The organism is Agrobacterium sp. 22-223-1, assembly GCF_053522385.1.
In genome coordinates, this window is record NZ_JBNWCN010000001.1 from 1,291,150 (window position 1) to 1,345,912 (window position 54,763).

At 60.8% G+C, this 54,763-nt stretch carries 58 protein-coding genes (1 of these 58 cut by a window edge); 32 read left to right on the top strand and 26 right to left on the bottom strand.

Annotation, left to right across the window (positions count from 1 at the left end):
- From dprA to ACQZ60_RS06415, 5 genes are all read right to left on the bottom strand, one after another.
- On the bottom strand, nt 1-60 hold the 5' end (the start) of the coding sequence (gene dprA / locus ACQZ60_RS06395; RefSeq protein ID WP_448734928.1) for a DNA-processing protein DprA. Its footprint begins 1,083 nt before the window's first position; 60 of the gene's 1,143 nt are visible here — the first part of the coding sequence; it begins with the start codon at nt 58-60; its stop codon lies off the left edge, out of view.
- 20 nt (nt 61-80) lie between these two features.
- A complete protein-coding gene (gene plsY / locus ACQZ60_RS06400; RefSeq protein WP_448734929.1) occupies nt 81-698 on the bottom strand; it encodes a glycerol-3-phosphate 1-O-acyltransferase PlsY in 618 nt (205 codons plus the stop codon).
- 48 nt (nt 699-746) lie between these two features.
- Complete coding sequence (locus ACQZ60_RS06405; protein WP_448734930.1) at nt 747-2,039, bottom strand: dihydroorotase; 1,293 nt, start codon at nt 2,037-2,039, stop codon at nt 747-749.
- Complete coding sequence (locus tag ACQZ60_RS06410) at nt 2,036-2,977, bottom strand: aspartate carbamoyltransferase catalytic subunit (RefSeq protein ID WP_003521487.1); 942 nt, start codon at nt 2,975-2,977, stop codon at nt 2,036-2,038. Before ACQZ60_RS06410 ends, ACQZ60_RS06405 begins: the two co-directional genes overlap by 4 nt.
- A 238-nt stretch (nt 2,978-3,215) precedes the next feature.
- On the bottom strand, nt 3,216-3,647 hold the full coding sequence (locus tag ACQZ60_RS06415) for a hypothetical protein (RefSeq protein ID WP_080853180.1): 432 nt from the start codon (nt 3,645-3,647) through the stop codon (nt 3,216-3,218).
- Nucleotides 3,648-3,970: 323 nt separating this feature from the next.
- Here ACQZ60_RS06415 and ACQZ60_RS06420 point away from each other — a divergent pair, with 323 nt between their 5' ends.
- The 7 genes from ACQZ60_RS06420 to ACQZ60_RS06450 all read left to right on the top strand — a co-directional run bounded on the left by ACQZ60_RS06420 (nt 3,971) and on the right by ACQZ60_RS06450 (nt 8,626).
- Nucleotides 3,971-5,623, top strand: coding sequence for an acyl-CoA dehydrogenase family protein (locus ACQZ60_RS06420; RefSeq protein WP_020808932.1), 1,653 nt, complete (start codon nt 3,971-3,973; stop codon nt 5,621-5,623).
- Between the two features lie 137 nt (nt 5,624-5,760).
- A complete protein-coding gene (locus ACQZ60_RS06425; protein ID WP_269830840.1) occupies nt 5,761-6,372 on the top strand; it encodes a GNAT family N-acetyltransferase in 612 nt (203 codons plus the stop codon).
- Nucleotides 6,373-6,435: 63 nt separating this feature from the next.
- On the top strand, nt 6,436-6,732 hold the full coding sequence (locus ACQZ60_RS06430; protein ID WP_020808934.1) for a type II toxin-antitoxin system ParD family antitoxin: 297 nt from the start codon (nt 6,436-6,438) through the stop codon (nt 6,730-6,732).
- A complete protein-coding gene (locus tag ACQZ60_RS06435; protein ID WP_448734931.1) occupies nt 6,729-7,103 on the top strand; it encodes a type II toxin-antitoxin system RelE/ParE family toxin in 375 nt (124 codons plus the stop codon). Before ACQZ60_RS06430 ends, ACQZ60_RS06435 begins: the two co-directional genes overlap by 4 nt.
- 154 nt (nt 7,104-7,257) lie before the next feature.
- Nucleotides 7,258-7,902 carry a TetR/AcrR family transcriptional regulator gene (locus tag ACQZ60_RS06440; RefSeq protein WP_003521480.1) on the top strand — a complete coding sequence of 215 codons (645 nt, stop codon included), beginning with the start codon at nt 7,258-7,260 and terminating at the stop codon, nt 7,900-7,902.
- Nucleotides 7,903-8,177: 275 nt separating this feature from the next.
- On the top strand, nt 8,178-8,312 hold the full coding sequence (locus tag ACQZ60_RS06445; protein WP_256366667.1) for a hypothetical protein: 135 nt from the start codon (nt 8,178-8,180) through the stop codon (nt 8,310-8,312).
- Nucleotides 8,309-8,626 (top strand): DUF6105 family protein, encoded by a 318-nt coding sequence (locus ACQZ60_RS06450; protein ID WP_020808937.1) that lies wholly within the window; start codon nt 8,309-8,311, stop codon nt 8,624-8,626. The genes ACQZ60_RS06445 and ACQZ60_RS06450 overlap by 4 nt, the downstream gene beginning before the upstream one ends.
- Here the strand turns inward: ACQZ60_RS06450 and ruvX are convergent.
- Together ruvX and ACQZ60_RS06460 are read right to left on the bottom strand one after the other, a co-directional pair.
- Complete coding sequence (ruvX, locus tag ACQZ60_RS06455; RefSeq protein WP_448734932.1) at nt 8,578-9,057, bottom strand: Holliday junction resolvase RuvX; 480 nt, start codon at nt 9,055-9,057, stop codon at nt 8,578-8,580. The genes ACQZ60_RS06450 and ruvX overlap by 49 nt on opposite strands.
- 14 nt (nt 9,058-9,071) lie before the next feature.
- On the bottom strand, nt 9,072-9,374 hold the full coding sequence (locus ACQZ60_RS06460) for an alkylphosphonate utilization protein (protein ID WP_003521474.1): 303 nt from the start codon (nt 9,372-9,374) through the stop codon (nt 9,072-9,074).
- A gap of 84 nt (nt 9,375-9,458) precedes the next feature.
- On the opposite strand from ACQZ60_RS06460, the gene ACQZ60_RS06465 reads away from it, so the two are divergent.
- From ACQZ60_RS06465 to gatA, 3 genes are all read left to right on the top strand, one after another.
- Nucleotides 9,459-10,163, top strand: coding sequence for a metal-dependent hydrolase (locus ACQZ60_RS06465; RefSeq protein WP_080852189.1), 705 nt, complete (start codon nt 9,459-9,461; stop codon nt 10,161-10,163).
- Between the two features lie 125 nt (nt 10,164-10,288).
- On the top strand, nt 10,289-10,576 hold the full coding sequence (gatC, locus tag ACQZ60_RS06470; protein WP_003521472.1) for an Asp-tRNA(Asn)/Glu-tRNA(Gln) amidotransferase subunit GatC: 288 nt from the start codon (nt 10,289-10,291) through the stop codon (nt 10,574-10,576).
- Nucleotides 10,577-10,630: 54 nt separating this feature from the next.
- Nucleotides 10,631-12,112, top strand: a complete 1,482-nt coding sequence (gene gatA, locus ACQZ60_RS06475) for an Asp-tRNA(Asn)/Glu-tRNA(Gln) amidotransferase subunit GatA (RefSeq protein ID WP_448734933.1) — start codon at nt 10,631-10,633, stop codon at nt 12,110-12,112.
- A gap of 58 nt (nt 12,113-12,170) precedes the next feature.
- Here gatA and ACQZ60_RS06480 read toward each other — a convergent pair whose 3' ends face one another.
- Nucleotides 12,171-12,428: a YjhX family toxin gene (locus tag ACQZ60_RS06480; protein ID WP_003521470.1), complete on the bottom strand. Its 258-nt coding sequence runs from the start codon at nt 12,426-12,428 to the stop codon at nt 12,171-12,173.
- Between the two features lie 276 nt (nt 12,429-12,704).
- Here ACQZ60_RS06480 and ACQZ60_RS06485 point away from each other — a divergent pair, with 276 nt between their 5' ends.
- On the top strand, nt 12,705-13,214 hold the full coding sequence (locus ACQZ60_RS06485; RefSeq protein ID WP_448735319.1) for an N-acetyltransferase family protein: 510 nt from the start codon (nt 12,705-12,707) through the stop codon (nt 13,212-13,214).
- Here the strand turns inward: ACQZ60_RS06485 and ACQZ60_RS06490 are convergent.
- The gene (locus tag ACQZ60_RS06490; RefSeq protein WP_448734934.1) at nt 13,196-13,528 is read right to left on the bottom strand and encodes a DUF1294 domain-containing protein; all 333 of its coding nucleotides are present in this window, start codon (nt 13,526-13,528) and stop codon (nt 13,196-13,198) included. The two genes, ACQZ60_RS06485 and ACQZ60_RS06490, sit on opposite strands and share 19 nt — an antisense overlap.
- 151 nt (nt 13,529-13,679) lie before the next feature.
- Here ACQZ60_RS06490 and gatB point away from each other — a divergent pair, with 151 nt between their 5' ends.
- The 5 genes from gatB (at nt 13,680) to ACQZ60_RS06515 (ending at nt 17,437) form a co-directional block, all read left to right on the top strand.
- Nucleotides 13,680-15,185, top strand: a complete 1,506-nt coding sequence (gene gatB, locus ACQZ60_RS06495; RefSeq protein ID WP_020810213.1) for an Asp-tRNA(Asn)/Glu-tRNA(Gln) amidotransferase subunit GatB — start codon at nt 13,680-13,682, stop codon at nt 15,183-15,185.
- A gap of 206 nt (nt 15,186-15,391) precedes the next feature.
- A complete protein-coding gene (locus tag ACQZ60_RS06500; RefSeq protein ID WP_400812266.1) occupies nt 15,392-15,889 on the top strand; it encodes a GNAT family N-acetyltransferase in 498 nt (165 codons plus the stop codon).
- Nucleotides 15,886-16,359, top strand: coding sequence for an N-acetyltransferase family protein (locus tag ACQZ60_RS06505; RefSeq protein WP_448734935.1), 474 nt, complete (start codon nt 15,886-15,888; stop codon nt 16,357-16,359). Before ACQZ60_RS06500 ends, ACQZ60_RS06505 begins: the two co-directional genes overlap by 4 nt.
- Nucleotides 16,360-16,468: 109 nt before the next feature.
- Entirely contained in the window at nt 16,469-16,867 is a 399-nt protein-coding gene (locus ACQZ60_RS06510; RefSeq protein ID WP_003521463.1) for an NADH:ubiquinone oxidoreductase subunit NDUFA12, read from the top strand.
- Nucleotides 16,868-16,999: 132 nt separating this feature from the next.
- Entirely contained in the window at nt 17,000-17,437 is a 438-nt protein-coding gene (locus tag ACQZ60_RS06515; RefSeq protein WP_003521462.1) for a DUF2155 domain-containing protein, read from the top strand.
- A gap of 15 nt (nt 17,438-17,452) precedes the next feature.
- Here the strand turns inward: ACQZ60_RS06515 and ACQZ60_RS06520 are convergent, their stop codons facing one another.
- From ACQZ60_RS06520 to ACQZ60_RS06545, 6 genes are all read right to left on the bottom strand, one after another.
- A complete protein-coding gene (locus ACQZ60_RS06520) occupies nt 17,453-17,896 on the bottom strand; it encodes a hypothetical protein (protein WP_448734936.1) in 444 nt (147 codons plus the stop codon).
- A gap of 79 nt (nt 17,897-17,975) precedes the next feature.
- Nucleotides 17,976-18,620, bottom strand: a complete 645-nt coding sequence (gene aat / locus ACQZ60_RS06525) for a leucyl/phenylalanyl-tRNA--protein transferase (protein ID WP_448734937.1) — start codon at nt 18,618-18,620, stop codon at nt 17,976-17,978.
- 6 nt (nt 18,621-18,626) lie between these two features.
- On the bottom strand, nt 18,627-19,973 hold the full coding sequence (gene accC / locus ACQZ60_RS06530; protein WP_003521459.1) for an acetyl-CoA carboxylase biotin carboxylase subunit: 1,347 nt from the start codon (nt 19,971-19,973) through the stop codon (nt 18,627-18,629).
- A 12-nt stretch (nt 19,974-19,985) separates the two neighbouring features.
- On the bottom strand, nt 19,986-20,477 hold the full coding sequence (gene accB, locus ACQZ60_RS06535; RefSeq protein WP_059752742.1) for an acetyl-CoA carboxylase biotin carboxyl carrier protein: 492 nt from the start codon (nt 20,475-20,477) through the stop codon (nt 19,986-19,988).
- 25 nt (nt 20,478-20,502) lie between these two features.
- On the bottom strand, nt 20,503-20,940 hold the full coding sequence (gene aroQ / locus ACQZ60_RS06540; RefSeq protein ID WP_065653953.1) for a type II 3-dehydroquinate dehydratase: 438 nt from the start codon (nt 20,938-20,940) through the stop codon (nt 20,503-20,505).
- A gap of 125 nt (nt 20,941-21,065) precedes the next feature.
- Entirely contained in the window at nt 21,066-21,833 is a 768-nt protein-coding gene (locus ACQZ60_RS06545; protein ID WP_003521455.1) for a DsbA family protein, read from the bottom strand.
- Between the two features lie 173 nt (nt 21,834-22,006).
- Between ACQZ60_RS06545 and ACQZ60_RS06550 the strand changes: the two genes are divergently transcribed.
- Nucleotides 22,007-23,164, top strand: a complete 1,158-nt coding sequence (locus ACQZ60_RS06550) for a pyridoxal phosphate-dependent aminotransferase (RefSeq protein WP_448735320.1) — start codon at nt 22,007-22,009, stop codon at nt 23,162-23,164.
- 38 nt (nt 23,165-23,202) lie between these two features.
- Here the strand turns inward: ACQZ60_RS06550 and ACQZ60_RS06555 are convergent, their stop codons facing one another.
- Nucleotides 23,203-23,886, bottom strand: a complete 684-nt coding sequence (locus ACQZ60_RS06555; RefSeq protein ID WP_065653952.1) for an ArsR/SmtB family transcription factor — start codon at nt 23,884-23,886, stop codon at nt 23,203-23,205.
- A 74-nt stretch (nt 23,887-23,960) separates the two neighbouring features.
- Between ACQZ60_RS06555 and ACQZ60_RS06560 the strand changes: the two genes are divergently transcribed.
- The 3 genes from ACQZ60_RS06560 to ACQZ60_RS06570 all read left to right on the top strand — a co-directional run bounded on the left by ACQZ60_RS06560 (nt 23,961) and on the right by ACQZ60_RS06570 (nt 25,479).
- Nucleotides 23,961-24,287 carry an NIPSNAP family protein gene (locus tag ACQZ60_RS06560; protein WP_448734938.1) on the top strand — a complete coding sequence of 109 codons (327 nt, stop codon included), beginning with the start codon at nt 23,961-23,963 and terminating at the stop codon, nt 24,285-24,287.
- Nucleotides 24,284-24,643 carry an antibiotic biosynthesis monooxygenase family protein gene (locus ACQZ60_RS06565; protein ID WP_448734939.1) on the top strand — a complete coding sequence of 120 codons (360 nt, stop codon included), beginning with the start codon at nt 24,284-24,286 and terminating at the stop codon, nt 24,641-24,643. Before ACQZ60_RS06560 ends, ACQZ60_RS06565 begins: the two co-directional genes overlap by 4 nt.
- 131 nt (nt 24,644-24,774) lie before the next feature.
- Nucleotides 24,775-25,479, top strand: coding sequence for an SDR family oxidoreductase (locus tag ACQZ60_RS06570; protein WP_174029335.1), 705 nt, complete (start codon nt 24,775-24,777; stop codon nt 25,477-25,479).
- 148 nt (nt 25,480-25,627) lie between these two features.
- Here the strand turns inward: ACQZ60_RS06570 and ACQZ60_RS06575 are convergent, their stop codons facing one another.
- Nucleotides 25,628-28,522: an Rne/Rng family ribonuclease gene (locus ACQZ60_RS06575; protein ID WP_448734940.1), complete on the bottom strand. Its 2,895-nt coding sequence runs from the start codon at nt 28,520-28,522 to the stop codon at nt 25,628-25,630.
- A gap of 645 nt (nt 28,523-29,167) precedes the next feature.
- On the opposite strand from ACQZ60_RS06575, the gene ACQZ60_RS06580 reads away from it, so the two are divergent.
- The 4 genes from ACQZ60_RS06580 to ACQZ60_RS06595 all read left to right on the top strand — a co-directional run bounded on the left by ACQZ60_RS06580 (nt 29,168) and on the right by ACQZ60_RS06595 (nt 34,978).
- Entirely contained in the window at nt 29,168-30,427 is a 1,260-nt protein-coding gene (locus ACQZ60_RS06580; RefSeq protein WP_003521444.1) for an N-acetylmuramoyl-L-alanine amidase, read from the top strand.
- A 328-nt stretch (nt 30,428-30,755) separates the two neighbouring features.
- Complete coding sequence (locus ACQZ60_RS06585; protein ID WP_035260697.1) at nt 30,756-33,203, top strand: penicillin-binding protein 1A; 2,448 nt, start codon at nt 30,756-30,758, stop codon at nt 33,201-33,203.
- A gap of 98 nt (nt 33,204-33,301) precedes the next feature.
- Nucleotides 33,302-34,433 (top strand): peptide chain release factor 2 gene (prfB, locus tag ACQZ60_RS06590; protein ID WP_196248048.1). Its coding sequence is split into 2 segments (ribosomal slippage): nt 33,302-33,370 and nt 33,372-34,433, totalling 1,131 coding nucleotides; the frame shifts between segments, so codons are not numbered across the junction.
- 74 nt (nt 34,434-34,507) lie between these two features.
- Nucleotides 34,508-34,978: a cysteine hydrolase family protein gene (locus tag ACQZ60_RS06595; protein ID WP_020810262.1), complete on the top strand. Its 471-nt coding sequence runs from the start codon at nt 34,508-34,510 to the stop codon at nt 34,976-34,978.
- A 27-nt stretch (nt 34,979-35,005) separates the two neighbouring features.
- Here ACQZ60_RS06595 and ACQZ60_RS06600 read toward each other — a convergent pair whose 3' ends face one another.
- Together ACQZ60_RS06600 and ACQZ60_RS06605 are read right to left on the bottom strand one after the other, a co-directional pair.
- Nucleotides 35,006-35,506: a hypothetical protein gene (locus ACQZ60_RS06600; protein ID WP_031233881.1), complete on the bottom strand. Its 501-nt coding sequence runs from the start codon at nt 35,504-35,506 to the stop codon at nt 35,006-35,008.
- A gap of 21 nt (nt 35,507-35,527) precedes the next feature.
- The gene (locus ACQZ60_RS06605) at nt 35,528-36,301 is read right to left on the bottom strand and encodes an NAD kinase (RefSeq protein WP_020810264.1); all 774 of its coding nucleotides are present in this window, start codon (nt 36,299-36,301) and stop codon (nt 35,528-35,530) included.
- A gap of 303 nt (nt 36,302-36,604) precedes the next feature.
- On the opposite strand from ACQZ60_RS06605, the gene ACQZ60_RS06610 reads away from it, so the two are divergent.
- The gene (locus ACQZ60_RS06610; RefSeq protein ID WP_020810265.1) at nt 36,605-37,522 is read left to right on the top strand and encodes a PhzF family phenazine biosynthesis protein; all 918 of its coding nucleotides are present in this window, start codon (nt 36,605-36,607) and stop codon (nt 37,520-37,522) included.
- Nucleotides 37,523-37,635: 113 nt separating this feature from the next.
- Here the strand turns inward: ACQZ60_RS06610 and ACQZ60_RS06615 are convergent, their stop codons facing one another.
- On the bottom strand, nt 37,636-43,989 hold the full coding sequence (locus tag ACQZ60_RS06615; RefSeq protein ID WP_035260837.1) for an apolipoprotein A-IV repeat region-like domain-containing protein: 6,354 nt from the start codon (nt 43,987-43,989) through the stop codon (nt 37,636-37,638).
- Nucleotides 43,990-44,468: 479 nt separating this feature from the next.
- On the opposite strand from ACQZ60_RS06615, the gene ACQZ60_RS06620 reads away from it, so the two are divergent.
- Nucleotides 44,469-44,837, top strand: a complete 369-nt coding sequence (locus ACQZ60_RS06620) for an Hpt domain-containing protein (RefSeq protein ID WP_448734941.1) — start codon at nt 44,469-44,471, stop codon at nt 44,835-44,837.
- Nucleotides 44,838-44,967: 130 nt separating this feature from the next.
- Nucleotides 44,968-45,288, top strand: coding sequence for a 2Fe-2S iron-sulfur cluster-binding protein (locus ACQZ60_RS06625; RefSeq protein WP_003502527.1), 321 nt, complete (start codon nt 44,968-44,970; stop codon nt 45,286-45,288).
- A 310-nt stretch (nt 45,289-45,598) separates the two neighbouring features.
- Here ACQZ60_RS06625 and ACQZ60_RS06630 read toward each other — a convergent pair whose 3' ends face one another.
- Nucleotides 45,599-46,225 (bottom strand): DUF922 domain-containing Zn-dependent protease, encoded by a 627-nt coding sequence (locus ACQZ60_RS06630; protein ID WP_448734942.1) that lies wholly within the window; start codon nt 46,223-46,225, stop codon nt 45,599-45,601.
- A 179-nt stretch (nt 46,226-46,404) separates the two neighbouring features.
- Between ACQZ60_RS06630 and folP the strand changes: the two genes are divergently transcribed.
- The 3 genes from folP (at nt 46,405) to folK (ending at nt 48,154) form a co-directional block, all read left to right on the top strand.
- Complete coding sequence (folP, locus tag ACQZ60_RS06635) at nt 46,405-47,190, top strand: dihydropteroate synthase (RefSeq protein ID WP_448734943.1); 786 nt, start codon at nt 46,405-46,407, stop codon at nt 47,188-47,190.
- A gap of 78 nt (nt 47,191-47,268) precedes the next feature.
- A complete protein-coding gene (gene folB, locus ACQZ60_RS06640) occupies nt 47,269-47,634 on the top strand; it encodes a dihydroneopterin aldolase (protein ID WP_003502532.1) in 366 nt (121 codons plus the stop codon).
- Nucleotides 47,635-47,638: 4 nt separating this feature from the next.
- The gene (gene folK / locus ACQZ60_RS06645) at nt 47,639-48,154 is read left to right on the top strand and encodes a 2-amino-4-hydroxy-6-hydroxymethyldihydropteridine diphosphokinase (RefSeq protein ID WP_448735321.1); all 516 of its coding nucleotides are present in this window, start codon (nt 47,639-47,641) and stop codon (nt 48,152-48,154) included.
- 14 nt (nt 48,155-48,168) lie between these two features.
- Here folK and ACQZ60_RS06650 read toward each other — a convergent pair whose 3' ends face one another.
- The 4 genes from ACQZ60_RS06650 to ACQZ60_RS06665 all read right to left on the bottom strand — a co-directional run bounded on the left by ACQZ60_RS06650 (nt 48,169) and on the right by ACQZ60_RS06665 (nt 52,019).
- The gene (locus ACQZ60_RS06650) at nt 48,169-48,729 is read right to left on the bottom strand and encodes a hypothetical protein (protein ID WP_003521427.1); all 561 of its coding nucleotides are present in this window, start codon (nt 48,727-48,729) and stop codon (nt 48,169-48,171) included.
- A gap of 129 nt (nt 48,730-48,858) precedes the next feature.
- A complete protein-coding gene (locus ACQZ60_RS06655) occupies nt 48,859-49,938 on the bottom strand; it encodes a YcjF family protein (RefSeq protein WP_269830856.1) in 1,080 nt (359 codons plus the stop codon).
- On the bottom strand, nt 49,935-51,413 hold the full coding sequence (locus tag ACQZ60_RS06660) for a YcjX family protein (RefSeq protein WP_448734944.1): 1,479 nt from the start codon (nt 51,411-51,413) through the stop codon (nt 49,935-49,937). The genes ACQZ60_RS06655 and ACQZ60_RS06660 overlap by 4 nt, the downstream gene beginning before the upstream one ends.
- A 129-nt stretch (nt 51,414-51,542) precedes the next feature.
- Nucleotides 51,543-52,019, bottom strand: a complete 477-nt coding sequence (locus ACQZ60_RS06665) for a SixA phosphatase family protein (RefSeq protein WP_059753198.1) — start codon at nt 52,017-52,019, stop codon at nt 51,543-51,545.
- Between the two features lie 302 nt (nt 52,020-52,321).
- Between ACQZ60_RS06665 and dksA the strand changes: the two genes are divergently transcribed.
- Nucleotides 52,322-52,741, top strand: coding sequence for an RNA polymerase-binding protein DksA (dksA, locus tag ACQZ60_RS06670; RefSeq protein WP_003496274.1), 420 nt, complete (start codon nt 52,322-52,324; stop codon nt 52,739-52,741).
- Between the two features lie 109 nt (nt 52,742-52,850).
- On the opposite strand, the gene ACQZ60_RS06675 is transcribed toward dksA, so the two are convergent.
- Complete coding sequence (locus ACQZ60_RS06675; RefSeq protein ID WP_448734945.1) at nt 52,851-54,101, bottom strand: flagellar biosynthetic protein FliO; 1,251 nt, start codon at nt 54,099-54,101, stop codon at nt 52,851-52,853.
- A gap of 235 nt (nt 54,102-54,336) precedes the next feature.
- Between ACQZ60_RS06675 and ACQZ60_RS06680 the strand changes: the two genes are divergently transcribed.
- Nucleotides 54,337-54,615, top strand: coding sequence for a hypothetical protein (locus ACQZ60_RS06680; RefSeq protein ID WP_448734946.1), 279 nt, complete (start codon nt 54,337-54,339; stop codon nt 54,613-54,615).
- The last annotated feature ends 148 nt before the right edge of the window (nt 54,616-54,763 follow it).

A 54,763-nucleotide genomic window follows, 5' to 3' on the forward strand; every position in this document is an offset into this window, starting at 1 on the left:
CGCGACCCGCTGCCGCGCGGAAAGCTCTATGCCCTGCCGTGTCGTTTCCTCATGCGGCATGGCATATCCTTAAATGGGTCTCAGCCCTTTTGCCCGATCCTGCTTTCAGTGCCCGCCAGAAGCCGCGCGATGTTCTCGCGGTGCTTCCACCATGAAATCGCACTCAGCAGCGTCACCAGCAGCGCCGTCTTTTCAGGTCCGAGCACCCAGAGGGCCACGGGAATGACCAGCATGGCCAAAAGCGCCGAGAGCGAGGAATAACGGGTGATGAAGGCGGTCGCGAGCCAGATGAGCGCAAAGGCCAGCATCATCAGCGGTGCGGCACCCAAGAGCACGCCGATATAGGTCGCCACACCCTTGCCGCCCTTGAAGCCGAGCCACACCGGAAAGAGGTGGCCGAGGAAGGCGAAGAAACCGGCGACCAGCGACGCTTCGTAACCCCAGAGCGCATTGGCGACCAGCACCGCCGCCGTGCCCTTCAGCGCGTCCATCAGCAGCGTTGCGGCGGCGAGCTTCTTGTTGCCGGTGCGCAGCACATTGGTCGCGCCGATATTGCCGGAGCCGATCTTGCGCACGTCGCCCAGCCCCGCCATGCGGGTAAGAATGAGGCCGAAGGGAATAGAACCGAACAGATAGCCGATCAGCGCCGAAAGCGCGAGAAGGGCAGGCGCCGTCTGCCAGTCAGTCAAAGCACTCATTCAAACGTCCCCTCTGTCGCGCTGGCCGCGTGATCTCTGTTGGTGATCTTATGCCAAGGAATGAACGGCTTTGCCAGCCACATAAGTGGCAACCGCGCGGCCGCTGAAACGGGCATCCTCGAACGGGGTGTTCTTGGATTTCGAGACCAGCTGCTCCTTTGCCACGAGCCACGGCTCGTCGAGATCGATCAGCGTGATATCGGCCTTCGCGCCCGCCTTCAGCGTTCCCGCATCCAGTCCGAAAATCTTCGCCGGGCGGGTGGAGAGCGCATCGATCAGCCGCATCAGCGGAACTTCGCCGCTATGGTGCAGGCGCAGCGCCGCGGCCAGCAGGGTTTCGAGCCCGACCGCGCCGCTCGCCGCATCCGAAAACGGCAGGCGTTTGGTGTCGACATCCTGCGGGTCGTGCGAGGAGACGATGATATCGATGGTGCCGTCCTTCAGTGCTTCCACCATGGCCTTGCGGTCGTCTTCGGCGCGCAGCGGCGGCGAAAGCTTGAAGAAGGTGCGGTATTCGCCGATGTCGTTCTCGTTGAGCGTCAGATGGTTGATCGAGATGCCGCAGGTGGCCTTTACGCCCCGCTGCCGCGCAACGCGGATCGCTTCTGCCGATTCGGGCACGGAAATCTTGGCGGCGTGGTAGATCGCCTGTGTCAGCCCGGCAATGCGCAGGTCGCGCTCCAGCGGAATGATCTCGGCTTCCTTCGGAACACCCGACAGCCCGAGCCAGCTTGCGAAAAGCCCCTCGTTCATGTCGCCGCCGCCGATATATTTGTCGCGCGTCTCGAGCGCGATCACTGCGCCCAGTTCGCGCGCATAGGTCATGGCGCGGCGCAGCACCAGCGTATCGGAAAGCGCCTTGCGGCCATTGGTGAAGGCGACCGCGCCGGCTTCCTTCAACATGCCGAATTCGGTCATTTCCTCGCCGTTCAGACCCTTGGTGAGTGCTGCTGCGGGATGCACATTGACGAGCGCCTTGTCGCGCGCCGTCTTCTTCACATATTCGACCAGCGCGATGTCATCGATAACAGGATCGGTATCGGGCATGACGATGATGCTGGTGACACCGCCGGCCGCTGCCGCGCGCGAGGCGGATTCGATGGTTTCGCGGTGCTCTGCGCCGGGTTCGCCAACGAAAACACGGGCGTCCACCAGACCGGGAACGGCCAGCAGACCCTTGCAGTCGCGAACGGTCGCCCCTTCGGGAGCGCCCTGATTATGCGCGTCCTTGCCGGCCGCGAGAATGGTGCCGTCGGCACCGATAACGATGCTGCCGGTCTCGTCGAGGTTACGGGACGGATCGACGATGCGGAGATTGTTGAGAACGGTAACGGCACTCATACGCGCTCACCCTGATTTTGCGAGACAAGCAGGGTTTCCATGACCGCCATGCGCACGGCAACCCCCATTTCCACCTGGCTTTCGATCACGCTCTGCGGACCGTCGGCCACGTCGGAGGCGATTTCCACGCCGCGGTTCATCGGGCCGGGATGCATGACCAGCGCATCTTCCTTCGCCGCCTTCAGCTTTTCGGCATCGAGGCCGTAATAATGGAAATATTCGCGCACCGAAGGCACGAAGGAGCCGGACATGCGCTCGCGCTGCAGGCGCAGCATCATCACCACATCGGCGTTCTTCAGCCCTTCCTTCATGTCGTGGAAGACTTCGACGCTCATGTCGCGGATACCGGAGGGCAAAAGCGTGGCGGGGGCGACGACGCGAACGCGCGCCCCCATCTGGTTGAGCAGGATGATGTTGGAACGGGCAACGCGCGAATGCAGCACGTCGCCGCAGATTGCCACCGTGATGCCGGACAGTTCGCCCTTGGCGCGGCGGATGGTCAGCGCGTCGAGCAGCGCCTGCGTCGGGTGCTCATGCTGGCCGTCGCCGGCATTGACGACCGAGCAGGCGACCTTTTGCGCCAGCAGCGCCGCGGCTCCGGCGGAGGAGTGGCGAACCACCAGCACATCCGGGCGCATGGCGTTCAGCGTCATCGCCGTATCGATCAGCGTTTCGCCCTTCTTCACCGAGGAATTGCCGACCGACATGTTCATCACGTCTGCGCCGAGACGCTTTCCGGCAAGCTCGAAGGAGGATTGCGTGCGCGTCGAGGCTTCGAAGAACAGGTTGATCTGCGTCAGGCCCCGAAGCGTCGAGGTCTTTTTCTCGCGCTGGCGGCTGATTTTCACCGCCTCGTCGGCCTTGTCGAGAAGCAGGGTAATATCCTGATGGGAAAGCCCCTTGATGCCGAGGAGATGGCGATGGGGGAAGAAGACCATGCGGTTTGCCTCCTGACGGGCGCCGCATTTTCCCGTGAAAATGCCCGGAACGCCCGAATGCTGATCCGCGCGCTCCCATTCGCTGTGAACACGCCTCAGGAGTGCGGCGGAATTCGGTCCTGCGCTCTATAGAGACTGCATGGTCGCGGGGCAAGCGCCCGCAACTCCTGAAATGAAAACATGGCGATGTTTCCCCAACCCTCGAGGGCAAACGGCCTGACGATGGAAGGCGCAGGCATCAAACGATGCCATGCTCCTTCAAAAGCGCCTGTTCGTCGCCTGACGCCCAGCCGAAAACTTTCGGCGCCCCATCCAGCCTCTGGACGAAGTAGTGAACATCGAAATCGATTGCGACATCCGGTTGTCGCTTGCGATCGAAGGTCGCCGTCCAGGCAACATGGGCAAGGCAATGATGGTCGTCGATGGGCGAGATACGGATGTCGCGTATCCGCATCTCCTTCGTTCCGATCGTCCGGTAGCGCTCGTAACCCTTCATCATGACCTGCTTCAAGTGGTCATCGTTCTTTCCGGTCATCACCCCGGCGGGGGAGGCGGCGATGAAGTCGGAGGCGTAGAGGGAGGCGACCTCCTCCATATCCATGTCACCTTTGAGGGACTTGTTGAAAAATCGCTCATATCGCTCGAAGAGCTTTCTTACGCTGGCCTCCATGGTCTCCTCCCTGTGCAGCCGTTCAGCAAAGTCGCCAACCGAAAAAGCCTGCCGCAGGTTCCACATCCGGCCGCAGATTATGGAGAATGCGTTTATCCGCATGCCCGCCGGTTGCTGCCGCAACTTCTGCGCGGCTTTTTGGGGACTGTCGTTGATCTTGCCGGAAACGTGTTTGGTATTCTCCGGGCCGGATACCTAAATCAGGATCACTCCCGAAAAATGCTGAAAGCGGCGGTTTAATCGTCTCAATCGCTTCCTGCGGGTGGAATTATGCAATATCACCCCACTATGCAACGCCAGTACAAAACAGCTAGAAGCAGCGGATGACCCAGAATTCCCGGACAGAAGAAACGCTCGCCGAACTGAACCAGCCAAGCCTCTGGTCCGGTATCAACGCCTATCGTTCCGATCCGCTGATCGTCGACCTCACTTCCGGCCTGTCGCGCAATCTAAGGGATGAGTTCGACCAGCTCGGCCGCTATGTCACGTCGCATGAGGCGCAGGAACTGGCGCGCATGGCCAATCAGGGCGTGCCGCAGCTGCATACCCACGGCCCGCGCGGCGAGCGTCTGGATCAGGTGGAATTCCATCCCGCCTGGCATGCGCTGATGCGCCGTTCCATGTCGTCAGGCCTGCATTCCAGCGTCTGGGAAAATTCTCCCGATACGCGCGGCAATGAGCACAAGGCCCGCGCCACGAAATTTTACCTGACCTCGCAACTCGAGGCCGGGCATCTTTGCCCGCTGACCATGACCAGCGCCTCCGTCGCGGCCATCATGGCTTCGCCGCGCGTGCAGAAGGAATGGGCGCCGAAGATCCTCTCGCGCAAATATGATTCTTCGCAGAAACCGGCCCTGCAGAAAACCGCCGTCACCATTGGCATGGGCATGACGGAAAAGCAGGGCGGCACGGATGTGCGCGCCAACCGTACGACGGCCGAGCGGGTGGGCGAGGGCATCTATCGCCTGTCCGGTCACAAGTGGTTCCTCTCCGCGCCGATGAGCGACGGTTTCGTCATGCTCGCCCAGATGGGCGACGGCATGGGCTGCTTCCTCGTGCCGCGTTATCTGGAGGATGGCTCAAAGAACGGCCTGCACTTCCAGCGCCTCAAGGACAAGCTCGGTAATCGCTCCAACGCATCCGCCGAAGTCGAATTCACAGATGCCTTCGGTTATCTGCTGGGCGATCCCGGCAGCGGCATCCGTACGATCCTCGACATGGTGACACTGACGCGGCTCGATTGCGCGCTTGCCTCCGCCGGCATGATGCGCGCCTCGCTTGCCGAAGCCGTGCACTATGCCCGCGGCCGTTCTGTTTTCGGCAAGATGCTGGTCACGCAACCGATCATGACGCGCGTTCTCGCCGACATGGCGCTGGATGTGGCGGCGGCCACTGCGCTCTCCTTCCGGCTGGCGACCGCATTCGACGCCGCCCGCAACAATCCGGCCGAAGCCGCCTATGCGCGGGTGATGACGCCAATCGTGAAATACTGGTGCTGCAAAATTGCGCCGGCGCTCATCTATGAAGCCATGGAGTGCCTTGGCGGCAACGGTTACGTGGAAGAGCGGCCGATTGCCCGCCACTATCGCGAAGCGCCCGTCAACGCCATCTGGGAAGGCTCCGGCAACGTCATGGCGCTGGATGTGCTGCGGGTTCTCCAGCGCGGCAAGGATCTGTTCGATCTCGTCTTCCAGACGCTGGAGCGTGATCTCGGGGCAGCCGGCAAAAAGACCACCGACGTGCTGCGCGCCGCAATCGCCCTTGCCGAACGTGACGAGGGAGCGGCCCGCCTGCTGGTGGAGCAGTTCGCGCTTGCGGCCGCTGCCGCCGAGCTTTGCCGTCTCGGCGCCGGCAAGATTGCCGATGCCTTCCTCGAGACCCGTCTGGCGGGCGGCTGGCGGCATACTTACGGCATGCTCGATTCCCGCTTCGATCCGAATTATATAATCGATCTTCTTTATCCGCCTGCATCTTGACCGATGCATGCGGATGAAGGTTTTGCAGTCCCGGCGGGAGGGGTCTCGGATTTGAAAAACAGCAATGGCGTAAAGCGTGTTCTGATCTGTCGTGACACTTTCGCGCATCGATGCGCGGCAAGGGAAGGCGGCTGCCAATGCTGACCTTCCGTTCCGCCCGTTCCGAGGATGAAGACGCGCTCTACGCCATAAGCCTCGCCACCGGCGATGCCGGGCAGGACGCCACCACCCTTTACAAGGATGGCCGCATGGTCGGGCACATCTATTCCGTGCCCTATCTGCATCTCTGGCCCGATGCCGTTTTCGTGGCGGAGGATGAAGAGGGTGTGTGCGGTTATATCGTCGGCGCACTCGATACGGCGCTGCACGAAGAACGGCTGGAGCGGGAATGGTGGCCGCATCTGCGCAGCCTTTACCCCGATCCCGGCGGCGACCAGCAGACATGGGACGCCGACCAGCGCCGCGCCCAGTTCATCCATCATCCGCGCCGCACACCCGCCTGGCTCACCGATCCGTTTCCGGCCCATATCCACATGAACCTCCTGCCGCGCACACAGGGCAAGGGCGGCGGCACCCGGCTTCTGTCGCGCTGGCTCGATATGGCGAGACAGAACAACGTCTACGGCATCCACCTCGGCGCCAGCGAACGCAACCATGCGGGTATGCGTTTCTGGGAAACCCGTGGCTTCAAACGCCTCGAAAGCCACGAAACGCCCGGCAGCGTCTGGTTCGGCATGGCGCTGGAGTAATATTGGCAGATTATGCCAATCGGTGGTATTGTTGGACGTCGCTAATATCTGGTGGAGGCTCTGATGCCAACGCGTAACGTCGTTCTAACACAGCATCACGAAGAGATCATAGACGAACTCGTTAAATCTGGCCGCTATCAAAATGCCAGCGAAGTGCTACGCGAGGGCTTACGATTGATCGAAAGACGCGAGCGCCTTGAGGTGACCAGATTGGAAGCCTTGAGGGTGGCGGCGCAACAGGGCTTCGCAGACCTTGATCAAGGCCGTTTTACGGATGTCGCGGATGATGATCTCGACGACTTCATTTCCGCTCTCGGACGCGACGCTGAAGCGCGCCTTGCCAAATCTGATAAGGCATGACGAAGTATCGTCTGTCCGAAGCCGCGCAATCGGACATTATTGAAATTCTTGGATGGACCCACGCGACATTTGGGGCCGCAGCGAGAAAACGCTACGAAAAACTGCTTGTCACGGCGCTGCGTGATGTTGCGCGGGATCCGTTTCGTTCCGGAACAAGTCTCCGTCCGGAAGTGGCAGACGATGTGCGCAGCTACCATCTCCGCTACAGCCGGGAGAGGGCGAGAAGTGAAACCGGCCTAGTTAAATATCCGAGGCATCTGTTGCTGTATCGCGTGTTGAATCCCGATTTGGTGGGCATCGGTCGCATTCTTCATGATTCCATGGAAATCGAGCGGCATCTCCCGGTTGACTATGGAGATGTCAGCGCCTGAAAATGCGTGGATGCTTTTCCGGCGTGTGCCGGAAACGGCATGGCGTACCCTTCATCCACAAGAACCTTCCGTCCATCCGCCCCGCCACGTTGTTCTTCCCTTCATGCTTTGTTAACCCGTTGAGGAAGGCCTTTCAAAACACGGGTAGGGAATCATGCTGGCGACCGCAGAGGCGATTTCAGCCGACAGACCGGAAAAGCGCATCAAGGATCGCGCTCAGACCGAGAAGGCGATTTTTAATGCGGCGCGGTCGCTGCTTGCCGAAGAGGGATTTCAGGGTTTTGGCATCAATGCCGTTGCCCGCCGCGCCGGCTGCGACAAGCAGCTCATCTACCGTTATTTCGGCGGCCTCGATGGCCTGATCGAGGCGATCGGCGAGGACCTCGGTTCCTGGGTGAAGGATCGCATTCCGGAAGATACCGGCGGCATGTTCCTTTTGACCTATGGCGACCTCATGGAAAAGCTCGCGCTTTATTTCATGGATGCGCTGCGCAGCGATCCTCTCGTCTGCAAGATCATCGCCTGGGAAGTGTCTGACGGTTCACCGCAGGTGCGGCAACTGGCCGAAGCCCGCGCCAAATCGCTGGGCAAATGGCTGGAGCGGATGCGCGGTTCGCTGGCGGCGCCGAAGGGGGTGGATACAGCGGCCGTCAATGCCGTACTGTTCGCCGCCATTCAGCACCTCGTCATTTCCGCTGCCACCAGCGGTCAGTTCGCTGGCGTACCGCTCAAATCGGACCGGGACTGGGACAAGATCGCTACTGCCGTCAAAAGGCTGGTGCGCGGCGTTTACGGCTGAACCGGTTTCCGCAGGCGGAAGACAGTCGCGCTTGGGCCTGTGCATTAAAGAAAAATCAGTCATGTTTTCACCGGGCCGGCAACCGCCCGGCGCATCCGGCCGTTCACGCGATCACGTTCTTTTCCACATGCCGGCCGCCCGTCGTTAACCATAACGACAGCTTTCATTTGCCTCGCCATGGCTGCCGGTCCAGTGTGGATTAACGAAATGTTAACCATGCGCAATGACTGCGCATAAGGGAGCCGCAAGTGAGCCGCTGGACAGCTTTAGGCGTCATGATGACGTTTTTTGTGATGCTGCCGTTGGATATCGACGCGCCGGCGCTGAACCTCTGCCTTATGGCCGTGGTGCGCTGGGCGGTGCTTGCCGGCGTTCCCGATACGATGTTTGTGCGGGGGCAGGCGGCATGAAGTGGTTTCTGATCCTCTGGGCCGGCCCCGTCGCGCTGCTGGGCAGCTGGTACTGGCTTTCCTATTACGACATGAGCTTCGGTTTCTACATGCTCACACGCCAGACCCATGATCTGGTGTTCCAGATTTACGGCAATATTCTCGGCCTGCCGCCGGAAAGCCTGCCGCCGCTGGTGGCGCGCGCCATCGCCGTCGACAGCCTGATCGTTTTTGCGATTCTCGCCTTCCGCAAGAGAAAGCAGATTGCCGCGTGGTGGCAGGGCCGTCAGTCGGCCGCGCGGGTGAGTGCGGAAAGCCTGTCCAGCGCGCCCTGAAGAATAAAGCTTGCGGCTGCCGAATCGATGCGTTCGGCCCGCTTTGCGCGTGAGACGTCCATTTCCAGCAATGCGCGCTCGGCCGCGACCGTCGAAAGCCGCTCATCCCAGAAAATGAAGGGCAGGGCGGTTTTTTCGCCCATTGTCCGCACGAAGGCGCGCGTCGCCTGCACGCGGGGACCGGCCGAACCATCCATGTTCATCGGCAGGCCGATGATGAAGGCGAAAACTTTTTCCTTTTCGGCGAAGGCCAGCAGCACTTCCGCATCCTGCGTGAATTTCACCCGTTTGATGACGGGGCGCGGCGTTGCGAAACGCCGTGACAGGTCCGACATGGCAAGCCCGATCGTCTTCGTGCCAAGGTCGAGGCCGGCAATCGCCTGCCCCGGCTGAAGCGTCTGCGCCAGTTCCTCAATGGTGAGTGTTGCCATGTCGCATGTTGTCCTTATCGTTTGCGGACGAATTCGGTGCGCAGCACCAGACCCTTCACCGCATCATGTTTGCAATCGATCTCTTCCGGATTATCGGTCAGGCGGATCGACTTGATGACGGTGCCCTGCTTGATGACCGTGCTGGTGCCCTTGACCTTCAAATCCTTGATGAGGGTGACGGAATCGCCATCCGCCAGCACATTGCCCGCCGCATCGCGTACTTCATTCGCACGCGCCGCTTCTGCAGCCAGTTCGGAGGCCGGTCGCCATTCACCGGTCGCCTCGTCATACACGTACTCGTCATCATTTGCGGCCATGGTCGCCTCTCTTAAATATTGGTAGTGCGGTTGTTCAGGCCGTCCTATGTCATAATATACCGGCAATACAAAGGAGAACTTCCCATGAAAATCACCTGGCTCGGCCATTCCGCCTTCCGCCTCGAAAACGGCAGCGCGAAGATCCTCATCGATCCATTCTTCACCGGTAACCCCGGTTTTGCCGGACAGGATGGAAAGTCGGCAGCCGAAGGCATCACCCATATTCTCCTGACTCACGGCCATGGCGACCATGTCGGCGATACCGTGCAGCTTGCCCGCGAAACCGGCGCGACCGTGCTCGCGAATGCCGATCTCGCCGCCTGGCTCTCCGCCAAGGGCGTCGCGAAGGTCGATATGGGCAATACCGGCGGCACGGTGCATTTCGACGGTTTTTCCGTCACCTTCACCAATGCGCTGCATTCCTCTGCCCAGATCACCGAAGACGGCGTCTCCCATTCGCTCGGCAATGCCAACGGTCTGATGCTGCATTTCGAAGACGGCCCGGCCGTCTATCACATGGGCGATACCGACATCTTTTCCGACATGAAGCTCATCAATGAACTGCATCAGCCGGATATCGGCCTTGTGCCGATCGGTGACCGCTTCACCATGGGCGGAGCCGTCGCCGCGCTCGCCTGCCAGCGCTTCTTCAATTTCGGCAATGTCATTCCCTGCCATTACGGTTCCTTCCCGATCATCGACCAGACGCCGGAGAAGTTCGTGGCCGGCATGGAAGGGGCGCAAGCGCGCGTCCACACGCCGAAGGCCGGCGATACGCTGTCCTTCTGACATTTTTCCTGCACATGTCGCGACCGCAAAACCGCCATACAGTTTGGCGCGACATGCTTTCTACCGTTGCGAATGGCGGACATGGTGATTATAGCGAATGGGAAATATCCCATCGGAGTAGAACCATGTCCGTCGATCTCGCCACCGTAAAGCGCGTTGCGCGCCTTGCCCGTATCGCAGTCAGCGAAGAAGAAGCACAGAATATGCTCGGCCAGCTGAACGGCATACTCGGTTTCGTGGAGCAGCTTTCGGAAGTGAATGTCGACGGCGTTGAGCCGATGACCTCGGTGACCCCGGTGGACATGAAAAAACGCGCCGACGTGGTGACCGACGGCAACAAGGCGGAAGACATTGTCGCCAATGCGCCTGCGACCGACCGGGACTTCTTCATGGTCCCGAAAGTGGTCGAATAAGCCGACCGCCTCTGCCGCCCGATTTTTCCAAGATTTCGAAAGCCGTTGCCGACCATGACCGACCTGACGAGCCTGACCATTGCCGAAGCCCGCGAAAAGCTGAAGGCCAAAGAATTTTCCGCCCTCGAGCTGACCGACGCCTATCTCTCCGCCATCGATGCGGCCAACGGCGCGCTGAACGCCTATGTCGCCTTGACGCCTGAAAAGGCGCGCGACATGGCAAAAGCCTCCGACGACCGCATCGCCGCCGGTAAGGCTGGCGAGCTGGAAGGCGTTCCTCTTGGCGTGAAGGACCTGTTCGCCACCCGTGACGTGCACACGCAGGCATGTTCGCATGTTCTCGACGGCTTCAGGCCGAAATATGAATCCACCGTCACCCAGAACCTCTGGGATCAGGGCGCCGTCATGCTCGGCAAGCTCAACATGGACGAATTTGCCATGGGCTCGTCCAATGAAAGCTCCTGGTATGGCCCGGCCATCAACCCGTGGCGCGCCAATGGCTCCGAACAGAAGCTGGTGCCCGGCGGTTCTTCCGGCGGTTCGGCCGCAGCCGTGGCCGCGCATCTCTGCGCTGGCGCCACCGCGACCGATACCGGCGGCTCCATCCGCCAGCCGGCGGCCTTCACCGGTACCGTCGGTATCAAGCCGACCTATGGCCGCTGCTCGCGCTTCGGCATCGTCGCTTATGCTTCCTCGCTCGATCAGGCAGGTCCGATTGCCCGTGACGTGCGTGATGCCGCCATTCTGTTGAAGACCATGGCAAGCGTGGATGCGAAAGACACCACCTCTGTCGACCTGCCGGTGCCGGATTACGAAAAGGCCATTGGCCAGTCGCTGAAGGGACTGAAAATCGGTATCCCCAAGGAATATCGCGTCGACGGCATGCCGGAAGAAATCGAAAAGCTCTGGGCCAAGGGCGTCGAGTGGCTGCGCGATGCCGGTGCCGAGGTCGTCGATATCTCGCTGCCGCATACCAAATACGCGCTGCCTGCCTATTACATCGTCGCACCGGCGGAAGCCTCGTCCAACCTTGCCCGTTATGACGGCGTTCGCTACGGCCTGCGCGTCGACGGCAAGGACATTGCCGATATGTATGAAAAGAGCCGCGCCGCCGGCTTCGGCAAGGAAGTGCAGCGCCGCATCATGGTCGGCACCTATGTGCTGTCCGCCGGTTATTACGACGCCTATTACCTGAAGGCGCAGAAGGTCCGCACGCTGATCAAGCGCGATTTCGAAAACGTCTTCCACGAAGGCGTCGACGCCATTCTGGCGCCGATCACCCCGTCTTCCGCTTTCGCTGTGGGCGATGAGGAACTCGCCTCCGATCCGGTGAAGATGTACCTGCAGGACGTTTTCACAATCACCGTCAATATGGCGGGTCTTCCGGGTCTTTCGGTTCCGGCCGGTCTCGACGGCAAGGGCCTGCCGCTCGGCCTCCAGCTTATCGGCAAGCCTTTCGAGGAAGAAACGCTGTTCAAGACGGCGCATGTCATCGAGCAGGCAGCCGGCAAGTTCACGCCCGCCAAGTGGTGGTAAGCGGATTCACCAAGCTCTCTACACGAACGGGCGGCATCAAATGCCGCCCGTTTGTTTTTCATCGATTGTCCAGCTCACCCCGCACGAGTTCCAGCCCGCGCGTCGTGATGCGGTAGGGCTTGCCGCCCGAAGAGGCGATCGCTCTCTTCCGTTTCAGTTTGCGGAAGGTGAGGAGATCGAGGCCGCTGAAAATCCAGCCGTCACGCGTGTAGAGCGCGAGTTTTTCGATTTTGTGGGCGTCGTCTCGAACGAGTTCAATTCTGCCGCCCTGGGCGAGCAGGTGAAGAATGCGCTGTTCGGCGCGGGAAATGTCCATTTTTTGGAAGTCCGGTCGGCGTCATATAGACGCGTGAAAGCAAATCCGGGTGCCGTTAAGGCATCCGGCTCGGTTTCAGCATGGCCCGGCGCGCAAGAAACTTGCGGGCAGGGCCTTTACCGGGACTCCGATTGAGCGAACATAAAAACTCCGTTCTTGCTTCTTTTTGGGTAGCGGGCAAAGCCGAGGCGGTCAAGTCCCGCCGGGCGCGAGAAAACCATGCTGGTCGAATCGCGTCGGCAATGGTTTAATTTCAACGGCCATGGAGGGCGCGGCTTGATCGTCATTCGCAATGCGCATGAGCAGGAAGCGGAGGTTCTGGCGGCCATCGGCCTCAGGGCATGGCGGCAGGCAACCGCGGCTCTCGGCATCACCCCGACCCTTTATGACAATGCGGCCAGCGCCTTTTCCAATTTTACCCGCTCGTCATGGCTGGCGATCAGGGTGGCGGAGTTTGGCGGCTCGGTTGCGGGTTGGGCGGCGCGGGAGCATTTCGACGAGACGATTTCCGATTTCTGGATCGATCCTGATTTTCACCGCAGAGGTGTCGGCAGCCACCTGTTGGGCGATGTCGAAAGGCTGATTGAGGACAGGGGGTTCGAGACCATCCGGCTTGAAACCCATGCCCAGAATGAGCCAGCCGTCGCCTTTTTCCGCCACCATGGCTACAGCGTCCGCTGGCTCTCCGTCTCCTATGCGCCGAAGCTCGACCGCGAAGTGCAGTCGGTAGGCCTGCAGAAGCAATTGGCTAAGGTCGAGAGCGGTCTTTATGGGCCAGCTTTCTGAGACAGAGTTTGCAGAGCCTCCACCAGCCGCATCGGCCAGTCCGGCATGATGGCGAGCGATGCGGCAAGGCCTATCTGCAATATCACAATCGATATCAGGATGCTGCGGAACGGTTCCTTGCGCGTTTTATGCCGCAGCAGCCGTTGTGCCGAGATTGCGCCCAGGCTGCCGCCGATGAGCGCAAGCGATAACAGCGTGCTTTCCCGGATGCGCCATGCGCCATTCCTCGCCGCTTCCTTGTCCCACCAATAGACGAGGAAGACGAAAAGATTGAAGGCGATATAGGTTATGAAACAGAGAGCGACAGTCACCATGACGTGAATTGAAACCGGGAAGCGTAAAAAACGCGTATCCTGTTTCGGCGAAAATCCCGGGCCTGGCGTGAGAGGGTGCAAGATGTCTTGCGCCCGCGCTCCATTTGTTCTACCCACCAAGGCCAAAGAACCCGTATATCGTGAGCTTCAGATGACCCTTGTAGACGTGCGCACCCCCGACCCGAAACGCTTCATTCCCGGCGCCACTGGCGATTGGGAAATCGTGATCGGCATGGAGGTGCATGCGCAGGTTCTCTCCAATTCCAAGCTGTTTTCCGGTGCTTCGACCACTTTCGGCAATGCGCCGAATTCCAACGTGTCGCTGGTGGATGCCGCCATGCCCGGCATGCTACCCGTCATCAACGAGGAATGCGTGAAGCAGGCGGTGCGCACCGGTCTCGGCCTGAAGGCGAAGATCAACCATCGCTCGATCTTCGACCGCAAGAACTACTTCTATCCGGACCTGCCGCAGGGCTACCAGATTTCGCAGTTCAAGGACCCGATCGTCGGCGAGGGCACCATCACCATTTCGCTCGGTCCGGACCGTCAGGGCAATTTTGAGGATATCGAGATCGGCATCGAACGCCTGCATCTGGAACAGGACGCCGGCAAGTCCATGCATGACCAGCACCCGACCATGTCCTTCGTGGATCTGAACCGTTCGGGCGTGGCGCTGATGGAAATCGTCTCCAAGCCGGACATGCGCTCGTCGGACGAGGCCAAGGCCTATCTCACCAAGCTGCGTTCCATCGTGCGTTATCTCGGCACCTGCGACGGCAACATGGATGAAGGCTCGATGCGCGCCGACGTCAACGTCTCCGTGCGCCGTCCGGGCGAAGGTTTCGGCACGCGCTGCGAAATCAAGAACGTCAACTCCATCCGCTTCGTCGGTCAGGCCATCGAATATGAGGCGCGCCGCCAGGTCGCTATTCTGGAAGATGGCGGCGTCATCGATCAGGAAACCCGCCTGTTCGATCCCGGCAAGGGCGAGACGCGGTCCATGCGCTCCAAGGAAGATGCGCATGATTACCGTTATTTCCCCGATCCGGACCTCTTGCCGCTCGAATTCGACGATGCCTTCGTCGAAGCGCTGAAGGTCGACCTGCCGGAACTGCCTGACGACAAGAAGGCCCGTTTCGTGGCCGATCTTGGCCTGTCGGTCTATGACGCCTCGATCCTCGTTTCGGAAAAGGCGATTGCCGATTATTACGAGGCCGTCGCCGCCGGTCGCGATGCGAAGGCCGCCGCCAACTGGGTCATCAACGATCTGCTCGGCGCGCTCAACAAGTTCAGCAAGGATATCGAGACGACGCCGGTTTCGCCAGAACAGCTCGGTGGCATCATAGATCTCATCAAGGCCGAGACCATCTCCGGCAAGATCGCCAAGGACCTGTTTGAGATCGTCTGGAACGAGGGCGGCAACCCCGCGGAAATCGTGGAAGCCCGCGGCATGAAGCAGGTGACCGATACCGGCGCCATCGAAAAGGCCGTCGACGAGATCATCGCCGCCAACCCGGATCAGGTCGAGAAGGTGAAGGCAAAGCCGACGCTTGCCGGCTGGTTCGTCGGTCAGGTCATGAAGGCGACGGGCGGCAAGGCCAACCCGCAGGCGGTGCAGGCGCTGGTGAAGGCCAAGCTCGGTATCGAGGAAGAGTAAGCGGACGCTGCCTCGTGCTCATAGGTATCGAGGCAGAAAGCTCTCATCCGTCATCCTCGGGCTTGTCCCGAGGATCTAACGACCCACAAAGTCCAACGTGCTCAGGACCTCGGGACAGGCCCGAGGATGACGTCGGGTACGAGGGACTGACATCACTTCTGCCGGGATCAACGCCCGGCATTTCTGTTTCAAGACGGAGCCAAATCATGTTCTTCATCCGGACGGCAAGCCTGCGTGACATTGAGCCGGTGCGCACCCTGCTCGCCACGACGTGGCACGCGACCTACGATGCGATCTATGGCGCGGACAAGGTGAACCAGCTGATCCTTGCATGGCATTCGCCGCAGGCCATGAAGGACCGCATCGAGAAAAAGGGCGGCGAGTTTCTGGTGGCTGACGACGGCAAGCGGATCGGCGGCATGGCCTATGGCTCCATGTCCACCAAAATGGCGAAAACGGCCCTGCTGCACCAGCTCTATGTCGCGCCCGACCTCCAGCGGCAGGGCGTCGGCCGCGATCTCTTCGCCGAACTAGAAACCTGTTTTCCGGATGCGGAAATCATGCGGCTGGAAGTCGAGCCTAAAAATACTGTCGCAATCGCCTTTTATGAAGGCGTCGGATTTGTCGAGGTCGACCGAATCGAGCGCATGGCGGGCATCGAGGGTCTGCCCGGCATCGTTATGGAAAAGAGCCTGACCCGATGAGTGAGGCACTTCAAAGACTGATCATCCGCACGGCGCGCGAAGACGATCTTCCGGCGCTCGCCGCCATTTTTGCCGCCGACGAGATCGGCGGCCACGGCGATACGGCAGAAGAATCGGCGCAGCCGGATTATCTCGCGGCTTTCCGCGCCATCGAAGCGTCGCCGAGCGAAACGCTCTATGTGGCGGAACTGGATGGCGATGTGGTCGGCACCTTCCAGACGGCGATCCTGACCAAGCTCGTCGGTCGAGGGGCAAAGTCCATGGTGATAGAGGCGGTGCAGACGCGCGCCGACATGCGCGGTCGCGGCATCGGCGCGGTGATGATCAATCATTGCCTGGAGGAAGCACGCCGTCAGGGCCTGAACGCCGCGCAGCTGACGTCCAACATGGCCCGGCTGGACGCTCACCGCTTCTACGAGCGGCTGGGTTTCGAGAAGCGGCATTTAGGCTTCAGGATGAAGCTGAAATAGCACGGATATATCTCGAAATGCTGGACAATTGCCGTGAGGGGCGGCATAAGCATGTCTTGTGCCGTGCACGGAAAATCGCTGCGGCGCATTCAAGCCCGAGGAACGTAGAATGAAGACTCTCCTGACGCAAATCTTCACCTGGTGGAACGGCCAGACGATCGGAACGCGGTTTCATACCTGGCGTTTCGGCAAGAAGGTAGGACAGGACGAGTTGGGCAACACCTATTACGAAGGCGGCACCACCTCCTGGGGCATGCCGCGCCGCTGGGTGATCTACAATGGTTATGCCGAAGCGTCGGCCATTCCGCCCGGCTGGCATGGCTGGATGCATTACCGCACCGACGTGCCGCCGAGCCAGGAAAGCTACGTTGCGCGCGACTGGCAGAAGCCGCATCAGCCGAACCTCACCGGTTCGTCCAAGGCCTATCGCCCGCAGGGATCGTTGGCCGTGGCCGGTGAGCGCCCGCGCGTGACCGGCGACTACGACGCCTGGACCCCCGGCAACTAAGCATCTTGCGATGCGCGGTGTTGTGCAAAACGCCGCGCTTGCATCCGGCCTCACCGGTTTTTGCCACATTCCGCCCTTAGGCGTTGATCCGGTCGGCGGTTCGACACAGGCAAATATTTGGAGACATATCGTATGAGGAAATTCACGCGGGATCGTTCTTTGCGTGCGCTGACAGTCTCGCTGTTTGCAGCGGTCTCTGCTGTCATCCTCATTTCGCCCGTTTCTGCTGCTCGTCTCGAAAACCGCGTGGCGGTGTTTTCCGGCATCGACAAGATCACCGGCCGCATCACTTCCTTCGATGTCTATATCGATGAGACCGTGCAGTTCGGCGCGCTTCAGGTGACGCCGAAAGTCTGTTATTCCCGCGACCAGACGGAAACCCAGAAGATCGACGCTTTTGTCGAGGTTGATGAAATCACGCTCGACCGCAAGATCAAGCGGATTTTCACGGGCTGGATGTTCGCCGACAGCCCTGGCCTGAACGCCGTTGAACACCCGATCTACGACGTGTGGCTGACGGGCTGCAAGCAGGACTCGGAAGTTCCCGCTCCCTCTACGGCAAGCAAGTAATTAACACGACCCCGACTATTTCTGGCGTCTGAGCTTCTCGGCCAAATCGGCCAGGGCTTTGCTTTTGCTTTCCAGTTGTTCGATCATTTCCTCCCGCGTCAGTTCGGGCTCGATCACGATCGGAACGGTGAACTTTTTGGGCTGATCGCCGGCGGGAGGTGAGGGGAATCTGATTTCTGAAAATGCCCTCCTCACGGCCGTTCTTGTCTGATAGGTGCTATCCCTTATGTTTTTGACCTGAACAGCCTGCATCTTTCCCGCCGGATCAACGCGGAAAGTAACAAGGAGCACCTGCTTCTTGTTCGTCCGCACGACCTTGAATTCCGGGCGGCCGGTTACGCCTGTCAAGGCTCGGGAAATTTCGCCCCGCCAGGCGGCCTGCGGGTTCGGGCGCTGTTCGGCAGCGGTGACATTCGCCGCCGGCGTCAACATCAATAACAAGGCCGCAATCCAGCGCATGACCATCCCCCGGTGAACCATATATCGTGACCGGATAAGTCATGTTTTTGAGGGTTGCAAGCAAAATCTCAGGTTGTTTTCAGCGTGGATTTTCTTGCGCAGACAATTTTTCGAAGGGCACATCCGGCCTGTCGACAGCCGCTTCAAGTATCATGGCATATTCCGATTTTGGAATATCGATTGCCCCGAATGTCTTCAGATGTTCGGTCGTAAATTGCGTGTCGAGCAGCGTAAATCCCTGCTGCCGCAAACGCTCGACCAGATGCACAAGGCAAATCTTCGATGCATTGGTGCGGCGGGAAAACATGCTTTCGCCGAAGAAGGCGGCGCCCAGCGAGACGCCGTAGAGCCCGCCGACGAGCTCCTCGCCCTCCCACGCCTCGACGCTATGGGCGTGGCCGATCTGGTGCAACTCGGTATAGAGCCTGCGGATGGTGGCGTTGATCCACGTGCTTGGCCTGTCCGGCGCTTCCGCCGCACATCCGGCCATCACCGCTTCGAAAGCGGTGTTGAAGCGTATGTCGAACGGCTTCCTGCGCATCGCCTTGGCGAGGCTTTTGGAAAAGTGAAAACCATTGAGCGGGATGATTCCCCGAATTTCCGGCTCGACCCAGAAAAGCTCGGGATCGTCAGCCGAATCGGCCATTGGGAACAGGCCGGCGGAATAGGCGCGCAGCAGGATATCGACCGTTATGCCGTTATTTCTGCTGCGCCGCCCAACCATATCGTCTTAGTGAGACGCGTCACCGGCCAGATATTTTTCCAGCCAGTGAATGTCGTAATCGCCGTTCAGGATATCCTCGTTCTGGAGGAGATCCTGGAAAAGCGGCAGCGTGGTCTTGATGCCGTCGACGACGAACTCATCCAGCGCCCGACGCAGGCGGCGAATGCACTCGTCACGGTCGCGGCCGTGAACGATAAGCTTGCCGATCATGCTGTCGTAATAGGGCGGGATCTTGTAGCCCTGATAGGCGCCTGAATCGACGCGCACGCCAAGGCCGCCCGGCGTGTGGAAATAGGTCAGCGTACCCGGTGAGGGAACGAAGGTGCGCGGGTCTTCGGCATTGATACGGCATTCGATGGCATGGCCATGGAATTCGATATCGTCCTGCGTGACCGACAGGCCCTGGCCGGAAGCGACCCTGATCTGTTCCTGCACGAGATCCATGCCGGTGATGGCTTCCGTCACCGGATGCTCCACCTGCAGACGGGTGTTCATTTCGATGAAATAGAACTCGCCGTTCTCATAAAGGAACTCGATGGTGCCCGCGCCGCGATATTTCAGCTTGCGCATGGCGCTCGCGCAGATTTCGCCGATCTTCATGCGCTGTTCGACGGTCAGAGCCGGCGAATTGGCTTCTTCCAGCACCTTCTGGTGACGGCGCTGGAGCGAGCAATCGCGTTCGCCGAGGTGAACGGCATTGCCTTCGCCATCACCGAAAACCTGCACTTCGATATGGCGCGGTTTGCCGAGGTATTTTTCCATGTAGACGGCGTCGTTGCCGAAGGCTGCTGCCGCTTCGGAACGGGCCGTCGCAACGGCCTCTTCCAGATCGGCTTCGGTCTTCGCCACCTTCATGCCGCGACCGCCGCCGCCCGCCGTCGCCTTGATGAGGACCGGGAAGCCGATCGTCCGGGCGATTTCGAGCGCGTTTTCAGGCTTCACTTCGCCATCGGAACCGGGAACCACGGGAATGCCGAGTTCCTGCGCCGTCTGCTTGGCGGTGATCTTGTCGCCCATGATGCGGATATGTTCGGCGGTCGGTCCGATGAAGGTGATGCCGTGCGCGTCGAGAATATCGGCGAACTTGGCATTTTCCGACAGGAAGCCGTAACCGGGGTGAACGGCGTCCGCACCGGTGATTTCGCAGGCCGCAACGATCTGGTGGATGTTGAGGTAGCTGTCACGCGAGGGCGGCGGGCCGATGCACACGCTTTCGTCGGCAAGGCGCACATGCATGGCGTCCGCGTCGGCCGTGGAATGCACGGCCACCGTCGGAATGCCAAGCTCCTTGGCGGCGCGCAGGACGCGTAGCGCGATCTCGCCGCGGTTGGCTATGAGGATCTTCGAAACCATGCTGAACCGCCTTTATTCGATGACCACGAGGGCTTCGCCATACTCCACGGGCTGAGCGTCGTTGACGACGATTTCCACGACCTTGCCGGACTTGGGGGCCGGGATCTGGTTCATGGTCTTCATGGCTTCGACGATGAGGATGGTCTGGCCTTCCTTGACGGTTGCACCCACTTCGATGAAGGGACGTGCGCCCGGGGCAGGCGACAGATAGACCGTACCGACCATCGGCGACGACACGGTGTTGGCCGGGTTGCGGGCAGGCGCTGCGGAGGCCGCAGGGGCGGCCGGCGCGGCTGCGGCCGGTGCAGCAACGGGGGCTGCTGCCGGTGCGGGCGCATAAGCAGCAGGCGCTGCGGCATAGACCGTGGCGGCGGGAGCGGCGCGGGAAACGCGGATGCGCAGGTCGTCCTGCTCCACTTCGATTTCCGAAAGGTCGGTATCGTTGAGGATATTCGCGAGTTCGCGGATCAGTTCCTTGTCGATACCCTGTTTCTTTTCAGACATGACAAACCCTATTCTTTGTTTCTTTTTATGCCGTGATGTTTTTCAGCGCGTGAAGCGCCATGATGTATCCATATGGTCCGAAACCGCAGACCATGCCCTTTGCCGCGGGTGATACCATCGATTTGTGACGGAACTCTTCGCGGGCGTGGATGTTGGAAATGTGCACTTCCACGACGGGCGTGGAAATCGCGCGAATGGCGTCATGCAACGCGATGGATGTGTGGCTGTAGGCGCCGGGATTGATGACGACGCCCACCGCCCGCTCGCCCGCCTCCTGCAACCAGTCCACCAGCACGCCTTCGTGGTTGGACTGGCGGAATTCCACTGCGAAACCGAGATCGGCACCGGCTTGAAGGCAATCATTCTCGATGTCCTTCAGCGTCTTGCCACCATAGATACCCGGTTCCCTTTTTCCCAGCATGTTGAGATTGGGGCCGTTGATGACGATGATGATGTTGCTCATTCACGTTTCCATAAGAAAATCAGCGACACCTATAGACTGCGCAGCCGTCAAGGAAAAGCCCCCGCAAGCCCTAAACCGGCCGCTTGGCAGGCATCTCACAGGGAATGCAGTGGCTTTTTTAGCAATCAGGAGCAGGTGGCTTTTCCACAGCTGCGCATATTGGCGATTTTTTCCTTCAGCGGGTCGGCGCCGACCGCACCGAAAACCGCCTCGTCGCCGACGATATAGGACGGCGTTCCGGTGATGCCGAGGCTGGTTGCCAGCTTGTAAGTCTCCTGCACCTGCTCGTCATTGGGGTTCTCCGCCATCGATTTGCGGATGTCGGCTTCCTTGAGGCCGAGCGAGGTCGCGACTTCCATGGCGCTGTCCTCATTCGCCCTTCCGCGGCCGCCGAGGAGCGTGCGCTGGAATTCGGGATACTTGGCCGGCGCAAGCAGCTTCACGGCATTGGAGACACGGTGGGCCGCGACGGATTCCGGTCCGAGGATCGGGAATTCCTTGAGGACGACACGCACCTTCTTGTCGCTCTTCAGAATATTGTCCATGTCGCCCATGGCGCGTTTGCAATAACCGCAATTGTAGTCGAAGAACTCGACCAGCGTGACGTCGCCATCCGGATTGCCGAGCGCCAGATCGAATTTCGATTCGAAGATGGCCTTCTTGTTGTCGGCGACGGCTTCCGCCGCCTTGGCGTTGCGCGCCGCATATTGCTTGCGCTCAAGCGCATCCTGAACCTCGAGCATGATTTCCGGGTTCTCGATCAGATATTGCTTGATGAACTCGCCCATTTCCTTCTTCTGCTGCTCGTCGAGCGCATGGGCGGGCAGGGAGGCGAATACCGTCGAAAGGGCCGTCACGCTGGCGAGAAGGGTGGAACGGAGAAAATGCGCCATATCGGTCCTCATTCTGTGCGGCCGGAGCCTCTTCAAATCTTATGAAGGCAATTACCTTACTTTAAGCCAAATGCCATACGGCAAAAATACTTGTCCGCATTATGATCGCATGATTGTGAAGATTGTGATTCTGCGGCAAGTCTCTGAAATACGGTTCAGGAAAGAGCATGCCCTTGATCACGATGTCGAAGCGGAGCGCAGTCGAACCCTTTCACGCCATGGATATTCTGGCGGAAGCGAATCGGCGCAGGCAGGCGGGCCGCCCCGTCATTTCCATGGCGGTCGGCCAGCCCTCCCATCCCGCGCCGAAAGCCTCGCTTGCGGCGGCTGAGGCCGCGCTGAAGCATGGGCGGATCGGCTATACCGATGCGCTGGGTCTGCGCGAGCTGCGCGAGGCGATTGCCGGCCATTATCGGCTGCGCCACCAGGTCGTAATCGATCCGGCCCGCATCGCCGTGACCACGGGCTCATCTGCGGCCTTCAACCTCGCCTTTTTGAGCCTTTTCGATGCGGGCGATTATGTCGCCATCGCAAGGCCCGGCTATCCTGCCTATCGCAATATTCTGAAGGCTCTCGGCCTCAATGTCGTGGAAGTGCCGGTCACCGCCGAAACCGGTTATACGCTGACGCCGGCAAGTCTGGAGCGGGCGGAGACCAAGGCCGGCTGCAAGCTGAAGGGCGTGCTTCTGGCAAGCCCGGCCAACCCGACCGGCACCGTTACCGGCCGCGAGGCGCTGAAGCGGCTGGCCAGCTATTGCGAAAGCCGCGACATGGCTTTCATTTCCGACGAGATTTATCACGGCCTTACCTTTGTCGGCGAAGAGACGAGTGCGCTCGAAATCACCGACAATGCGGTGATCATCAACTCCTTCTCCAAATATTATTGCATGACCGGCTGGCGCATCGGCTGGATGGTGCTGCCCGAAAATCTGGTCCGCCCCGTCGAGTGTCTGGCCCAGAGCCTTTATATTTCCGCGCCCGAACTGTCGCAGCTTGCGGCGACAGCGGCCTTTTCGGCGGCGGAGGAACTGGATGTCTACCGGGAAAGCTATCGCACCAACCGCGATTTCCTGATGGCGCGCCTGCCGGAGATCGGCCTGCCGCTGGCATCCCCGATGGATGGCGCTTTTTACGCCTATGTCGATACCAGCCGTTTTTCCAATGACAGCATGGATTTTGCCAGGCGCATGCTGGCGGAAATCGATGTGGCGGCGACGCCCGGCATGGATTTCGACCCCGAGGAAGGCCACAGGGCGCTTCGCATTTCCTATGCGGGTTCCGTGTCGGATATAGCCGAGGCTGTGGGACGTATCGCCGGCTGGCTGAAATAGGCCGGGATCATCCGCTCAGGGAAATCAGGTAAGGGAGATCAGGCGGGCGTGCAGCCGAAGGTGCTGTTGAACGCCTTTTCGCCCTTTGCAGTGAAGGTCAGCACACGGCCGTTTCCGCGCCGCAGCCAGTCCCGCTGCTGCATGGCTTCGAGAAGCGATGCGCCAAGCCCGCCGCCGAGATGATGGCGGCGTTCGCTCCAGTCCAGGCAATGCAGGCAGACCGGGCGACGGGCCTTTTCGAGTGACGAAAGGTCGATGCCGAAGCTTGAGAAGAAGTCGCGTCCGCTCTCCGTTAGGGCAGGATCGTCGCCTAACGTCACGAGCCCTTTTGCGGTGATGGCGGCAAGCAGCGCCACGCCGCTCTCCCCGGCCAGATGATCGTAGCAGATGCGCGCTTCCCGCAGCGCCTTGTCCTTCGGTCCCGTGCGGACGCGGACTGCGCCCGTGCGCTGGGCAAGACCCATCAACGCTTCCAGAACATGCGCCACATCCTCGTCGGAAAGACGGAAATAGCGGTGACGTCCCTGTTTTTCCGCTTTCAGGAGTTGCGCCTCGGAGAGCTTCGACAGATGCCCACTGGCGGTCTGCAGGGTCACGCCGGCGGCTTCGGCAAGCTCGCTTGCGGTCAGCGCGCGTCCGTCCATCAGCGCTGTCAGGATGTTGGCGCGGGCAGGGTCGCCGATCAGCGCGGCGACATTGGCGATCAGAGGTCCGTCTTTCATGCTTCGATGGTAACCGAAGCATTGATGCAAAGCAATGGCGTAAAAGAGAGAGGCAAAACACGAGGAGACAAACGATGCTGACCTGTTTCATCCGCTACGAGATCGATCCTTTCAAGGTCGACGCCTTCGAACGATATGCCCGCACATGGGGTGAGGCGATACCGCGCTGCGGGGCCGATCTGATCGGTTATTATGCGCCAAAGGAGGGATCGAGCACCATTGCCTACGGTGTCTACAACATCGAAAATCTTGCCACTTACGAAGCCTACAGGGCACGGCTCGCCGCCGATCCCGCGGGGCGGGAAAATTACGAATTCGCCCGCCGCGAGCAGTTCATTCGCCGTGAGGACCGGCTTTTCCTGCGTCTCGCCTCCGCTCCGCATGCCGGAGGTGGACAATGATTGCCGTTATCTTCGAGGTCTGGCCGGCTGAAGGCGAGAAGCAGCATTATCTCGACATCGCGGCAGGCCTGCGGGCGGAACTGGAAACCATCGACGGCCTCCTATCCGTCGAGCGGTTTCAAAGCATCGGCAATCCGGACAAGATGCTGTCTCTGTCCTTTTTCCGGGACGAGGAAGCGGTGAGGGCGTGGCGCAACACCATGCCGCATCGCGCCGCGCAGTCGCTGGGCCGGTCCGGTGTTTTTTCCGATTATCGGCTGCGTATCGCGCAGGTGATCCGCGACTATGGCCTGGAGGAGAGGGAGGAAGCGCCGGCCGACAGCCGGAAAGCTCATCCGGGAGAGGGAACAGCTTAGGCTGATGTTTCCAGCATCAGTTTTTCTGCATGTCGTTGCAAGGCTTTCTGGTTCGAACTCGCCTTTGAAACCCGTTATAGATGGGCCAATGTGGTGCGGGACACCCTTAGGATTGGACAAGGAGAAAAGCGATGTCGGCAGAAAAAGTAGCGATTGTAACGGCAGGCGGCAGCGGCATGGGGGCCGCCGTGGCGAAACGTCTGGCCGCAGACGGCTACAAACTCGCGATCCTGTCTTCTTCCGGCAAGGGGGAGGCGCTGGCGCAGGAGCTGGGCGGCATCGGCGTCACCGGCTCCAACCAGTCCAATGACGATCTCCAGCGGCTCACGGATTTGACGCTCGAAAAATTCGGCCGCATCGATGTGCTGGTCAACAGCGCGGGCCATGGCCCGCGCGCCTCCATTCTCGATATTACCGACGAGCAATGGCACACCGGCCTCGACGTCTACCTCATGAACGTCATCCGCCCGACACGGATCGTCGCCCCCGTCATGGTGAAACAGAAGGCGGGCGCCATCGTCAACATCTCGACCGCCTGGGCTTTCGAACCGAGCAGCATGTTCCCGACATCCGCCGTGTTCCGCGCCGGCCTTGCCTCCTACACCAAGATTTTCGCCGATACCTATGCGGCCGACAATGTGCGCATGAACAATGTTCTGCCCGGCTGGATCGACAGCCTGCCGGCGACGGAGGAACGCCGCGAGAGCGTGCCGATGCAGCGTTACGGCAAGAGCGAGGAAATCGCCGCCACCGTGGCATTCCTTGCCTCTGAGGGGGCCGGGTATATTACCGGTCAGAATATCCGCGTTGATGGCGGGCTGACGCGGTCTGTTTGACGGGTTGGCCTTTCCCACTCCTCATTCCTGTAACAAGCGCAGGAATGAGGAAATGTCAGCGGCTCAAAAAACGCCCGTTCTTTGCACCGATAAAAGAAAACGCCCGCAACATCGTTGCGGGCGTCTTCTATTCAGGATGTGGCTTCTCTCAGAAGAAGCCCTTGCGCTGCCACCAGCCGCCCTTGCGGGGTTTCGGCTCGTCGCCATCGGCGGGCGTGGAGGAACCGGAAGAGGTGACCACCGGCTCCGAGCTCGAGACATTGCTGCCCCGGTTCGCGCGGACCTTTTCTTCCGTGGCCGGTGCTTCCGCTTCCGAAGCCAGATCGGCCGAAGCCTCACCCACTTCTTCAATGGCGACATCCACGACGGTTTCTTCGACGATCACCGGCTCCACCGTTTCAACGGCTTCGGCCTTCGGCGCTTCCTCGGTTTCAGTCTTGGCCTTTGCCTTGCGGGTGCGGCGCGGCTTTTTCGGCACTTCCTCTTCCGCGACCTCGACAACTGCACCTTCCACCACCTCGGCGGCGGTCGGCTCTTCGGTTACGGATGCTTCGGCGGAAGCCTCTTCGCTTTCACCCTCGGCTTCCGAGCCGGCGGCATCGAGAGCCTCGTCTTCCGCACGGTTGCGACGTCCGCCGCGCTTGCCGCGACGGCGGCGCTTGCGCTTGCCGTCCTCTTCGGAGGTTACCGCTTCCGCTGCTCCGTTTTCGGTTTCAGCATCGGATTCATCGGTTTCGACGCCATCGTCGTCACCTTCGGCATCATCGCCTTCCGCATCGCCGGACTGGGCGTCGAGCGCGCCGTTCTGCTCGCCCTGACCGCCCTTGCCGCGACGGCGGCGGCGACGCTTGCGCTTGCGCTTGCCTTCCTCGCCATTGTCGCCCTGCTGCTGCTGGCGTGGCTCGGAGGTCTGCGCCTTGACGATTTCTTCCTCGTCTTCGTCCTCTTCCACCTCGGCGACGAAATCGTCTTCCTCTTCCACGAAGTTCGGCAGCATCTGGATGAGGCTTTCGATCTTCACCGGGTTTTCGACGGCTTCACCGCGATCGATGGCGAAATGCTGCGCACCGACGCCGGAATCGGCGGCGATGATGATCGACACGCCGAAGCGGCCTTCATAATCGACGATCGTGCCGCGCTTGTGGTTAAGCAGGTAGAGCGCCGTTTCCGGCGTGCTGCGCACCGTGATGTTATGCGTGGTGTTCCGCAGCAGATATTCCTCGATGCCGCGCAGCACATGCAGCGCGATGGAGGATTCCGAGCGAACATGGCCCGTGCCGCCGCAATGCTGGCAGACCTGCGTGGTCGATTCCAGCACCGAAGCGCGGATGCGCTGGCGCGACATTTCCAGCAGGCCGAAATGCGAGATGCGGCCGACTTGGATGCGGGCGCGGTCGTTCTTCAGGCAATCCTTGAGCTTCTTCTCGACAGCGCGGTTGTTGCGCTTTTCTTCCATGTCGATGAAGTCGATGACGACAAGGCCGGCAAGGTCGCGCAGGCGCAATTGCCGCGCCACTTCTTCCGCCGCCTCGAGGTTCGTCGTCAGCGCGGTTTCCTCGATGGAATGCTCGCGCGTCGAACGGCCCGAGTTGACGTCGATGGAAACCAGCGCTTCCGTCTGGTTGATGATGAGATAACCGCCGGACTTCAGCGTTACCTGCGGCTGCAGCATCCGGTCGAGCTGGGCTTCGATACCGGAGCGCGAGAAGATCGGGTGAATGTCGCGGTAAGGCTGAACCACCTTGGCGTGGCTCGGCATCAGCATCTTCATGAAGTCTTTGGCTTCACGATAGCCGTCTTCGCCCGAAACGATGATCTCGCCAATATCCTTGTTGTAAAGATCGCGGATCGAACGCTTGATGAGCGAGCCTTCCTCGTAAACGAGGCAGGGGGCGGTGGAGTTCAGCGTCAGCGTGCGGACATTTTCCCACAGGCGCATCAGATATTCGAAGTCGCGCTTGATTTCGACGCGGGTACGGTTGGCGCCGGCGGTGCGCAGGATGACGCCCATGCCCTGCGGCACTTCCAGATCGCGCGCGATTTCCTTCAGGCGCTTGCGGTCGGCCGGCTGGGTGATCTTGCGGGAAATACCGCCGCCACGCGCCGTATTCGGCATCAGAACGGAATAACGGCCGGCGAGCGACAGGTAAGTGGTCAGCGCCGCGCCCTTGTTGCCGCGCTCTTCCTTGGCCACCTGCACCAGAAGGATCTGGCGGCGCTTGATGACTTCCTGAATGCGATACTGCTTGCGCGGCTTGCGGGCGACGCGGTCCGGAACCTCTTCCATGGCGTCTTCAGCGCCGACGGATTCGATCACTTCCTTTTCGTGGTGATCGTCATCGTCGTCGTCATCATCGTCATTGCCGCGGCGAAGACCCTCGACTTCCTCGGAAATCGTGTCGGTATCGACCATGGCGGCCATTTCGCCGCCGACGCTGCCGTCGTCTTCGGAAGACGCTTCGGCGGCCTCGGCTGCTGCGGCTTCTTCTTCCGCCGTCTTCTTCTTGGCGCGGGGGCGACGGGTGCGCTTCTTCGGCTTTTCTTCCTCGGCGGGCGCTTCTTCGGCTACGGCCTCGACGGCCGCTTCCCCGGAAACCTCTTCCGCGACGGTCGCGGTTTCTTCCGTAACAACGGTTTCAATGGTTTCGCTGGCGGAAACAATGCCGACATCCGGCTGATCCACCTGCGAAAGGTCGATCATGGGCGCGCCGGGCTCGGGTGCATCAGCGGATTCGAAATCGTCGCTGCGGCGATGATCCTCGGCTTCCGCTTTCAGGAGGGCCTGACGGTCGGCAAGCGGAATCTGGTAATAGTCCGGATGGATTTCCGCAAAAGCGAGAAAGCCGTGGCGGTTTCCACCGTAATCGACGAAGGCCGCCTGAAGCGAGGGTTCAACCCGCGTGACCTTGGCAAGGTAGATATTGCCGCGGATCTGTTTCTTGTGCTCCGATTCGAAATCGAATTCTTCGATCCGGTTCCCACGGACAACGACTACGCGTGTCTCCTCTTCGTGGGAGGCGTCGATAAGCATTTTGTCTGCCATGTAAGCTGTGCTCCTCGGCGCAGCCTTGTTTTATACGAGAACAGGCCCGCCACACGGACGAGCCTTTCATATGAGTGCAAGGATGTGCCGGAAATGAAGTCTCCTGCCGGGCGTCTGTAAACTGGCAGCATCCGGACCGACGGCGAGGCGCTTGGCCTGCTCCTGGTATCCGGTTCATGTGAAAACTGCTGCGACATCATTGGCCAGGCGGAACGACAATAATATATAGACCCCTTGGGATCCGATGAATTTGCTCTCCTCAGAGCGGCGGTGGCAGCGCCACCGGGTAGGTCTCCGGCCACGGCCGGAATTGATCGAGTTTCAGGATAAATGTAACGACGGCAGATGATTGCCCGATTTGCAGCGCCAGCGTCTTTTTCGATTGGCAGCCGGCGGGCATCTATCCCGTCAACACTTTTAACCCTCATCCGTGTTGTATGTTTTCTCTGTCATAATAGCAATAGGCTGGCTAAATATGCCATATTATTGGTGGAATTTCCGGGTTAACAATTGGTTCACCAAGGCCTGCGATTGTGGGGCGCAAACGCGCAAACTATCGTACGGCGTGGTCGAAACGGCACTGTTGCCGGCGTTTTTCCTCGCCGTTTATCGAAAATGACTGAAATACGGAATTTCTTGAAGACCATGAATTTCACGCGCAACGCAGCGATATTCGGTGGGAGAGGGCGGCTTGGCGCGCGAATCGCGCGGCTTGCGGCGGCTCTGGCATTTTCCGTCGTCGCCTCTGTTTCCGCCGCGCCGGCAGCCCATGCCGTGGAACCGCTCGTCGTCCATCAGGCGCGGATCATCGGCGATGAGGCGCGCACGCGCATCGTTCTCGACTTCGCCGAAGAGCCGGAATTCGACGTGCACTATCTCGATTCGCCCGCCCGCATCGTTGTGGACTTTCCGGCGGTGAATTTCAGCTTTCCCGCATCCGACCTGAAGCCGACCGGTCTTTTTTCGGATATCCGTTTCGGCAGCATGGGGCAAAACAGCGCCCGCATCGTGCTGACGGCGAAAAAGCCGGTTCAGGTGGCGGTTGCCGAAACCAAAAAGACCGATAATGGCCAATCTTTCCATTTCGTGCTCGATACGGAAATCACCACCAAGGGCAAGTTCGCGGAACTGGTGAAGGATCAGCAGTGGCAGGCGCCGGCCCCGGTGACGACTGCCGCGATCACGCCGGATGACAAGACGTCGCGGCCAGCGGAATTCGTCATCGCGGTCGATGCCGGCCACGGTGGCATCGATGCCGGCGCCACCGGCGGCACCACCGGCACCGAGGAAAAGGTTATCACGCTGACTTTCGCCAAGGAACTTGCCGAGCGGCTGAACCGCGAACCCGGCATCAAGGCTTTCCTGACGCGCGATTCCGATACCTTTCTCGCCTTGTCGGAACGGGTGACCATCGCCCGCCAGAATAATGCCAACCTCTTTATCTCTCTTCATGCGGATACGTTGAAGCAAAAGGGCATCCGGGGCGCGACCGTCTATACTTTGTCGGATCGGGCATCGGACCGGCAGGCGCAGGAACTGGCGGAGCGCGAAAACAAGTCCGATCAGATCGCGGGTGTCGCTGCCTCCAGCGAGCCGCCGGAAGTGGCCGATATTCTTCTCGATTTCACCCGTCGTGAAACGCAGGCCTTTTCGGTAACGCTGGCTGAAAACATCGTCTCCTCCTTTGAGGGGCAGGTTGGGCTCATCAACAATCCGCACCGTTACGCCGGTTTCATGGTGCTGCGCGCCCATGATGTGCCGTCGGTGCTGCTGGAGCTCGGTTTCCTCTCCAATCCGGAAGACGAAAAGCTGCTTCTCGATGGGGAATGGCGCAAGAAGGTGGCCGATACGCTGGCAACCGCCGTTGGGCGATACCGCGCCAAGGCCATGGCAAATGGCGGCTAAGAGGGTAGCCGGCGGAGCGGCAATGCTGTTGCCGAGCTGCCATTGACCGCCGAAAAGCTGTTCAATTCTTGGGTCTTGCGGACGATTACGAAGACGAAGCCCTATTTTACTCACATTCGCCGCGTTACTCGGAAAGCGGATTCGGTGGCGATCCGCAAAGCGCCCGCAGCGCGATTGCGGGCCTGCCGCCCGGTAACATATCAGCGAATGCTGCCGTATCCGGCTTGTCATCGAAGGTATGGTGTGCAAAACGGCACGCGATATGCAAGGATGCGCCCGTAAATCGTCGGGCGTTGATGGTTACGATTCGAATTATCGGTAGCTTGGTATGATCAGACTGATTGGATATTTTTTCGGCTTGGCCAGCGTGCTCTTCCTGTGCGCCGCTGCCGCCGGTGCGATTTATTTGCACGGCGTGACGAAGGACCTGCCGGATTACGCAGTTTTGAGCACCTATGAGCCGCCGGTGACGACCCGCGTGCATGCCGGCAACGGCGCGCTGATGGCGGAATACGCCCATGAAAAGCGCCTGTTCCTGCCGATCCAGGCCATACCCGACCGTGTGAAGGCTGCCTTCCTTTCGGCGGAAGACAAGAATTTCTACAACCATCCGGGTGTGGATGTCTTCGGCCTCGGACGCGCCATTCTCGTCAATATCCAGAATCTCGGCTCCGGCCGCCGTCCGGTCGGCGCGTCCACCATCACCCAGCAGGTGGCGAAGAACTTTCTGCTCACCAACGACCAGACTATCGACCGCAAGCTCAAGGAAGCCATTCTGTCCTTCCGCATCGAGCAGACCTATTCCAAGGACAAGATTCTCGAACTTTATCTCAACGAGATTTTCTTCGGTCTGAACTCCTACGGCATTGCCGGCGCGGCGCTCACCTATTTCAACAAATCGGTGACGGAACTGACGATTGCGGAAACCGCCTATCTCGCATCGCTGCCGAAGGGTCCGGCCAATTACCATCCGATCCGCCGCGAAAAGGCGGCTCTTGAGCGTCGTGACTGGGTGATCGACCGCATGGCCGAAAACGGCTACATCACGGTCGCCGACGCCACGGACGCCAAAAAGCAGCCGCTTGGCGTCAATCTGCGTCGCGGCGGCGCGCATATCTTCGCGTCCGATTATTTCGCCGAAGAAGTTCGCCGCCAGATCGTCGAGAAATACGGCGAGGAAGCGCTTCTCGAAGGCGGGCTCTCGGTCCGCACCTCTTTCGATCCGCAGATCCAGATGGAGGCACGCAAGGCGCTTCAGGACGGTCTGGTGCAATATGATGAGCGTCGCGGTTTCCGCGGACCCGTCGAAAAGATCGAGACTGCGGGTGACTGGACGGCGGCGCTCGCCAAGGTAAAGGGCCTGCGCGACGTTCCGGAATGGAAAGTCGCTGTGGTGCTTGCCGTCGCTGCCGATGGCGTCGATATCGGCGTACAGCCGGACACGGAAACGGAAGATGGCGACAAGCGCACGCGCGGCCATATCTCCGCTGAAAACATGCGCTGGGCTTTCCGCGATGCGACCGGCAAGAAGGCGACCGCCAAGTCGCCGGTTGGCGTCCTCTCGGCCGGTGACGTCGTTTATGCGCAGCCGCTTGCCAATTCAGGTAACGAATATCGCTTGCGCCAGCCGCCGAAAGTGCAGGGCGGTATGGTGGTGATGGACCCGCATACCGGCCGTGTTCTGGCCATGGTCGGCGGTTTCTCCTATGCGCAGTCGGAATTCAACCGCTCGACGCAGGCGATGCGCCAGCCGGGCTCCTCCTTCAAGCCGTTCATCTACGCTGCGGCGCTCGATAACGGCTATACGCCGGCGTCGGTCATTCTCGATGCGCCGATTGAGGTGGTTTCTGGCAATCAGGTCTGGAAGCCGCAGAATTACGGCGGCGGTTCCGCCGGCCCGTCGACCCTGCGTCTCGGTATCGAGAAATCCCGTAACCTCATGACGGTGCGTCTGGCGCAGGACATGGGCATGAATCTGGTTGCGGAATATGCCGAACGCTTCGGCATCTACGACAAGATGCCGCCGCTTCTGTCCATGTCGCTCGGTTCGGGTGAAACGACCGTGATGCGTATGGTCTCGGCCTATTCGGTCATCGCCAATGGCGGCAAGCAGATCAAGCCGACACTGATCGACCGCATTCAGGACCGCTACGGCAAGACGATCTTCCGGCATGAGGAGCGCGCCTGCGAAGGCTGCAACGCGACAAGCTGGCAGAACCAGGATGAGCCTGTCATCGTCGACAATCGCGAACAGGTTCTCGACCCGATGACCGCCTATCAGACGACCTCGATGCTGGAAGGCGTCGTGCAGCGCGGCACGGCGGCGGGCAAGATCAAGGTCGATCTGCCGGTTGCCGGCAAGACGGGCACGACCAACGATGAAAAGGACGCCTGGTTCGTCGGTTATACACCGGACATGGTCGCCGGCCTCTATATCGGCTTCGATTCGCCCGCACCGCTTGGTCGCGGCGGCACGGGTGGCTCGCTGTCCGCGCCTATATTCGGCGAGTTCATCTCCGATGCGGCCAAGCACATGGAGCCGAGCAAGTTCATCGTACCGAGCGGCATGAACTTCGTCGCCGTCAACCGCAAGACCGGCATGGCGGCGGTCGAGGGCGAGCCCGACACCATCATGGAAGCCTTCAAGCCCGGCACGGGTCCTGCTTCCACCTTCTCCGTCATCGGCGATGACGGATATATGTCGCAGGAAGACATTCTGAAGACCTCGCCGCAGGCGCAGCAGGCCATCACCGGCGGTGGCGGCGGTCTTTATTGATATCACTCCTGACGTTTGGCGGGGGCGCGGGTCTTTACATCCGCGCCCCCCGCATTTATTTGAGCAACGAGTTTCAATGAAGGTGAAGAACCAGCGAAATGCGCAATGAAATCGTGAACGTAGTCGACGAAATCAAGCAGGCCATAAGCCTGCTGAGGAGGCATCTTTGACTGGGACCAGGCGATAAGACGACTGGACTGGTTGAATAACAAGGCAGAGGACCCGACCCTCTGGAACGATGCATCTGAAGCCCAGAAGCTGATGCGCGAACGCCAGCAGCTGGATGACAGCATCAACGGCGTCAAGGCGCTCGAGCAGCAGCTCAAGGACAATATCGAGCTGATCGAACTCGGCGAGATGGAAGGCGATGACGAGATCGTCAAGGACGCCGAAGACGCATTGAAAGCGTTGAAGAGCGAGGCGAACCGCCGTCAGGTGGAAGCCATGCTGTCAGGCGAAGCCGATACCAACGATACCTATCTCGAAGTGCATTCCGGCGCCGGCGGCACCGAAAGCCAGGACTGGGCGAACATGCTTCTGCGCATGTATACCCGCTGGGCCGACCGCGAAGGTTTCAAGGTCGAGGTGCTCGAAGTTCACGACGGCGAAGAAGCCGGCATCAAGTCCGCGACGATCCTCGTCAAGGGCCACAATGCCTTCGGCTGGCTGAAGACGGAATCGGGCGTGCATCGCCTCGTTCGTATTTCGCCCTATGACAGCAATGCGCGTCGCCACACATCGTTCTCTTCCGTCTGGGTTTACCCGGTGGTCGACGATTCGATCCAGATCGACATCAACGAGAGCGATTGCCGCATCGATACCTATCGTTCGTCCGGCGCAGGCGGCCAGCACGTCAACACCACCGACTCGGCCGTGCGTATCACGCATATTCCGACCGGTATTGCCGTTGCCTGCCAGCAGGAGCGTTCCCAGCACAAGAACCGCGCCAAGGCGTGGGACATGCTGCGCGCCCGCCTCTACGAGGTGGAGCTGCAGAAGCGGGAAGAGGCGGCAAACGCCCAGGCCGCATCCAAGACCGATATCGGCTGGGGCCACCAGATCCGTTCCTACGTTCTGCAGCCTTACCAGCTGGTCAAGGATCTGCGCACCGGCGTGGAAAGCACCGCACCCGGCAACGTGCTGGACGGCGATCTGAACGAGTTCATGGAAGCGGCCCTCGCGCATCGCATCAGCGGCGGCGCGGATGTGGAAGTCGCGGATATCGACTGACGCGCCAAGTGCGTCGATTGAAAAGATTACCCCTCGCAAACCCATTGCGAGGGGTTTTTCGTTGGAGGACAAGCATGAAACAGGCGCTCTATATCGTCGACGTCCAGCCAAGCTTCAATCCGCCGGCTGCGCTGGTGGCGGAAATATCCGCTCTCGCCCTGACGATGCACAGCATTGCCACCGTCGAGCGCCATGATGAAAGCGTGACACCCTTTGAGCGGCAACTCGGCTGGAAACCTGGGAGGGACGACGAGTCGCTTGTTGCGGCAGATCGCATATTCATCAAACACGGCTATGCGCCACCCCGGGAGGTCATCGACCATCTTCTGTCGCTGAAACTCGACAGGGTGCTGGTCTGCGGCATTCAGGCCGATACCTGCGTGCTGGCCGCCGGTTTTGCCCTCTTCGATGCGGGGCTGCATCCCACGCTGTTGCCGTGGCTGACGGTGGGCTCCAGTCTCGACCGCAGTGGTGAACTCGGGGCGAGATTGTGGAAACATCATTTCGGTGCGGTTCTTGCCGGGGCGGAGGCACTGCAAGCGTAAACTTGCCCGGCCCGCGCATCGGGCCGATCAGTTGGACGCTTTCTCGATCTTCATCTCGCCCAGCTCGTCGATCAGGATCGTCCAGCTTTCCGCTTCCTTGGCTATCGGGTCCGTCTTCAGGTAGACGGTCACGAACAGGCCGGGCGAGGCAGGTGCGCCATTCGAGCTTTCGGGGCGAATATCCGTGACATAGGACTTCATCTGGTTGAATTCTTCCAGCTCGATATTTTCCAGGAGATTCGGCCCGTCGGCGGTAAAGACGATGCGTTGCAGGTAGATTTTCGCCGTGCCGTCGCCCTGGCGGATGGCGATAACCTTGTAATAGCCGCGCGTGGGCGAGGCAGGCGGTGGCCGCAACTGCCCGTCGGGACCTTTCACCGGCTCAAGATTGCGATCTTCCCACATGCCGCTGCTGACGACGAAGATCGCCGAAACCGGCAGCGCGTCAATCGCTTCCGTCTGCGCCCGCGCGGGAAGCGCGGCGGCGGCGAAAAGAAAGGCAGCGAGGATAGGTCTTGTCAGTTGCATGGCCATTGTCGATTGTGGGCGTCAATTGTTGAACTGTTCGGCGAGAACCCGGTCCGACCATGAACGATCCGGATCCGAGAGAATTCTGGCCGTCCTGTCCTGCGATTGTGCGATCCGAACGTGACGAACGGATTTCACCTCGGTGTGGTCGGCCACCGCATTCACAGGGCGCTTGTCGCGTTCGAGAACATGAATATCAACCGTTACCTTATTCGGCAAAAGCGCGCCGCGCCAGCGCCGCGGGCGGAAAGCGCTGACCGGGGTGAGCGCAAGCAGCGGCGATTCCAGCGGCAGGATGGGTCCATGGGCGGAGAAATTGTAGGCTGTCGACCCTGCCGGGGTCGCCACCATCATGCCGTCGCAGATCAATTCTTCCAGCCGTACCTTGCCGTCCACCTCCACACGAAGCTTGGCGGCCTGATGCGACTGGCGAAACAGGCTGACCTCGTTCATGGCGAGTGCCGTAAACTCGTCGCCGTCGGAATCCGTCGTCGTCATGCGCAGGGGATGGAAATCATTGCCGCTCGCCACCGCGATGCGCTCCAGCAGGCCGTCCACCCGGTAGTCATTCATCAGGAAGCCGACGGACCCCCGGTTCATGCCATAGACCCGCTTGCCGGAATTCATCGTTTCGTTGAGAATCTGCAGCATGAAGCCATCGCCGCCGAGCGCGACGATCACTTCCGCCTCTTCGAACGGCGTATCGCCGTAAATGCCTTTCAGCTCTTTCAGCGCCGTCTGCGCCTCCTCGGTTGCGGAGGCGACGAAGGACAGTGAATAGGTAGAATGCGACATCCGCTTCCCTCGACAACGCGCAGACCGGAAACCGTCCACGCAAGGCGCTGTAACCCGTTGAAGCGGCTCGAAATCTTTAAACCTCGACAGGAAGGTCGATAACAAGCCGCCAGACGCACCCTTGGTACATGAAGACGGCGGCTGGCGACAAGGCCTTTCGAAGACGCAGGCGTTCCCTGACGGCGGACCGCACCGCTCCGGTCCACAGCTTCTTGATTTGCGCCCGCCGACAAGGGTTGCGATGCGGGACGGCCTGATGCAGTTTGCCAAGGCAGTCGGAATGACGAGTGGCAGGAGACGGATGTGGCGCTGAACTACGATATCTACGATGTCTTTACCGAGACGAAAATGGCGGGAAACCCGCTGGCGGTCATGTATGACGCCGACGATCTTCCCCAGGCCACGATGCAAGCGATCGCGCGGGAAATGAACCTCTCCGAGACGGTTTTCGTCAACCGGTCCAGCAATCCGGCCCATGCGGCTTCGCTGCGCATCTTCACGCCATCGGGTGAATTGCCCTTCGCCGGCCATCCGACAGTCGGCGCGGCGGTCGCCATCGCCGAGCGAAATCGCGGCGAGGGCGATGACGATATCGATATGGTCTGCGTGCTGGAAGAGCAGGTGGGTCCGGTGCGTTGCGCGGTGAAGATGCGTGCCGGCGCGGTCAGCTTCGCGGAATTCGACCTGCCGCGCAAATCGTCTCGCGTGGAACTACCGCTCGATCACACCGCGCTTGCCGATGCGTTGGGCGTCAGCGAGGCGCATCTCGGCTTTGAAAACCATGTACCGTCGATCTGGACGGCCGGGGTACCGTTCCTCATCGTACCGCTGCACAATATCGCCGCCATCAGGGACATGGATTTCGATGCCAATCTGTGGCTACGCACCGCGCCGCTGGTCGAAGGACGCCTGGCGGCGGCCTATATCTACTGTCGCGGCGGCGTCAATCACGCGGCGAAGTTCCACGCCCGCATGTTCTCTCCGGATATGGGCATTTCGGAAGACCCCGCCACCGGTTCCGCCGCCGCCGCCCTTTCCGGCGCCATCCACCATTTCGACGGCCTGACCGACGGCCATTATCCGCTGCTCATCGAGCAGGGCGTGGAGATGGAACGACCGTCCCATATCCATTTGCGTATGGACATCAAGGACGGCGAAATCGCCCGCGCCCGCATCGGCGGCCACGCGGTGCGCGTTGCCTCGGGCACGTTCGAGATTTGATTTCAGCGTCACCCGCTCAGTTCGATGTCGTCGAAGAGCGATAAAACAGCGAGCAGAGCCAAAAGAAAAACCCCGGTCTTGACCGGGGTTTTGTCATTTCAGCGTCAATCGGCTCAGTTGAACCGGCCCGCCGCATGGGCAAGCATCGTATAGACCTTGCCGGTATCGGAGGTGAGGTAGGATTGTGTCACGGTCCGGTCGCGGTCGGTGCGGGCCACGTCGGCAAGCAGCTTCTCGAAATCGGTGATGTAGCGGTCCACGGCGGTGCGGAATTCCGCTTCCCGCTCATATTTACGCTTGATTTCGTCAAAGGTCGTCTGACCCTTCAGCGTATAGAGGCGACGGGTGAAGACGTCGCGCTCGCCGCGCTGGTAACGCCGCCACAGCTCCACGGAGGCGTCGTGATCGATGGCGCGGGCGATGTCGACCGAGAGCGAGTTCAGCGATTCCACCATGTGGCGCGGATTGCGGGTGTCGGCGGCACGGGTCGGCTGCTGTTCCGCGCCGGCGCGAGGTGCGGACGCCGCTGGCGTTTCCTGCGATGCGCCGCGCAGCAAATCGCTGATCCAGCCGCCGCCTTCTTCGCGGCGTCCGGCCGGAGCACCCGGCTGGGCCGGGGCAGGCGCCTGACGGTTCTCGACCTGACGGTTCTCAAGCGGCAGGGTGCCGCGCAATGCGGCCGGTGCGGGAGCAGGCTGCGGCTGGGCCGGGCGCTGCTGCTGAACCGGAGCCGGGGCTGCCGGTTGCGGACGCGTCTCGACACGGCGCTCGGCCGCCGGCTGGGTTGCGGCGATGGCGCGGGCAACCGGTTCGGAGACTTCCATCTGGTGGGTCGAACGACCAACGAGCTGGGAAATATCCTGCAGGGCCTTGATCTGTTCGGAAACGGCGCGACGCATGGCGGCAGCGCTTTCCTTGGCCTCTTCCGGCAGGTCGAAGGCGCCACGTTTCAGTTCCGCACGGGTCGCATCCAGTTCGCGACGGATATCGTGGCTGGAGCGGCGGATTTCGTCCGTCGCGCCGGCGAAGCGGCTGACGGCTTCTTCCACGGCCTGACGCAGCGTCTCCTTGAGGCTGGCTGCGGCGGCGTTCGATTTTTCCGAGGCGCTGCCGAGAAGATTGTCGACTTCCGAAAGCGAGGATTCGACACCGCCACGCAGGCGGTTGACCAGCTCGTCGGAATATTTCTGCGCGTCGGAGAGCGTGCTTTCAATCGAGCGGCTGGCATCCTGACCGGCGGAGAGCAGAGCGCCCCGCATGGTCTGTGCCGCCGAGCGGGCGCGCTGTTCGGTCTCATCGAGCGAACGGCCGATATCGGAGAAGGAGGCCTGCAGATTGTCGCGCAGATTGCCGGCAACGTTCTGCGAACGCTCCTCGGCCTCGTTGAGCGTGGTTTCCACCACGCCGATGACGTTGCGCATGGCGCTTTCGATTTCCTCGGAACGCTTGACGAGGCCGACGGACAGGCTGCGCAGCGCGTCCTGGCGCTCCTCCAGCGTGCCGACGAGGCTCGACTGTGCGGCATTGAGGAGCTCGGAAGCCTGGCTCAGCACCTTCGAATGTTCCTCGAAACGGCCGACGATGCCGGCAACCTGCGCCAGCGTCTGGCCGGAAATATTCGACAGGCGGTCGATCTTTCCTTCGAGCAGACGGCTGGAGCTGGACACCATGTCGGCGGCCTGCGAGGCGGATTCGGAGAAGCGGGTCGCCGAGGCGTTCAATGCCTCGTCTGCCGCGCCGAAGCCCTGTGCGGCGCGCTCGACAGCGGAGTTGAAGTTGGTTGCCGACTGTTCGACGATTTCCGCCATGCTGTTATGGGTCTGCGACAGCATATCCGTGCTCTGGCGGGTGGCGGCCACCAGCTTGTTGGCCGCATCGCTGCCGGCGCGGGCATATTTGTCGATGCCCTGTTCGACGGCGTCCGCCATGGCCGTATGCGTTTCCGACAGCATGTCGGTGCTCTGGCGGGTGGCTGCGACGAGCTTGCTTGCCGCATCCGTTCCGGCAGCGGCATAATCGCTGATCGCCTGTTCCACCATCCCGACCATGCCGCTGTTACTCTGCGACAGAAGGTCTGCGCTCTGCTGGGCTGCGGAAACGATCTTTTCGGCGGCTTCGCGGCCGATGGTGGCATATTCGTCGACGACAGGCTTGGCTTTCTCCTCGATCAGGCGCGAAAGCTCGGCGGAGCGGCTGGCCAGCATCGAGTTGAGTTCGCGGGTGCGGTTGTCCAGCGCCGAGCGGATGGATTCACCGCGGGCGTCGAGGGCGGATTCGACACCCGTGAGCGTCTCGGAAATGACGCCGACCTGAGAGCGGACGACGGCTTCAGCCTCGGCAACCTTGTTGACGATGATGTTGCCTGCCTCGGAGAAGGTCTGGGCGACGGCGGCGGCCTGACCGGAAAGGCGCGTCTGCGCATCCGAAATGCGGTTGACGATCTCGCCGGAGCGTTCCTCGATGGCCTTGGTGAAGGCCTCGTTCTGCGCCTGCACCTGTTCGGCGAATTCGGAACCGGACTTGGCGAGAAGGGAGGTGGAGCGCACGGCTTCTTCGCCGATGCTCTGGGTGGCGGAGGTGACCGCGCCGCGCAGGCTGACGGCGAGATCGCTCGCCTTGCCTTCAATGGTGCGGTTGACGTTTTCAAGGCCGATGGTCAACGCCCGGTCCATGGTGCCGAGGCGTTCATCGATGCGGGCAGTGCCGGTTTCGAAGGTCTCTGCCAGACGGCTGGTCCGGTTTTCGAACGTGTCCGCGACACGCGTGGTCTGTTCGTCCAGAATGCCGGTGATACGCTCGGCCGCCTCGTCGCTGGCGCGGGCGAACACAGCCGTCTTGTCTTCCAGCGCTTCGGCAAAGCGGCGGCCGGCATCCTCGATCGAGGTGTTTACATTGGCCAGATCGCCGCCGACGCGTGCCTGCAGCGTATCGAGCGAGGTCTCGATACGGGCGCCGGTCTCGTCGAGACGGGTGGTGACATTGCCGATGGAGGTCTCGATTTTCAAGGACAGGGCATCCGTCGCGCCGCCGATTTCGCGGGCGGCTTCGCCGATCTTGACGGCGATGTCGCCGGCGCTGTTGCGCAGGCGCTCTTCCAGCGTCTGCGCGCTGCCGTCGATCGCCTTCTGCAGCGTTTCCTGCTGGGTTTCGAGAGACAGTTCGAGCATGCTGGCGCTGGAGGCGACCGTGGTGCCGATCATCATCGCCTGTTCGGAGAGCATGTCGCCCATCTGGGTCGTGGCGGAGCTGAGCGTCGCGGCAAGATCCGCCTGGCGCTGATCGAGCGCGGTGCGAATATCCTCATGCGATTGCGACAGATTGCTTTCGAGGCGGGACACACCTTCTTCCACCGTCTGGGCAAAACGGGTGCTGCCGTCTTCGACAACGCTTTCGATGCGGTTGGCCGCACCCGAGACGCTCTGCTCGATCAGGCCGCTATTGCGCTCCAGCGATCCGGCAATGCGTTCAGCCTGCGAACCGAGCATGGTTTCGAGCCGCTCATGGCCGCTGGCAAGCGCGTTTTCGAGCGTGAATGCGGTGGCTTCGAGGCGCTGGCCGACACCGGCTGCGGCAAGCGAAAGCGACGATGCTCTGGCATCCATAGCCTCGGCAATACGGTCCTCGACGCCGGAAATCGCCATGTCGAGCGCCATGGTGCGGCTGTCGAGCGCGTCTGCGATGCGCTCCTCCGCACCGGAGACGATGCCCGACAGGGCCGCAGTACGGCTGTCGAGCGCGCCGGCAATGCGGTCTTCGACACCGGAAACGGCATTGTGCAGGGCTATGGTGCGACCGTCGAGAATATCGGCGATCTTTTCCTCGACACCGGAGAAGCTCATGTCGAGCGCCATGGTGCGGCTGTCGAGCACGTCGGTGATCCGCTCTTCCGCGCCGGAAACGACGGTCTTCAGCGACTCGGTTCGGCTGTCGAGCGCCCCGGCGATGCGGGTCTCGGCGCCGGCCACCAGTTCGCCAAGGGCTGCGGTGCGGGTGTCGAGCGCTTCGGTGATTTTTTCTTCCGCGCCGGAGAATGCCATGTCGAGCGCCATGGTACGGCTGTCGAGCGCATCGGCGATGCGTTCTTCAGCACCGGAGACAACGGCGTTGAGGGCTGCGGTGCGGCCGTCCAGCGTTTCCGCGATACGGGTTTCAGCACCGGCGACCACGTCTCCGAAGGTGGCCGTGCGGCTGTCGAGCGCGCCGGCAATCTTTTCCTCAGCACTTGCGACAATGCCGGTGAGGGCAGAGGTGCGGTTGTCGAGCGTCTCGGAAAGTCTTTCCTCGACATTGGCAAAGGTCATGTCGAGCGACAGCGTGCGGCTGTCCATCGTGTCGGCGATGCGTTCCTCGACGCCGGAAATGGCGCTGGAAAGCGCGGCAGTGCGACCATCCAGGGTTTCGGCGATACGGCTCTCCGCGCCGGAGACGACGTCATGCAGGGCAGCCGTGCGGCTTTCCAGCGTGTCGGAAATGCGGTCTTCGATGCCGGAAACCGCGCCGGTGATGGCCGCCGCCCGGGTTTCGAGCGTTTCGGCAAGACGGCGCTCGACATCGGCGACGACGTTGTTGATCGCGGCGGCACGTTCGTCGAGCATGGCGGCGAGACGTTCGGCCGTGCCGGAGACGGAGCCGGTAATCGCCATCGAACGGCTGGCGAGCGCTTCGTCGAAACGGTTCTGGCTGGCCGAAAGCGCGCCGAACAGGGCATTGCTGCGTTCCGCCAGCACGGCGTCGATCTTCTCGTGCGAACTGGTGAAGGCATCGGTGATTTCGGCGGTACGCTGGCCAATTGCGTCGCTGAAGGCCTGCGTCCGGCTTTCAAGGGCGCTTTCCAGCATTTCCTGACCCGTTCCGAGCGCGGTTGCGAGCGCCAGCGATTGATCGGTCATGGTGGTGCCGATGCGCTCCAGACCGGCGCTCAGCATGGTGTCGAGCGCTTCGGAGCCGCCGGCAACGGTCTCGTTGATGCGGGCGAGGCTTTCCATCAGCTTGCTGTCGAGGCTGCCGGCGCGCTGGTCGAAGGCGCTGGCGAACTGCGCGACATGCTCGTCGAAGGCAGAGTTGACCTGGCCGACCGTCGCCTGCATCCGCTCTTCGTAGAGGCCGGAGCGAAGATCGAGATCCATGATCGCATCGTCCGCCGTGCTCTGCAGGCTCTGGCGGAAGGAGAGACCCTTTTCTTCAAGCGTCGTGGACAGCTTGTCGAGAACGGTATCCAGCGAACCGCCGATGATCTGCTGGCCGCGGTCGATATTGCGGTTGAGTTCGAGCGTGCGCGTGGACAGCGTTTCGTTGAGCTGGCGGGTGCGCTCTTCAAGCGCGCTATTGAGGCTTTCCGCACCGCTATCCAGCGTCGATGCATGGATCGCGAAACGCTCGAGCAGGACTTCACCGCGCTCATCCAGCGTCGAGGTGAGGTTGTGCAGGCGCATGTCGAATTCGTTGGACAGCGTCGCGCCGGAGGAACTCAGCGCCTGAAGCAGGTTTTCCGTCTTGGCGGCGATCAGGCTGCCCATCGCTTCGGTCGAGGCGCGCGATTTTTCCAAAAGCGCGGCCGAGCGGGTGTCGATCATCGAGGCGAAAGCCTCGCCGGTCGTGGCGATCCGCATCGAGAGCTCTTCACCGACGATGGAAAGCTCTTCCTTGATCTGTTCCTGGGCGCCGACGATGGAGGAGCGGATGCGCTCGGCGTGATTGACGATGGCGTCACGCTCGGCGGTCAGTTCCTGCACGAGGCTGCGCACGCGCAATTCGTTGTCGGCATAGCTGCGCTCAAGCGCGTTGACCTCGGAATGCACGAGGGTTTCGAGTTCCGTCGCGCGGGCGATTGTCCGCTCGATACCGTCATTCATGGCCGAGACTTCACGGCGAACCGCCTGGCCGACGGACATGATGCGGTCGGACGCGACCGTTTCCGGCTCGGCAAGGCGAAGGGCGACTTCGGCCATGGAGCGGGCGGCGTTGCGCAGATCGCGGGCGCGCGCCATCATGATCGCAAAGGCGAAGAACAGCATGATGGGAACGAGGATGCCGACGACGATAGCCATCAGGCCGGGGATCGCGGTGAGATCGGCCAGCGAGGCGATGTTCCACAGCGCGTTGCCATAAAGAAGATGTGCGATGCCAAGACCGCCGAGCGCCCAGATGACCGACATGATCGTGGCGTTGCGCAGCGCGCCGCCGATGGAGCCGCCTTCCAGCGATTTCAGGATCATGGCCGGGCTGCGCTTGGAGCCGTCATTGGCCGCTTCGAGATTGGGCGATCTGGGCGTCTGTTCTGCGGGCGCGCGGGCGGCCTCGGGAGCAGGGGTCTGTCTGCTTGCTTCCTTCAATCTGGCCTCCGGCTGCTTCGGCGCTGCAGTTTTCCGCGTCTCCGGCTTTTCTTCGAAAGCGCCAAGCTGCAGGGCGTCTTCCAACGCCTGAAATGCAGTCTCGTCGACAGAGTCGCTGATCTTGTTATTCGCCATGCGGTTACGCCTCGTTACACATACGCCCGGCTTCATGCCGTTGACCACTTGCGTTCCGCAAGCGGACTGCCGCCATCATGCCAGCGGAACATTATCCCTTGAAGAGAGAACAATTCCGCCATTTACCAAATCCCGAATTGCTGGTGGTCCAGCTTTCGGGCGAAATTACATCACTGTGCCGCAATAACAAAGCTTGAGCTTAAGCCTCGTGGGAACGGCAGTACCGTAGTGACACATTTAGGTGTTCGAAACAATTAATGCGGATTTGCGGCGGTGGCGAAGTGTCGGCTTTTTAACAGTTTTTAAACCTGAGTTTCACGCTGAACGCCTTGTTTCGCATAAGTTTAACATAAATTAACCATAGCAGAAGATTTTCGCCCGCGTCACGCCGTAATTTAAGCGGATAGCAGCGGCCCGGATGCGTGAATACGACACAGATGTGACACGAAACAGGAAACGGCGAGACAGGAATTTCAGCCATGGCAGCGGTCAGTATTGCTTTCGAAGCTCCCGACAATTGCGGCGGTGCGCCCGCCGCCGGTAAAAAACCGATCGATTTCGATCATCTCGCCCGGCAGACGATGGGCGACAAGGATCTGGAGATCGAAGTGCTGCAACTCTTCAGTCGCAACGCCCGCGCCGCGCTGCATGAAATGGCAGGCGCCGACGACAAGGCCGTCATGGCGACGGCCCATCGTTTGAAGGGGTCTGCGCAGGCCGTCGGCGCCTTGGCGGTTTCCGCGGCCGCAGCCGTGGTGGAGGATAAGGGCAATGACAGCGCGGCGATAGCAAAACTCGCGGCGACCATCGTCGAGGCCGAAAATTTCATCCTCAAGCTCTGCCGCTGAGGCGTAACGCATCAAATTTGTCATTTTGCAAGGCCGGTTGCGTCTGCGCGCCCTTGAAGCGGGTTGCCAAGGCGGACCGGCCTTTCTATGTGTTTAGAACAGTTCTTAGATCACATTTTGGATTTCCGGCATGACAAAACTGACCATCGTTGCCTTTGACGGCACGCCCCATGAACTCGACGTGAGCAATGGCTCCACCGTCATGGAGAATGCGGTGCGCAACTCCATTCCCGGCATCGATGCGGAATGCGGCGGCGCCTGTGCCTGTGCGACCTGTCATGTCTATGTCGACGACGCCTGGGCGGAGCGTGTCGGCGGACCGGAGCCGATGGAAGAGGATATGCTGGACTTCGCCTTCGACGTGCGCCCCACCTCGCGCCTTTCCTGTCAGATCAAGATGAACGACGAGCTCGATGGTCTCGTCGTTCATGTTCCCGAACGTCAGGGCTGAAATCTTTCGTCATTGCTAAACGCAGAAAAAGCCCCGCTCACCTGGTAGCGGGGAGCGGGGCGAGGCGGGTACGCAGCATGCAGGCGAGGGAGGAAACACCTGCGAGCCCTCAAGCGCGCACCGGGAGAACCGGAGACGGTTGCAACCGTCGGACCCGCCGTGGGCCGCAACCATTTCAAACCGTATGAACAAGCTACAATGAGTCTTGCCGGCCGCACCATGACGAGAATTCACGGGTGATATCGGACATGACGTTACGTCATGTCCGATGTTGTTCGTTTGGATTTGGGGGAGGTACGTCCAGCGACCGTCAGCGGCGGTTCTGGCCCTGCTCGAGCCGGTTCTTCAAAAGCCGTGTCATGCGGGCGTCGAAATTTTTCGATTCCACCACATCGAAGCGCAACTGATCGCGGTCGTGTTCGTCCATCACCGTCTGGGTGATCTTGCCGACCATTTCCTGCAACGTCTCGCAGCTTTTCTGCGGGCGAAGCGACGTCAGCTGTCTTTCAAGCGAGCGGGCATGGGTGCGGGCGATTTCCGCGTGGCGCTCCTCGTGGCGCTTGATATCGGCAAGCAGCGTATCCCAGATGAAGGCCAGTTCCGCCGTGGTGCGGCGGCGGTTTTTCCATTGCGGCAGGAGGATGCGGGTATTCAGCACCACTTTGGCCGTTCCGACGCTGCAAAGGCCGTTTTTCTCGACATAGGTGAGCTCGCCGCCGAATTTGATTTCGGTGGCGCCGGGATGGCGCGCGCCGGTATTGCGCGTCAGCGGGCCGTGCCTGGAAAGCTGCTGGTCGAGGTCTGCGGCGGTTTTGCCGCTGATCGAAAAATAGGAATAGGTCTTGCGGACGATGGTTTCGGAAAAAGCCGATCCGGGCACGGAAAGGGCCAATGCACCCGCAAGAGCGGTGCAAAGAGCACGTGATGATTTGGTCATGACCCGGCCTTCCGGTTGAACTTGAAAAAGGTTTGCTGCATAGGCGGAGCGGAACTTATAAGAATTGGCATAACACTCCGTTATTCCCGAAAGGCGCGTGTTACGTGATAACAGCCGGCAGCAACGCGTGGCAAGCGGCCCATGGCCGCTCCCTGAAACTTGATGGGCGTGGCCGTATTATGGCCATCGTCAATGCAACGCCCGATTCCTTTTCCGATGGCGGCCGTTATCTCGCCGTCGATGCAGCTTTTTCCCATGCGCTGACCTGCGTGGAGGAGGGCGCTGACATCATCGATATCGGCGGCGAATCCACCCGGCCGGGTGCGGCCGTAGTAACGGAGGCCGAGGAACAGGACCGGGTGCTTCCCGTCATCGAAAAATTGCGCCGCGAGACGGATGTGCTGATTTCCGTCGATACCTATCGCGCCTCGACAGCGCGGCTGGCGGTCGGGGCGGGCGCACATATCGTCAACGACGTCTTCGGCCTGCAGAAAGATCCGGAGATGGCGGGCGTGGTCGCCGCCACCCGCGCCGGCGTGTGCATCATGCATACCGGCCGCGACCGGCAGAAGCTTGCCGATGTCATCGCCGACCAGTTCGAATTTCTCAATCGCTCGCTTGAGATCGCCGAGGATGCGGGTATTGCCCGTGACGCCGTCGTGCTCGATCCCGGTTTCGGTTTCGCCAAGGACGAGAGCGAAAATGTCGCGCTGATCGCGCGTTTCGGCGAACTTGCCGCTTTCGGCCTGCCGGTTCTCGCCGGTACGTCGCGCAAGCGTTTCATCGGGTCGCTGACGGGCCGGGATGCGGCCCATGAACGCGATATCGGAACGGCTGCGACAACCGCGATCCTGAGGCTTGCCGGCGCTTCGATTTTTCGCGTGCACAATGTCGCCGCAACCCGCGATGCGCTGGCAATCGCCGATGCGGTTCTTGCCAAAACGTCGGCAAAGGCCGATGCGTAGATCAACGAGTGCCGGAATGCCGTGTCCCGAAGATGGTGCGGCTTGCCGGCGAAACAGTCCTGCCATGGAGGCGATGCGATGAGCCGCTATACCATCATCCTGAAAAACTGTTCTTTTTTCGCCCGTCATGGTCTTCTCGAGCAGGAGGAGGTGCTGGGCCAGCGCTTTTTCGTCGATGCCGAGATGGAAGTCGAGGCGGGTGATGCGCTGGAAACCGACGATATCGAAAACACCGTCGATTATGGCGTGGCTTTCGCCGTCATCGAAAAAATTGTCGTCGGCCAGCGCCGTTATCTCATCGAGGCGCTGGCGAACGACATCGCCAAGGCGCTTCGCGCCCGTTATCCGCAGATCGTCTGGCTCAGGATCACGGTACGCAAACCTTCGGCGCCGGTTCCCGGCATTCTCGATTATGCGCAGGTGAGCGTTGAACACCGTGCCTGAAAAGATGACCGTCGCCGCTTTGGGGCTCGGCGGCAATATCGGCGATCCTGCCGCCGCCATGGCAAGGGCACTGCGCGAACTCGATGCGCGTGACGATTGCCGCCTGCTGGCCGTGTCCGACCTTTACCGCACGCCGCCCTGGGGCAAGACGGATCAGGCGGATTTCTTCAATTGCTGCGCTTTGGTCGAAACCTCGCTTTCAGCGCCTGCGCTGCTGCAATTATGCCTCGACATCGAAAAGGGCATGAAGCGGGTGCGCACGGAGCGCTGGGGCCCGCGCACCATCGATATCGATATGCTGACCTACGGGAATGATTCTCTCGTTACGGAAAGCATCGAGGTGCCGCATCCACGCATGACGGAGCGCGCTTTCGTGCTGATGCCGCTTGCCGATATCGCGCCCGACCTTGAGGTAAAGGGCAAGCCCGTGCGGGAATGGCTTCAGCAGGCGGACAAGACGGGCATTGTCAGCGCAAACGAAAAACGGGAGTGGTGGACACTCCCGCTTGGCGATGGCTGAGAAGAGTATGGCTTTTACGGCTTGATCGAACCGACGGCGAGCTGATCGATATCGCGCGCCAGCGTCACGCCGATGACCGGGATCATCTGGTCGGCGACCTTCACCGAAATGGTGATGTTCATCGAATTGTCGTTCGAGACGCGGGCGACCATTGCACCGTTGAGCTTGGCGCGGTTGATGCCGACGACGACCTTGTCGCCGCTGACCTGTCCGGAGGTGATGTCCAGTCCCTTGCCTTCGGCGCCGTCGAGGAATTTGCCCTCGTAAGAGTTGCCCTTCTGGCTGATGACGGCAGACATGGGCTGGCTGAAGACGCCGACGCGGCAAGTGCCGCCAAGCTTGATGCCGGTCTGCTTGTCGTCGAGCGGCTCGCCCGTCAGATCGCAGGTGAACTTCGTGCCCTTGTATTTGCCGGCGACGATTTCGCCCGGGCCTTTCCAGACACCGGCCACGGAGCGGAAGAACACGTCGTCGCGATCGCGCGATGCGGCATGGACGTCAGACATGCCGAAACCGCCGCTGACGGACAATATGGCGGCAAGCCCGCCCACAAGCGAAAAGAAGCGCGAATACATGATACTTTCCCCGGCGAAGATGCCTGTTCGATAGGCTGCAATCTACCGGCGGAATGGTTAATGCTTGGTTTATTTCGCTCTCATTTGCGGCTTCGTTCGTAACCTTTTGAACCGCCCAGGCCCGAGCAATCAGGCTTTTTCACCGGTTTTTCCACCGCTTAAATCGGGTGTGAGGTCGGACATGAAATCGCCGATCCCCGGCCGCTTCACCGCCCTGAACGGCAGCGGACGGCACAGATCCATCGCGGCAATGCCGATTCGCGCCGTCATCAGGCCGTTGATGACGCCTTCGCCGAGTCGCGCCGAGAGTTTCGAGGCAAGACCGTGGCCGAGAACCTGCTGGGCGAGCCCGTCGCCAACGGCGATCGAGCCCGTGACGGCAAGATGGGCGACGACATCGCGCAGGAGCTTCAGCATGCCGAGCGTACCGGGACGGCCGCCATAAAGCTCCGCCATGGCGCGCACCAGACGCGTCACTTCAAACAGCACATAAGCGAGATCGACCACCGCGCGCGGGCTGACGGCGGTGACGACGGAGACGCGCTTGGACGAATTGAGAATGAGGGCGCGGGCCTGCCTGTCGAGCGGAACGAGCAACTCGCGTTCGGCAAGCTCGATCAGATGCGGGCCGTCGATCACATCGTTTTCCGTTTCCTTCAGCGCCGCACGCCCCTTGGCCGTTTCGGCCCGGTGGGAGAGAACGGCATTCAGGCGGGTGACGATGGCGCGTGCGGGTTTCGGGCTCTTGTCGAGGCTCGCCGTCTCGGCGTCGGCCTTCAAGGATTGCACGGCGTTAAGCCGCATGATGCCGAAGACTTCCCGGCCGACGAGGACGAGAACGGCGAAAAGCGCCACAATAAGAGCGGTAGTGGCCGTGTAACCCAGCCAGTCGGAACGGGAGAACAGGTTGCGGATGAGCTGATCCGCCCAGAGCCCGAAGGCGAGCGAGAACAAGACGCCAAGCGCGCCAAGCGCAAGCTTGCCGAAGGAGAAGCGGCTTTTCTTCGGAGACGCCACCGGCAAGGCGGCGGCATCGATCTCCTCAGGCGCCAGAAACGGATCGTCCTCGTCGGGTGTCAGCGAAATTTCGGCGTCGAAGCTGCGCGGCGCGCGTTTCTGTGCGGCAGCCGGTCGTGCCGTCTCTTCGGTTTCGAGCGTGAAAGCGGCCGGGCGGCGCGCCTGCGGATCGTTTTGTGTGGGAAGCTTCATGCGAGCTTGTCTCCGAACAGGAACTGCATGGCGCGGTCGAGCCTGATATGGGGAACGGAAAGCCTGATGCCGCCGCTGCCCGGCTCATCTATGTTCGGCGGACGGAAGCGCACGACATTGACGTCCGGCAGCGACGCCTTGTCGCCATCCCTGTCGATGCTGCGGAAAAGCGGCTCGGGATCTTCAGGCAGATCGCCGGGAAAGATCGCCGTCTTGCGATTGCCGTCGAAGGTCTCGCCATTGATGGTTTCACCGGCCATGGGCGTGCCGACGATGACGGGCAGCTCGTGGCCATCCTGTCGCACACTTGCCTCTCTGGTGGCGCGCACGGAAGCGAGCGCCATGACCTCGATGCCGGCGCCATTCATGCCGATAGTAGTGATGGCGCGGTCCACCAGACGGCGGGTCAGCCGCTCCAGCCGGTCGTGGCTTTCGTGATGCAGGTGATCGGCCTTGGTGGCGGCGATCAGCACCTTGTCGATACGCCGGCCGATCAGCGACGACAGCAGGCTGTTGGTGCCGGGGCGGAAACAGGCAAGCACATCACCCAGCGCCCGCTCCAGATCCTGCACGGCTTCAGGACCGCGATTGACCGCCTGCAACGTGTCGATCAGAACGATCTGCCGGTCGAGACGGGCGAAATGCTCGCGGAAGAAGGGTTTGACCACAATCGATTTATAAGCGTCATAGCGCCGTTCCATCATGGCGCGCAGCGAGCCCTTGGGCGCTTTCTCATCCGTCAGGCCGGGAAGGGGCGCGAAGGTGAGCGCGGGCGATCCTTCCAGATCGCCGGGCATCAGGAAGCGGCCGGGCGGCAGGGTCGAGAGTGACCTCTCGTCGGATTTGCAGGCCTTCAGATAGGCCACGAAACTTTCGGCCAGACGGCGGGCCGTCATCTCGTCGGCCGGTGCGTTGATGTCGAGCGAAGAGGCGATCGCCAGCCATTCCTGCGCCAGTTCGGCGCGGATGCCGCTTCCGGCAAGGGCGACGGTCGCGTCGCTGAACTGTTTATAGTCCTGCGACAGAAGTGGCAGGTCGAGCAGCCATTCGCCGGGATAATCGACAATATCGATGGAAAGCTTGCCGGCCGAAAACCATCGGCCCCAGCCGCTGGCGCTCTGATAATCCAGCGTTATCCTGAGTTCCGAGATCGCCCGTGTCGAATCCGGCCACAGCCGGTCACGCACCAGCGCCTGAATATGATCCTCATATTGAAAACGGGGAATGGCGTCATCCGGCTGCGGCTCCAGCCGCACATTCGAGACGCGTCCGGACCGCATCGCCTCGAACAGCGGCAGCCGGCCGCCATTGAGAAGATTGTGGACGAGGGAAGAGATGAAAACCGTCTTGCCCGCCCGCGAAAGGCCGGTGACGCCAAGCCGCAATGTCGGGTGGGTGAGGTTGCTCGCACGGTCGGCCAGATTATCGAATGCGATAAGCGCGCTGTCTGTCAGGGACGTAAGAGAAGGCGGCAATGGCAGTTTCCTGGCTGTGTTTAACGGTCACGGCTGCAATATAGGAAGGTATGGCTGCCCAAAAAAGAAGCGCTCCAGCGGATTTTCAGCAGGGCGGCTTTGCAAAATTCTTACGAAGGGCCGCAGCGATTATTTGCCCGGCGCGAGAAAATCGACCAGCCGCCAGCTATTTTTACCGTTTGCGGCGCTGTCATCATGGTCGAGAACCGCAAGGCCCGATGTCGGAAAGCCCGAAGGCAGGGCGGCATGCAGCAAATCCTCGCCGATCATCGCTTCCAGCGTCGCCTCCATGGTGGGGTTGTGACCCACCAGCATCACCGATTGCGCCTGCGCCTGCGCGGCGATGAGGGAAAGATAGGTTTCGCTGCGCGCATTATACATCTCATCGACGTAGAAGATGTCTATGCCCTCGTTGAAGGCACGCTGCCAAGCCTGCGTGGTCTGCCGGCAGCGCGCGGCCGTGGATGACAGAAGCAGATCGGGGCGGTAATGCCGGTCGGCGGCAAGGTCGGCGATGACCTCCGCCTCGGCAAAACCGGCTTCGTTCAATCCCCGGTCGAAATCCCGTTCTCCCGGCGCCGCCCAGGCGGCCTTAGCGTGGCGCAGAAGATAAACTCGGCTCGGGGAAGATGCTGTCAAGGGCGGGGACCGGCGTTCGAATGTCAGGGCACGGGTTGAATGCTACAGGATAGGGTTGCAGGACCGCAAGTCCTCTTTCCTGTTGGTAAGTCGCGTTGAAGTGATTGAAGAAGAGTTCGCTTCAATACGAATAAAGGATAAAAATTAGTCATTTAGATGATTTTTGTGTCAGTTTTAAAAATGCCTGAAAACTGATCTGCAGACTTGAATCGGCCACTATCATTGGAGTATACACCGCCGCATTGAGATGTTCTTCGAGGAGAATCGCGTTGAGTGAGAAGATCGATCTTAGCAAATATGTGCTCTCGGAAGACGATGAGTTCATGAATGCCAGCCAGCGGGCTTACTTCCGCGCGAAGCTGGTCGCCTGGAAAAATGACATCCTGAGAGAAGCGCGCGAGACCCTCGGACATCTCGCCGAAGAAAGCGCCAACCACCCCGATCTCGCCGATCGGGCTTCTTCCGAAACGGACCGGGCGATCGAACTTCGCGCTCGCGACCGTCAGCGCAAGCTGATTTCAAAGATCGATGCGGCTCTTCAGCGGATCGAAGACGGCACTTACGGTTACTGTGAGGAAACGGGTGAGCCTATCGGCCTCAAGCGTCTGGACGCCCGCCCGATTGCAACGCTCTCCATCGAGGCGCAGGAGCGTCACGAGCGTCGCGAAAAAGTCTATCGCGACGAATAAGGCGCTGCGGCCGAGAGGCAGGCAAATCGCATGACAAATAATAAGGGCACGGAAATCGCTTCCGTGCCCTTTTTCTATTTCGAATTTCTGGTCGGAAGACCCGCGCGCGTCAGCGGTCGCGGGTCACGGAAAGCTCTCCGAAGATACGCGCCATTTCCTTCTGCATGTCTCCATCCGGTGAAGCACCGGTGACAGGCGGGGAAGCTGGCTGCGGCTTGATCTGCTTTTCCGCGACAGGGACGACGGACGGTTCGTTATCCGCCTCCTTGCTCTTGGCGATTTCCGCCTCGAGGAAGCTTTCGAAATCGCTGGCGAGCTCATCGGAAAATTTCGGCTCGGCATCGTTGGAAGCCACTGCCGGATTTTCAGGCTTGGGCGGGAAAGGTGCGGGCGGCGTTGTCTGTCCCGGCTTCAGGTCGGGAAGAACGCGCTCCCGTGCAGCGTCGAGAAAATCGGCGGCGATGGACTGATCGATCACCGGTTCGCGCGCGGCAAAGACCGGCGGGGCGAATTCCGCAGTCCGTTCTTCCGCCTTTGGCTCGGCGGGTGCCTGTGCAGGGATCGGCGGTGCGACCGGTACCGGAGCCGGCACGACGGGCTCGGCACGCCTGGGTTCCGTTCGGGCCGCCGCCATGTCGAGCGACGCAGCCGCCATCGGCAAGACGGCAGCGACCGGAGCCGTTGCAACCGGTATCGGCGGCGGCGTGGGGCGTGCTGTCTCCCGCTCGGGTGTCGCCTGTCTTGCCGGCGGCGCGGTTTCGCGCGCCGTTACAGGCGTGGGTGCGGGTTGCGGCGGGGTCGATGGGCGTGGCGGAACCTGAGCGGCGGCCGCCGCAACGGGTGCTGGACGCGGGGAGGGCACAGATGCCGGCGGCTCCGGCCGCTGTGCTTGCTTCACGGGTTCTTCAGGCGCGGAAACGGGAGCCGCAGCCGCAACGGGCTGCTGTTGCGGCAGGGCGGGGCGACGTTCCTGCTGGATCGCCGGCTCGGCTCTCTTCTGCTCGCTTTCCTGGCGCGGCAACGCCTTCAATTCCGGCTCCTGCACGTCCCTGACAATGGGGATCGCGCCTATACCGCTTTCGATGACGATATCCGTCGGACCGCCGATCATGACGAGATGCTCGACATTGTCGCGGCGCACCAGCACCAGACGGCGGCGTGCGTCCACGGCCGTTGCATCGAGAACCTGCAGTCGCGGCTGCCGGTTGCGCCCGCCCCGGATGAAGGGGGCAGAACCGCTGCGCCTGCGCAGAAGCCACAGCGCAATCGCCAGAACAAGCAGGGCCACACCCACACCGACGACGGCGACGATGAGACGGTTTCCATAAGCGCCGATAAAATCTTCCATCATGGAGATCATCCCTTCAGATTTTTTGGCTTTTTCGTTTCTTGGGCAATTAATATTGCCGTGGTTCTTATAAAGTGAACGTCAAGCAGGAAAAGACGATTTTTTTGGGCGCGATACAAGGTTTATTCATTTCGCCCCACAGGATTGCCGCCTCAACCGTAACGACGCCACCAAAGCGCCATATCTCGTCCTTCAATGCTGAAAGACAGTGAAGGTTGCAATTCTTTTGCCGAAGGAGCGTTCTGGAATGTCCCGGTCATTGCGCATTAACGGCTCCCTCGCACGGCATTTGATGCGTGTTGTTTTGCTATTGCCACCGTTTTTCGCGTTTCCACATTCGATGGCCTGGGCCGAAGACAAGGTGCCGGATAACGCCGCGACCATGGCGGAGTTCGTGCGCGACAATCCTTCCTGCGTCGATTTCACGGACGGATGCTCGGTTTGCACAGTCGCTGACGGCAAGATCGTCTGTTCCGCGCCGCGCATTCAATGTCAGGTGAAGGAGCTGACCTGTACCAGACCGTAGTCTTTTAAGGCTTTTATACACCTTTCAGGCCGTTTTCGCTGTGCGTTTTTAAGCCTTTGTGTCCTGGCGGAGCTTTTTGCCGGTCAAGCGAGTTGCTACAAGAAATTTTGCTGCCCGATTCCGTCAGGGAAATGGGGCTGACCGAATG

Excerpts from the sequence above, each read along its gene's own strand:
- ACQZ60_RS06425 (WP_269830840.1), top strand. The coding sequence starts at position 5,761 with ATGCTGACCTTCCGTTCCGCCCGTTCCGAGGATGAAGACGCGCTCTAC.
- accC (WP_003521459.1), bottom strand. The coding sequence starts at position 19,973 with ATGGTTTCGAAGATCCTCATAGCCAACCGCGGCGAGATCGCGCTACGC.
- ACQZ60_RS06450 (WP_020808937.1), top strand. The coding sequence starts at position 8,309 with ATGAAGTGGTTTCTGATCCTCTGGGCCGGCCCCGTCGCGCTGCTGGGC.
- ACQZ60_RS06545 (WP_003521455.1), bottom strand. The coding sequence starts at position 21,833 with ATGGCGCATTTTCTCCGTTCCACCCTTCTCGCCAGCGTGACGGCCCTT.
- ACQZ60_RS06675 (WP_448734945.1), bottom strand. The coding sequence starts at position 54,101 with ATGATCTCCATGATGGAAGATTTTATCGGCGCTTATGGAAACCGTCTC.
- ACQZ60_RS06630 (WP_448734942.1), bottom strand. The coding sequence starts at position 46,225 with ATGACCAAATCATCACGTGCTCTTTGCACCGCTCTTGCGGGTGCATTG.
- ACQZ60_RS06570 (WP_174029335.1), top strand. The coding sequence starts at position 24,775 with ATGTCGGCAGAAAAAGTAGCGATTGTAACGGCAGGCGGCAGCGGCATG.
- gatA (WP_448734933.1), top strand. The coding sequence starts at position 10,631 with ATGACCGACCTGACGAGCCTGACCATTGCCGAAGCCCGCGAAAAGCTG.
- ACQZ60_RS06480 (WP_003521470.1), bottom strand. The coding sequence starts at position 12,428 with ATGGACATTTCCCGCGCCGAACAGCGCATTCTTCACCTGCTCGCCCAG.
- ACQZ60_RS06410 (WP_003521487.1), bottom strand. The coding sequence starts at position 2,977 with ATGGTCTTCTTCCCCCATCGCCATCTCCTCGGCATCAAGGGGCTTTCC.
- ACQZ60_RS06510 (WP_003521463.1), top strand. The coding sequence starts at position 16,469 with ATGAAGACTCTCCTGACGCAAATCTTCACCTGGTGGAACGGCCAGACG.
- ACQZ60_RS06600 (WP_031233881.1), bottom strand. The coding sequence starts at position 35,506 with ATGCAACTGACAAGACCTATCCTCGCTGCCTTTCTTTTCGCCGCCGCC.
- ACQZ60_RS06585 (WP_035260697.1), top strand. The coding sequence starts at position 30,756 with ATGATCAGACTGATTGGATATTTTTTCGGCTTGGCCAGCGTGCTCTTC.
- ACQZ60_RS06405 (WP_448734930.1), bottom strand. The coding sequence starts at position 2,039 with ATGAGTGCCGTTACCGTTCTCAACAATCTCCGCATCGTCGATCCGTCC.
- plsY (WP_448734929.1), bottom strand. The coding sequence starts at position 698 with ATGAGTGCTTTGACTGACTGGCAGACGGCGCCTGCCCTTCTCGCGCTT.
- folP (WP_448734943.1), top strand. The coding sequence starts at position 46,405 with ATGGCCATCGTCAATGCAACGCCCGATTCCTTTTCCGATGGCGGCCGT.
- ACQZ60_RS06435 (WP_448734931.1), top strand. The coding sequence starts at position 6,729 with ATGACGAAGTATCGTCTGTCCGAAGCCGCGCAATCGGACATTATTGAA.
- ACQZ60_RS06605 (WP_020810264.1), bottom strand. The coding sequence starts at position 36,301 with ATGTCGCATTCTACCTATTCACTGTCCTTCGTCGCCTCCGCAACCGAG.
- ACQZ60_RS06505 (WP_448734935.1), top strand. The coding sequence starts at position 15,886 with ATGAGTGAGGCACTTCAAAGACTGATCATCCGCACGGCGCGCGAAGAC.
- ACQZ60_RS06625 (WP_003502527.1), top strand. The coding sequence starts at position 44,968 with ATGACAAAACTGACCATCGTTGCCTTTGACGGCACGCCCCATGAACTC.
- folB (WP_003502532.1), top strand. The coding sequence starts at position 47,269 with ATGAGCCGCTATACCATCATCCTGAAAAACTGTTCTTTTTTCGCCCGT.
- ACQZ60_RS06580 (WP_003521444.1), top strand. The coding sequence starts at position 29,168 with ATGAATTTCACGCGCAACGCAGCGATATTCGGTGGGAGAGGGCGGCTT.
- ACQZ60_RS06615 (WP_035260837.1), bottom strand. The coding sequence starts at position 43,989 with ATGGCGAATAACAAGATCAGCGACTCTGTCGACGAGACTGCATTTCAG.
- ACQZ60_RS06560 (WP_448734938.1), top strand. The coding sequence starts at position 23,961 with ATGCTGACCTGTTTCATCCGCTACGAGATCGATCCTTTCAAGGTCGAC.
- accB (WP_059752742.1), bottom strand. The coding sequence starts at position 20,477 with ATGTCTGAAAAGAAACAGGGTATCGACAAGGAACTGATCCGCGAACTC.
- ACQZ60_RS06415 (WP_080853180.1), bottom strand. The coding sequence starts at position 3,647 with ATGGAGGCCAGCGTAAGAAAGCTCTTCGAGCGATATGAGCGATTTTTC.
- ACQZ60_RS06575 (WP_448734940.1), bottom strand. The coding sequence starts at position 28,522 with ATGGCAGACAAAATGCTTATCGACGCCTCCCACGAAGAGGAGACACGC.
- ruvX (WP_448734932.1), bottom strand. The coding sequence starts at position 9,057 with ATGGCAACACTCACCATTGAGGAACTGGCGCAGACGCTTCAGCCGGGG.
- ACQZ60_RS06650 (WP_003521427.1), bottom strand. The coding sequence starts at position 48,729 with ATGTATTCGCGCTTCTTTTCGCTTGTGGGCGGGCTTGCCGCCATATTG.
- ACQZ60_RS06620 (WP_448734941.1), top strand. The coding sequence starts at position 44,469 with ATGGCAGCGGTCAGTATTGCTTTCGAAGCTCCCGACAATTGCGGCGGT.
- ACQZ60_RS06430 (WP_020808934.1), top strand. The coding sequence starts at position 6,436 with ATGCCAACGCGTAACGTCGTTCTAACACAGCATCACGAAGAGATCATA.
- ACQZ60_RS06520 (WP_448734936.1), bottom strand. The coding sequence starts at position 17,896 with ATGCGCTGGATTGCGGCCTTGTTATTGATGTTGACGCCGGCGGCGAAT.
- folK (WP_448735321.1), top strand. The coding sequence starts at position 47,639 with ATGACCGTCGCCGCTTTGGGGCTCGGCGGCAATATCGGCGATCCTGCC.
- ACQZ60_RS06565 (WP_448734939.1), top strand. The coding sequence starts at position 24,284 with ATGATTGCCGTTATCTTCGAGGTCTGGCCGGCTGAAGGCGAGAAGCAG.
- ACQZ60_RS06500 (WP_400812266.1), top strand. The coding sequence starts at position 15,392 with ATGTTCTTCATCCGGACGGCAAGCCTGCGTGACATTGAGCCGGTGCGC.
- ACQZ60_RS06490 (WP_448734934.1), bottom strand. The coding sequence starts at position 13,528 with ATGGTGACTGTCGCTCTCTGTTTCATAACCTATATCGCCTTCAATCTT.
- ACQZ60_RS06420 (WP_020808932.1), top strand. The coding sequence starts at position 3,971 with ATGACCCAGAATTCCCGGACAGAAGAAACGCTCGCCGAACTGAACCAG.
- ACQZ60_RS06440 (WP_003521480.1), top strand. The coding sequence starts at position 7,258 with ATGCTGGCGACCGCAGAGGCGATTTCAGCCGACAGACCGGAAAAGCGC.
- gatC (WP_003521472.1), top strand. The coding sequence starts at position 10,289 with ATGTCCGTCGATCTCGCCACCGTAAAGCGCGTTGCGCGCCTTGCCCGT.
- ACQZ60_RS06515 (WP_003521462.1), top strand. The coding sequence starts at position 17,000 with ATGAGGAAATTCACGCGGGATCGTTCTTTGCGTGCGCTGACAGTCTCG.
- ACQZ60_RS06595 (WP_020810262.1), top strand. The coding sequence starts at position 34,508 with ATGAAACAGGCGCTCTATATCGTCGACGTCCAGCCAAGCTTCAATCCG.
- ACQZ60_RS06655 (WP_269830856.1), bottom strand. The coding sequence starts at position 49,938 with ATGAAGCTTCCCACACAAAACGATCCGCAGGCGCGCCGCCCGGCCGCT.
- ACQZ60_RS06445 (WP_256366667.1), top strand. The coding sequence starts at position 8,178 with ATGATGACGTTTTTTGTGATGCTGCCGTTGGATATCGACGCGCCGGCG.
- ACQZ60_RS06555 (WP_065653952.1), bottom strand. The coding sequence starts at position 23,886 with ATGAAAGACGGACCTCTGATCGCCAATGTCGCCGCGCTGATCGGCGAC.
- aroQ (WP_065653953.1), bottom strand. The coding sequence starts at position 20,940 with ATGAGCAACATCATCATCGTCATCAACGGCCCCAATCTCAACATGCTG.
- ACQZ60_RS06465 (WP_080852189.1), top strand. The coding sequence starts at position 9,459 with ATGAAAATCACCTGGCTCGGCCATTCCGCCTTCCGCCTCGAAAACGGC.
- ACQZ60_RS06460 (WP_003521474.1), bottom strand. The coding sequence starts at position 9,374 with ATGGCCGCAAATGATGACGAGTACGTGTATGACGAGGCGACCGGTGAA.
- gatB (WP_020810213.1), top strand. The coding sequence starts at position 13,680 with ATGACCCTTGTAGACGTGCGCACCCCCGACCCGAAACGCTTCATTCCC.
- aat (WP_448734937.1), bottom strand. The coding sequence starts at position 18,620 with ATGGTTGGGCGGCGCAGCAGAAATAACGGCATAACGGTCGATATCCTG.
- ACQZ60_RS06680 (WP_448734946.1), top strand. The coding sequence starts at position 54,337 with ATGTCCCGGTCATTGCGCATTAACGGCTCCCTCGCACGGCATTTGATG.